53 protein-coding genes and 4 tRNA genes (1 of these 57 running past the window's edge) are annotated in these 56,036 nt (G+C 66.2%); 18 read left to right on the top strand and 39 right to left on the bottom strand.

Going from position 1 to position 56,036, the window contains the following annotated elements; translation table 11 throughout:
• The 5 genes from FHR96_RS08420 to osmF all read right to left on the bottom strand — a co-directional run.
• Positions 1-1,129, bottom strand: the 5' portion of a protein-coding gene (locus FHR96_RS08420; RefSeq protein WP_183387226.1) for a thiamine pyrophosphate-dependent dehydrogenase E1 component subunit alpha. 89 nt of this gene lie to the left of the window's left edge; only the first 1,129 of its 1,218 coding nucleotides appear in the window; its start codon is at positions 1,127-1,129; its stop codon lies beyond the left edge, outside the window.
• A 155-nt stretch (positions 1,130-1,284) separates the two neighbouring features.
• Entirely contained in the window at positions 1,285-2,043 is a 759-nt protein-coding gene (locus FHR96_RS08415; protein WP_183387225.1) for an ABC transporter permease, read from the bottom strand.
• The gene (locus FHR96_RS08410) at positions 2,036-2,980 is read right to left on the bottom strand and encodes an ABC transporter ATP-binding protein (protein WP_183387224.1); all 945 of its coding nucleotides are present in this window, start codon (positions 2,978-2,980) and stop codon (positions 2,036-2,038) included. Before FHR96_RS08410 ends, FHR96_RS08415 begins: the two co-directional genes overlap by 8 nt.
• Positions 2,977-4,170, bottom strand: coding sequence for an ABC transporter permease (locus FHR96_RS08405; RefSeq protein ID WP_183387223.1), 1,194 nt, complete (start codon positions 4,168-4,170; stop codon positions 2,977-2,979). The genes FHR96_RS08410 and FHR96_RS08405 overlap by 4 nt, the downstream gene beginning before the upstream one ends.
• On the bottom strand, positions 4,167-5,090 hold the full coding sequence (gene osmF / locus FHR96_RS08400) for a glycine betaine ABC transporter substrate-binding protein OsmF (protein ID WP_183387222.1): 924 nt from the start codon (positions 5,088-5,090) through the stop codon (positions 4,167-4,169). Before osmF ends, FHR96_RS08405 begins: the two co-directional genes overlap by 4 nt.
• A gap of 95 nt (positions 5,091-5,185) precedes the next feature.
• Between osmF and FHR96_RS08395 the strand changes: the two genes are divergently transcribed.
• Complete coding sequence (locus tag FHR96_RS08395; RefSeq protein ID WP_183387221.1) at positions 5,186-6,148, top strand: DUF1853 family protein; 963 nt, start codon at positions 5,186-5,188, stop codon at positions 6,146-6,148.
• A 62-nt stretch (positions 6,149-6,210) separates the two neighbouring features.
• Here FHR96_RS08395 and FHR96_RS08390 read toward each other — a convergent pair whose 3' ends face one another.
• From FHR96_RS08390 to FHR96_RS08375, 4 genes are read right to left on the bottom strand one after another with little or no spacing between them, the layout of a single operon-like run.
• A complete protein-coding gene (locus FHR96_RS08390) occupies positions 6,211-6,990 on the bottom strand; it encodes an ABC transporter permease (RefSeq protein ID WP_183387220.1) in 780 nt (259 codons plus the stop codon).
• On the bottom strand, positions 6,983-7,705 hold the full coding sequence (locus FHR96_RS08385; RefSeq protein WP_183387219.1) for an ABC transporter permease: 723 nt from the start codon (positions 7,703-7,705) through the stop codon (positions 6,983-6,985). Before FHR96_RS08385 ends, FHR96_RS08390 begins: the two co-directional genes overlap by 8 nt.
• A gap of 44 nt (positions 7,706-7,749) precedes the next feature.
• Positions 7,750-8,523, bottom strand: a complete 774-nt coding sequence (locus FHR96_RS08380; RefSeq protein WP_183387218.1) for a transporter substrate-binding domain-containing protein — start codon at positions 8,521-8,523, stop codon at positions 7,750-7,752.
• Positions 8,524-8,525: 2 nt separating this feature from the next.
• Entirely contained in the window at positions 8,526-9,335 is an 810-nt protein-coding gene (locus FHR96_RS08375) for an ATP-binding cassette domain-containing protein (RefSeq protein WP_183387217.1), read from the bottom strand.
• Between the two features lie 98 nt (positions 9,336-9,433).
• Here FHR96_RS08375 and FHR96_RS08370 point away from each other — a divergent pair, with 98 nt between their 5' ends.
• Positions 9,434-10,309: a dimethylarginine dimethylaminohydrolase family protein gene (locus tag FHR96_RS08370; RefSeq protein WP_183387216.1), complete on the top strand. Its 876-nt coding sequence runs from the start codon at positions 9,434-9,436 to the stop codon at positions 10,307-10,309.
• A 3-nt stretch (positions 10,310-10,312) separates the two neighbouring features.
• Positions 10,313-10,939 carry a TetR family transcriptional regulator C-terminal domain-containing protein gene (locus tag FHR96_RS08365; RefSeq protein WP_183387215.1) on the top strand — a complete coding sequence of 209 codons (627 nt, stop codon included), beginning with the start codon at positions 10,313-10,315 and terminating at the stop codon, positions 10,937-10,939.
• Positions 10,940-10,949: 10 nt separating this feature from the next.
• Here the strand turns inward: FHR96_RS08365 and FHR96_RS08360 are convergent, their stop codons facing one another.
• From FHR96_RS08360 to FHR96_RS08335, 6 genes are read right to left on the bottom strand one after another with little or no spacing between them, the layout of a single operon-like run.
• The gene (locus FHR96_RS08360) at positions 10,950-11,891 is read right to left on the bottom strand and encodes a CobW family GTP-binding protein (RefSeq protein WP_183387214.1); all 942 of its coding nucleotides are present in this window, start codon (positions 11,889-11,891) and stop codon (positions 10,950-10,952) included.
• A 4-nt stretch (positions 11,892-11,895) separates the two neighbouring features.
• Positions 11,896-12,204: a cupin domain-containing protein gene (locus FHR96_RS08355; protein ID WP_183387213.1), complete on the bottom strand. Its 309-nt coding sequence runs from the start codon at positions 12,202-12,204 to the stop codon at positions 11,896-11,898.
• A gap of 16 nt (positions 12,205-12,220) precedes the next feature.
• Complete coding sequence (locus FHR96_RS08350; RefSeq protein ID WP_183387212.1) at positions 12,221-13,543, bottom strand: TRAP transporter large permease; 1,323 nt, start codon at positions 13,541-13,543, stop codon at positions 12,221-12,223.
• Complete coding sequence (locus FHR96_RS08345) at positions 13,530-14,099, bottom strand: TRAP transporter small permease subunit (protein WP_183387211.1); 570 nt, start codon at positions 14,097-14,099, stop codon at positions 13,530-13,532. The genes FHR96_RS08350 and FHR96_RS08345 overlap by 14 nt, the downstream gene beginning before the upstream one ends.
• Before the next feature lie 13 nt (positions 14,100-14,112).
• The gene (gene dctP / locus FHR96_RS08340) at positions 14,113-15,156 is read right to left on the bottom strand and encodes a TRAP transporter substrate-binding protein DctP (protein WP_183387210.1); all 1,044 of its coding nucleotides are present in this window, start codon (positions 15,154-15,156) and stop codon (positions 14,113-14,115) included.
• A 26-nt stretch (positions 15,157-15,182) separates the two neighbouring features.
• On the bottom strand, positions 15,183-16,796 hold the full coding sequence (locus FHR96_RS08335; protein ID WP_183387209.1) for a zinc-binding metallopeptidase family protein: 1,614 nt from the start codon (positions 16,794-16,796) through the stop codon (positions 15,183-15,185).
• A gap of 93 nt (positions 16,797-16,889) precedes the next feature.
• On the opposite strand from FHR96_RS08335, the gene FHR96_RS08330 reads away from it, so the two are divergent.
• From FHR96_RS08330 to FHR96_RS08315, 4 genes are all read left to right on the top strand, one after another.
• Positions 16,890-17,816, top strand: coding sequence for a LysR substrate-binding domain-containing protein (locus FHR96_RS08330; RefSeq protein WP_183387208.1), 927 nt, complete (start codon positions 16,890-16,892; stop codon positions 17,814-17,816).
• 107 nt (positions 17,817-17,923) lie between these two features.
• Positions 17,924-19,648, top strand: coding sequence for an amidohydrolase (locus FHR96_RS08325; protein ID WP_246392862.1), 1,725 nt, complete (start codon positions 17,924-17,926; stop codon positions 19,646-19,648).
• A 191-nt stretch (positions 19,649-19,839) separates the two neighbouring features.
• The gene (locus FHR96_RS08320; RefSeq protein WP_183387207.1) at positions 19,840-20,106 is read left to right on the top strand and encodes a hypothetical protein; all 267 of its coding nucleotides are present in this window, start codon (positions 19,840-19,842) and stop codon (positions 20,104-20,106) included.
• A 40-nt stretch (positions 20,107-20,146) separates the two neighbouring features.
• Positions 20,147-20,377 carry a hypothetical protein gene (locus FHR96_RS08315; RefSeq protein ID WP_183387206.1) on the top strand — a complete coding sequence of 77 codons (231 nt, stop codon included), beginning with the start codon at positions 20,147-20,149 and terminating at the stop codon, positions 20,375-20,377.
• 146 nt (positions 20,378-20,523) lie between these two features.
• Here the strand turns inward: FHR96_RS08315 and cysS are convergent, their stop codons facing one another.
• Together cysS and FHR96_RS08305 are read right to left on the bottom strand one after the other, a co-directional pair.
• On the bottom strand, positions 20,524-21,960 hold the full coding sequence (cysS, locus tag FHR96_RS08310; protein WP_183387205.1) for a cysteine--tRNA ligase: 1,437 nt from the start codon (positions 21,958-21,960) through the stop codon (positions 20,524-20,526).
• A gap of 1 nt (position 21,961) precedes the next feature.
• Positions 21,962-23,641 carry a glutamine--tRNA ligase/YqeY domain fusion protein gene (locus FHR96_RS08305; RefSeq protein WP_183387204.1) on the bottom strand — a complete coding sequence of 560 codons (1,680 nt, stop codon included), beginning with the start codon at positions 23,639-23,641 and terminating at the stop codon, positions 21,962-21,964.
• Positions 23,642-23,793: 152 nt separating this feature from the next.
• Here FHR96_RS08305 and FHR96_RS08300 point away from each other — a divergent pair, with 152 nt between their 5' ends.
• Together FHR96_RS08300 and FHR96_RS08295 are read left to right on the top strand one after the other, a co-directional pair.
• Positions 23,794-24,300: a peptidylprolyl isomerase gene (locus FHR96_RS08300; protein WP_183387203.1), complete on the top strand. Its 507-nt coding sequence runs from the start codon at positions 23,794-23,796 to the stop codon at positions 24,298-24,300.
• Positions 24,301-24,379: 79 nt separating this feature from the next.
• A complete protein-coding gene (locus tag FHR96_RS08295) occupies positions 24,380-25,144 on the top strand; it encodes a UDP-2,3-diacylglucosamine diphosphatase (RefSeq protein ID WP_183387202.1) in 765 nt (254 codons plus the stop codon).
• Between the two features lie 130 nt (positions 25,145-25,274).
• On the opposite strand, the gene FHR96_RS08290 is transcribed toward FHR96_RS08295, so the two are convergent.
• Both FHR96_RS08290 and FHR96_RS08285 read right to left on the bottom strand, forming a co-directional pair.
• Complete coding sequence (locus FHR96_RS08290; RefSeq protein WP_183387201.1) at positions 25,275-26,342, bottom strand: methylenetetrahydrofolate reductase; 1,068 nt, start codon at positions 26,340-26,342, stop codon at positions 25,275-25,277.
• Positions 26,339-26,806 (bottom strand): methylenetetrahydrofolate reductase C-terminal domain-containing protein, encoded by a 468-nt coding sequence (locus FHR96_RS08285; protein WP_183387200.1) that lies wholly within the window; start codon positions 26,804-26,806, stop codon positions 26,339-26,341. Before FHR96_RS08285 ends, FHR96_RS08290 begins: the two co-directional genes overlap by 4 nt.
• A gap of 230 nt (positions 26,807-27,036) precedes the next feature.
• Between FHR96_RS08285 and folD (FHR96_RS08280) the strand changes: the two genes are divergently transcribed.
• On the top strand, positions 27,037-27,960 hold the full coding sequence (folD, locus tag FHR96_RS08280; protein WP_183387199.1) for a bifunctional methylenetetrahydrofolate dehydrogenase/methenyltetrahydrofolate cyclohydrolase FolD: 924 nt from the start codon (positions 27,037-27,039) through the stop codon (positions 27,958-27,960).
• A 15-nt stretch (positions 27,961-27,975) separates the two neighbouring features.
• On the opposite strand, the gene FHR96_RS08275 is transcribed toward folD (FHR96_RS08280), so the two are convergent.
• The 11 genes from FHR96_RS08275 to FHR96_RS08225 form a co-directional block, all read right to left on the bottom strand.
• On the bottom strand, positions 27,976-28,995 hold the full coding sequence (locus FHR96_RS08275; protein WP_183387198.1) for a CobW family GTP-binding protein: 1,020 nt from the start codon (positions 28,993-28,995) through the stop codon (positions 27,976-27,978).
• A 192-nt stretch (positions 28,996-29,187) separates the two neighbouring features.
• The gene (locus tag FHR96_RS08270; protein ID WP_183387197.1) at positions 29,188-31,008 is read right to left on the bottom strand and encodes a SurA N-terminal domain-containing protein; all 1,821 of its coding nucleotides are present in this window, start codon (positions 31,006-31,008) and stop codon (positions 29,188-29,190) included.
• A gap of 173 nt (positions 31,009-31,181) precedes the next feature.
• Positions 31,182-31,454, bottom strand: a complete 273-nt coding sequence (locus tag FHR96_RS08265; protein WP_013332105.1) for an HU family DNA-binding protein — start codon at positions 31,452-31,454, stop codon at positions 31,182-31,184.
• Between the two features lie 177 nt (positions 31,455-31,631).
• Positions 31,632-34,040 (bottom strand): endopeptidase La, encoded by a 2,409-nt coding sequence (gene lon, locus FHR96_RS08260; RefSeq protein ID WP_183387196.1) that lies wholly within the window; start codon positions 34,038-34,040, stop codon positions 31,632-31,634.
• A 183-nt stretch (positions 34,041-34,223) separates the two neighbouring features.
• Entirely contained in the window at positions 34,224-35,501 is a 1,278-nt protein-coding gene (gene clpX / locus FHR96_RS08255) for an ATP-dependent Clp protease ATP-binding subunit ClpX (RefSeq protein ID WP_183387195.1), read from the bottom strand.
• Between the two features lie 72 nt (positions 35,502-35,573).
• The gene (gene clpP, locus FHR96_RS08250; RefSeq protein ID WP_183387194.1) at positions 35,574-36,194 is read right to left on the bottom strand and encodes an ATP-dependent Clp endopeptidase proteolytic subunit ClpP; all 621 of its coding nucleotides are present in this window, start codon (positions 36,192-36,194) and stop codon (positions 35,574-35,576) included.
• An 87-nt stretch (positions 36,195-36,281) separates the two neighbouring features.
• Entirely contained in the window at positions 36,282-37,634 is a 1,353-nt protein-coding gene (gene tig / locus FHR96_RS08245; RefSeq protein WP_183387193.1) for a trigger factor, read from the bottom strand.
• A 288-nt stretch (positions 37,635-37,922) separates the two neighbouring features.
• A tRNA-His gene (locus FHR96_RS08240) sits at positions 37,923-37,997 on the bottom strand.
• Positions 37,998-38,020: 23 nt separating this feature from the next.
• Positions 38,021-38,095 (bottom strand) — tRNA-His (locus tag FHR96_RS08235).
• Positions 38,096-38,147: 52 nt separating this feature from the next.
• Positions 38,148-38,224: transfer RNA gene (locus FHR96_RS08230), tRNA-Arg, on the bottom strand.
• 68 nt (positions 38,225-38,292) lie between these two features.
• Positions 38,293-38,369, bottom strand: a tRNA-Pro gene (locus tag FHR96_RS08225).
• Positions 38,370-38,808: 439 nt separating this feature from the next.
• On the opposite strand from FHR96_RS08225, the gene folD (FHR96_RS08220) reads away from it, so the two are divergent.
• The 4 genes from folD (FHR96_RS08220) to FHR96_RS08205 all read left to right on the top strand — a co-directional run bounded on the left by folD (FHR96_RS08220) (position 38,809) and on the right by FHR96_RS08205 (position 42,075).
• The gene (folD, locus tag FHR96_RS08220) at positions 38,809-39,669 is read left to right on the top strand and encodes a bifunctional methylenetetrahydrofolate dehydrogenase/methenyltetrahydrofolate cyclohydrolase FolD (protein ID WP_183387192.1); all 861 of its coding nucleotides are present in this window, start codon (positions 38,809-38,811) and stop codon (positions 39,667-39,669) included.
• Between the two features lie 157 nt (positions 39,670-39,826).
• A complete protein-coding gene (locus FHR96_RS08215) occupies positions 39,827-40,300 on the top strand; it encodes an S-ribosylhomocysteine lyase (RefSeq protein WP_183387191.1) in 474 nt (157 codons plus the stop codon).
• 107 nt (positions 40,301-40,407) lie between these two features.
• Positions 40,408-41,142, top strand: a complete 735-nt coding sequence (gene mtnN / locus FHR96_RS08210; protein ID WP_183387190.1) for a 5'-methylthioadenosine/S-adenosylhomocysteine nucleosidase — start codon at positions 40,408-40,410, stop codon at positions 41,140-41,142.
• Between the two features lie 3 nt (positions 41,143-41,145).
• Positions 41,146-42,075, top strand: a complete 930-nt coding sequence (locus tag FHR96_RS08205; RefSeq protein WP_183387189.1) for an alpha/beta hydrolase — start codon at positions 41,146-41,148, stop codon at positions 42,073-42,075.
• 82 nt (positions 42,076-42,157) lie between these two features.
• Here FHR96_RS08205 and pyrC read toward each other — a convergent pair whose 3' ends face one another.
• On the bottom strand, positions 42,158-43,195 hold the full coding sequence (gene pyrC, locus FHR96_RS08200) for a dihydroorotase (RefSeq protein ID WP_183387188.1): 1,038 nt from the start codon (positions 43,193-43,195) through the stop codon (positions 42,158-42,160).
• A gap of 141 nt (positions 43,196-43,336) precedes the next feature.
• Between pyrC and FHR96_RS08195 the strand changes: the two genes are divergently transcribed.
• Positions 43,337-44,230 carry a DMT family transporter gene (locus tag FHR96_RS08195; protein WP_183387187.1) on the top strand — a complete coding sequence of 298 codons (894 nt, stop codon included), beginning with the start codon at positions 43,337-43,339 and terminating at the stop codon, positions 44,228-44,230.
• Between the two features lie 40 nt (positions 44,231-44,270).
• Positions 44,271-44,711 carry a hypothetical protein gene (locus tag FHR96_RS08190; RefSeq protein ID WP_183387186.1) on the top strand — a complete coding sequence of 147 codons (441 nt, stop codon included), beginning with the start codon at positions 44,271-44,273 and terminating at the stop codon, positions 44,709-44,711.
• Positions 44,712-44,733: 22 nt separating this feature from the next.
• Here the strand turns inward: FHR96_RS08190 and FHR96_RS08185 are convergent, their stop codons facing one another.
• Together FHR96_RS08185 and FHR96_RS08180 are read right to left on the bottom strand one after the other, a co-directional pair.
• The gene (locus FHR96_RS08185; protein ID WP_183387185.1) at positions 44,734-45,975 is read right to left on the bottom strand and encodes an NAD(P)/FAD-dependent oxidoreductase; all 1,242 of its coding nucleotides are present in this window, start codon (positions 45,973-45,975) and stop codon (positions 44,734-44,736) included.
• Between the two features lie 78 nt (positions 45,976-46,053).
• Complete coding sequence (locus FHR96_RS08180) at positions 46,054-46,524, bottom strand: tellurite resistance TerB family protein (RefSeq protein ID WP_183387184.1); 471 nt, start codon at positions 46,522-46,524, stop codon at positions 46,054-46,056.
• Positions 46,525-46,537: 13 nt separating this feature from the next.
• Between FHR96_RS08180 and FHR96_RS08175 the strand changes: the two genes are divergently transcribed.
• Both FHR96_RS08175 and FHR96_RS08170 read left to right on the top strand, forming a co-directional pair.
• Positions 46,538-46,999, top strand: a complete 462-nt coding sequence (locus tag FHR96_RS08175; protein WP_183387183.1) for a DUF3592 domain-containing protein — start codon at positions 46,538-46,540, stop codon at positions 46,997-46,999.
• A gap of 21 nt (positions 47,000-47,020) precedes the next feature.
• On the top strand, positions 47,021-48,127 hold the full coding sequence (locus FHR96_RS08170) for a pyridoxal phosphate-dependent aminotransferase (protein ID WP_183387182.1): 1,107 nt from the start codon (positions 47,021-47,023) through the stop codon (positions 48,125-48,127).
• Between the two features lie 54 nt (positions 48,128-48,181).
• Here the strand turns inward: FHR96_RS08170 and FHR96_RS08165 are convergent, their stop codons facing one another.
• The 6 genes from FHR96_RS08165 to FHR96_RS08140 all read right to left on the bottom strand — a co-directional run.
• Entirely contained in the window at positions 48,182-49,435 is a 1,254-nt protein-coding gene (locus tag FHR96_RS08165) for a CDP-glycerol glycerophosphotransferase family protein (RefSeq protein WP_183387181.1), read from the bottom strand.
• Between the two features lie 49 nt (positions 49,436-49,484).
• Positions 49,485-50,399, bottom strand: coding sequence for a glycosyltransferase family 2 protein (locus FHR96_RS08160; RefSeq protein WP_183387180.1), 915 nt, complete (start codon positions 50,397-50,399; stop codon positions 49,485-49,487).
• Between the two features lie 73 nt (positions 50,400-50,472).
• The gene (locus FHR96_RS08155; RefSeq protein WP_183387179.1) at positions 50,473-51,309 is read right to left on the bottom strand and encodes a hypothetical protein; all 837 of its coding nucleotides are present in this window, start codon (positions 51,307-51,309) and stop codon (positions 50,473-50,475) included.
• Between the two features lie 263 nt (positions 51,310-51,572).
• Positions 51,573-53,549 carry a polysaccharide biosynthesis protein gene (locus FHR96_RS08150; RefSeq protein ID WP_183387178.1) on the bottom strand — a complete coding sequence of 659 codons (1,977 nt, stop codon included), beginning with the start codon at positions 53,547-53,549 and terminating at the stop codon, positions 51,573-51,575.
• A gap of 168 nt (positions 53,550-53,717) precedes the next feature.
• On the bottom strand, positions 53,718-54,833 hold the full coding sequence (locus FHR96_RS08145) for a polysaccharide export protein (protein ID WP_183387355.1): 1,116 nt from the start codon (positions 54,831-54,833) through the stop codon (positions 53,718-53,720).
• A gap of 558 nt (positions 54,834-55,391) precedes the next feature.
• On the bottom strand, positions 55,392-56,036 hold a 645-nt coding region (locus FHR96_RS08140), incomplete at its 5' end, for a UDP-glucose/GDP-mannose dehydrogenase family protein (protein ID WP_183387177.1).

Raw genomic sequence — 56,036 nt, 5'->3', positions numbered from 1 at the left:
GAATATGCGCCTTGAGGGCATCGAGCTGCTGCTGCAGGGCCGGGGTGACCTCGGCGTAGACGTCGCTGACCAGGGTATCCAGGGCGGGCGGCGGCCGCTTCTCGGCACGCTTCATGGTGTCCAGCACCTCGCGCCGCAGTTGCTCCTGGAGCGTCTTCTCCTCGTCGTCGTCCCACCAGCCCTGGGCGTTCATCCAGCGCTGCATGCGCAGGATCGGATCCTTCTCCCGCCAGGCCTCCTCCTCCTTGCGCGAGCGATAGCCGGAGGGATCGTCCGAGGAGGAATGGGCGGCCAGGCGGTAGGTCATGGCCTCGATCAGCACCGGCTTGTTGTGCTCGACGGCGATGCGTCGCGCCTCCTGGGTGGCGCGATGCACCGCCAGGATGTCGTTGCCGTCGACGCGGATCACGTGCATGCGATAGCCGAAGGCCCTCGGCGCCACGCCGTCGGCGGCGAACTGCTCGATGGCCGGCGTGGAGATGGCATAGCCGTTGTTGCGGCAGAAGAAGATTACCGGCACCTCATGCACCGCGGCCATGTTCAGGGCGGCGTGGAAGTCTCCCTCCGAGGCGGCCCCCTCGCCGAAGAACACCAGGGTACACAGGCCCTCGCCGGCCAGCTTCTGGCCATAGGCGTAGCCGGCGGCCTGGGGAATCTGGGTGGCCAGCGGCGAGGAGATGGTCATGTAGTGCAGCTTGCGCGATCCGTAGTGGATCGGCATCTGTCGGCCCTTGCCGTAGTCCAGCTCGTTGCCGAACAGCTGGTTCATGAACTCGTCGAAGCTGAAGCCACGGTAGACCAGGGCCCCCTGCTCGCGGTACTGGGCCATGATCATGTCGGCATCGTCCAGCGCCGCGGTGGCGCCGATCACGGCGGCCTCCTCGCCGGTGCACTGCATGTAGAACGACAGCCGCCCCTGGCGCTGGGCGGCCATCATCCGCTCGTCGAGCACCCGCGTGGCGATCATCGCCCGGTAGATGGCGCGGGCCTGGTCGCGATCCAGCGTCGGCGCTTCGGCCCCCTCGTGGAGAGTGCCCTCCTGGCTGAGGACGCGGTAGGTGGGAATGCTGAACTCGTCCCCGGCCAGGAATTCCGGCGCGTGGATGTCTCGCGTTGTGGTCATCGTCATGATCCTTACCCCTTTTGGGGGCAGTGTTGTCTCTATTCTTTCGGATCGCCAGGGGATTGCCCCGACGCCGATCAACGCACACCTTTGACGTTAACGTAAACTGCGATTCTTGGATAGTCCCCGATGGGCCGCATGCCGTCTCTTCATCGCCTGCGCTAGCCGGTCGACGCCGCCGGCTGCAGACGGGCAAAGACGCTATCGACGGTGAGCGCCAGCAGACCGATCAGCAGCGCCCCCTGGAGCACGTAGGCGGTATTGCCGTTGACGATGCCCGAGATGATGGGATCGCCCAGGTTGCTGGCCCCCACGGTGGCGCCGATCGCCGCGGTGGCGATGTTGATGGTGACCGAGGTGCGGATGCCGGCCAGGATCACCGGCGCGGCCAGCGGCAGCTCCACCTGGCGCAGCAGCTGGCCACTGGTCATGCCCATGCCACGAGCCGCCTCGCGCACCCCGGGATCGATGCCCTGGAGCCCCGCCAGGGTGTTGCGCACGATCGGCAGCAGGCCGTAGAGCAGCAGTGCGACGATGATCGGCAAGGTGCCGAAGCCCAGCACCGGCACCGCCAGCGCCAGCACCGCCACCGGCGGGAAGGTCTGGCCGATGGAGGCCAGCTGGGCGACCAGCGGCAGGAAGTCGCGCCCGGCGCGTCGCGTCACCGCCACTGCCGCCCCGACGCCAATGACCACCGCGGCAAGCGCCGCCACCCCGACCACCAGCAGGTGACGGCCGAGCAGGGTCAGGAAATCGGCGCGCGCGTAGATGACGCTGCGACTGTCGGTCTCGACCAGGCGAAACAGGCCCTCGAGATGTTGCATGCCCAGGCAGGCGCCCAGCAACAGGCCGCCCCACAGCAGCGGCGTGAGCCAGCGTCGCGCACCACGCACCGCGACATCACTTGCCGCCTCAGTCATGGGCCTTGGCCCCCACCAGCTTGCGCAGCGACAGCTCGCCGACCGGCATGTCCTCGTCGTCGACCACCGCCAGGCGCTCGGCATGGCGCCACAGCATGATCGATAGCGCCTCGCGCAGCGAGGCATGCTGGGAGACGCGCTCTCGGGGCAGCAGTCGCGGGCTGAGCGGCAGCATGCGCTCGCTGACCGATAGCAACGCCGCTTCCTTGAGGCCGCGATCCTCGCCGCCGAGCAGCGACTCGACGAAATCGTCGGCGGGCTCGCGCAGCAGCTCGAGCGGGTGCCCCTGCTGCTTGATGCGACCCTGATCCATGACCACCAATCGGTCTGCCAGGCGCAGCGCCTCGTCCATGTCATGGGTGACGAAGACGATGGTCTTCTGCAACCGGGACTGGAGATCGCGCAGCTCTTCCTGCAGGGTCTCGCGGGTGATCGGATCGAGCGCCCCGAAGGGCTCGTCCATGAGCAGGATATCGGGATCGGCGGCCAGCGCGCGTGCCACCCCGACCCGCTGGGCCTGGCCGCCGGAGAGCTGGCGTGGATACTTGCCGGCAAACTCGCCCATGGGCAGGCCAAGCATCGCCATCAACTCCTCTACCCGCTCGCGAATCCTCGCCTGGGGCCACTTGAGGAGCCGGGGCACCAGCCCGATATTGCGCTCCACGGTCCAGTGCGGAAACAGGCCGGTGCTCTGGATGGCATAGCCCATGCGCCGGCGCAGCGACTCCTCGCGAAATTCACGGATCTGCTGGCCATCGATATGGATCTCCCCGTCGCTGTGCTCGATCAACCGATTGATCATGCGCAGGGTCGTCGACTTGCCGCATCCAGAGGTCCCCACCAGCACGCACAGTTCACCGCGCTCCACGCGCAGCGAGATGTCGTCCACCGCGGTCGTCTCGCCGAAGCGCTTGGTCACGTGGATGAGTTCGATCATGTCGCCCCTCCCGGGCGCAGCAGGTCGGTCAGGGCGCCCAGCAGGGCATCGGCGACGAGCGCCATGACCAGGATCGGCAGGGCCCCGAGCAGCACCAGGTCCATGGCGGCCTGCCCAAGGCCTTGAAAGATGAAGGTGCCGAGACCGCCGGCACCGATCAGCGCGGCCACGGCGGTGAGCCCGATCGCCTGCACCGTGGTAATGCGGACCCCCTCCAGAATCACCGGCAGCGCCAGCGGCAACCGCACCTGGCGAAACACCTGGGCCCGGCTCATGCCCATGCCACGGGCGGCGTCGATGACACCGGGGTCCACTTCATCGAGGGCCACGTAGGTATTGCGCACCATGGGCAGCAGGCTGTAGCCGACCAGCGCCAGCAGCGCCGGCGCCCAACCGATGCCGCTGACCCCCAACGCCGCCAGCCAGCCGACATGGGCCGACAGCCAGGCCAGCGGGGCCAGCAGCAGCCCGAACAGCGCCAGGCTGGGAATGGTCTGCAGGAAGTTGAGCACCGCGAATCCCAGGGTGCGAACCCGCTCCCAGCGTCGCATGGTCAGCGCCAGGCACACGCCGAGCACCAGGCTGATGCCCACCGCGGCGCCGACCAGCAGCAGGTGCTCGCCGATGGCGGCGATGAAACCCGCGCTGCGACCCTGGAACTCCTGGCGCAGCGCCAGCGGCTCGAGCCCGAACGTCAGCCAGGCGACCAGGCTCACCAGCGGTGCCAGCAGCAGCGACCACCCCAGCGGGCGCGACAGCGACAGGCGCGTGCGCAGCTCGATCATCGCCAGCAGCAGCAGGAACAGCGCGACCCAGGCGCCGGCGCCGACGCCCATGCGCGCCTGGGGAAGGTCGGCGTCGACCAGCCTGGCCGCCGCCAGGGCCAGCCAGGCCGGCAGGGCCGCCAGCATGACCACCACCAGCGCCAGCGCCAGGCGCAGCCGCTCGCGCGACGGTCGCCAGGCCAGCCACAGTACGGCCAGCATCGGCAGCAGACTGATCGCAAGCCCCGGCAGGCCGGCGACGTCCCAGGCGGCATGTCCCTGCCCCGGCACGATGCGATTGGGTGCCACGCTGACCGCATCGAGCCCCAGCCAGCCGGCAAGCGTCGCCAGCAGCAGGCTCACCAGTACCACATTGGGGCGAGACGCGTCCCTGCTCACGATGGCCTTGATCCCCCCAACGCTCATTCGTCCAGGGTATCGAGGAAGTCGCTGGCCACCTTGGCCGGGTCAAGGCCGTTGACGGCCACGTCGCCGTTGAGGCGCTGCAGGGTATCGCGGTCCAGGGCCTCGAAGACCGGCGCCAACAGCGTCTCGATTTCGGGATGGGCCTCGAGGACGCTGGCACGCACTACCGGCGCGGGCTGGTAGACGGGCTGTACGCCCAGAGTGTCGTCCATCACCACCAGGTCCAGCGCCTTGAGTCCTCCGTCGGTGCCATAGGTCATGGCGGCATTGACGCCGCTGGTCTGCTGGGCGGCAGCACGCATGGTCGCCGCAGTGTTGCCGCCGGACAGCACCAGCAGCTCGTCGTCGGAGAGCTCGAAGCCATAGGCCTGCTGGAAGGCCGGCAGCGCCTGGGGCGACTCGACGAATTCGGCACTCGCCGCCAGCTTGAAGTCGCCGCCCTCGTTCAGGTAGCCCGCCAGGTCCTCGAGACTGGTCAGGCCATGCTCACGGGCCAGCTCGCCGCGCACGCTGATCGCCCAGGTATTGTTGGCCTCGGCGGGCGTCAACCACACCAGATCGTTGTTCTCGAGATCCTTCTGCTTGACGGTGTCGTAGGCCTGCTCGGCGTCCTTCCATACCGGGCTGTCGGCCATGTCGAAGAAGAAGGCACCGTTGCCGGTGTATTCGGGATACAGATCGATCTCACCGGCGGTCAAGGCGCCGCGCACGATGCTGGTACCACCCAGCTGCAGGCGGTTCTCCACCTCGATGCCGCCGGCTTCCAGGCGCTGGAGAATCAGCTGGCCCAGCACCGAGCCCTCGGTATCGATCTTGGAAGCGACCACCACCGGCGCTCCCGAATCCTGGGCCTGGGCCGTGGCCAGGGACATCAAGGTGCCGGCCGCCACGGCGGCGAGCCGCGTCAATGCTGGCTTCATGGTTACCACCCGCTTCCTTGTTGAATGTATGCTGATTATAAGGCCCGTACAGCTTGGCTGTCAGAACGGCATCTCAACGCCCGGAACCCGAACGTATGCCGCCATTCCACGACGATCACCTCGCCTGGCGCCATCCCCTGGTACGGGATCTGGCCTGGTTGCTGCAGGCCCCCGACCTGCTCACGCTGGAGCGGCCCGGTCGCCCTGCCCCCGCGGAGCTTGGCCTGGCTGACAATGAGGCCCTGGCCGACTACCTGGGGCGGCTGGAGGCTGCCCCCGAACGACTGGAACGTTACCTCGGCGGCACCCTGCAAGGCAGGATGGGGCATTATCACGAACGCCTGTGGCAGTTCCTGCTCGACACCGCGCCGGGCACCCGCCTGCTGACCCACAACCTGGCCATCCTGCGGGATCGGCGCACCCTGGGTGAGCTCGACATGCTCTACGCCGTGGCAGCCGATCCCACGCCGGTGCATTTCGAAGTCGCCATCAAGTACTACCTGGGGCTTCCCGAAGGGCCGGGCGACGAAAGCGACCAGGCGCGCTGGATCGGTCCAGGCGGCCTGGACAGCCTGGCCATCAAGCGCCGTCATCTCGAGACGCATCAGCTGCCGCTGGCTCACACCCAGGCGGCCCGCGAAGCACTGGCCGAGCGCTTGGGCGCTCCGGTTCCCCACCTCCGGCAGCGCCTGGCCATGCCTGGCGTGCTGTTCTATCCCTGGCACGCGCCACTGCCCTCGCCTCGCGCCGCCAATACCGATCACCACCGAGGCCGCTGGCTGCACTGGCGAGACTGGCCGCAGCTGCGCGCGACGTATCCACGCACCGCCAGCGGCGTCTGGCTATGCAAGCCCCATTGGCTGGCCCTCCCTCATCCTCAGCGTCTGCCCCCGCTGGAGGTGCTCGAACACCGGCTGCGAGCGCACTTCGCCAGCGGCGGCGCACCGGTCCAGCTGGCGTTGAGACACTCGAAGGACACGGCAGCCGCCTGGCAGCGGGTGTTCTTGGTCGATGACCACTGGCCAAGACAGATGCCTCTGCCGCCCGCCGAGACATGAAATGCCCGGCACTCGGCCGGGCGCTCAGCGTTGGCAGGAACCTCGAGGGCTATCGACCGCCGCTAACGACTACCGCTGTCGTCCGACCAGCCGCGTTCGAGGGCCGCGCAGGCCAGCGTGATCAGGCCGGCCAGCACCAGGTAGATCAGGGCCATCAGCAGCAGCGGCTCATAGACCATGTAGGTTTCCTGGCGAATGCGCCCGAACACGGCATAGGTATCCACGGCGGCAATGGTGGCGACCAGCGGGGTGGCCTTGAGCTGGATGATCAGTTCGCCGTTGAGGGTCGGCAACACGCGCTGAACGGCCCGAGGCAGCCAGATGCGCCGCAGGATCGTCAGCGGATGCATGCCCAGGGCCCTGGCCGCTTCCAGCTCGCCCTTCGGCACGCCGGCGAATCCCCCGCGCATCACCTCGCCCTCGTAGCCGGCGAACGACAGCGTCAGGGCCGCAAAGGCATAGGGCCAGGACTCGATGAGATACGGCCACAGCCAGCTCTGGCGCATCCCCGGCAGGTAGGGGAACAGGGAGCCGAGCCCGTAGTACAGCAGCCAGATCTGCAGCAGCAGCGGGGTGCCGCGAATCAGGGTACAGAAGCCCTGCGCCAGCCACGCCAGGGGGCGCGGCCCGGTCACCTGCACCAGCCCGAGCGGAATCGCCAGCAGCAAGCCCGCCGCGCTCGTCGTCACCAGCAGCACCAGGGTCAGCCAGAGCCCATCGAGAATCGCATCGCGATAATCGACCAGCCAACCCCAGCGCATGTGCAGCGCTATCAGCGTGATGGCCAGCACGGCGACGGCGATCAGCAACAGACGATGCGGCGGCAGGCGTCGTTCAGCCATGTGGCATCCCCCTGGTCGCGCGACGCTCCAGCGCCTTGAAGAACAGATTCGAGACCAGCGAAACGAGCAGGTAGAGCACGCCCGCCGCACACAGGAACAACAGGTGATGCTTGGTGGCGCCGGCCGCCTGACGCGCGGCCAGCGTCAGTTCGGTGAAGCCGACCACGGCCAGCAGCGCGGTGTCCTTGGTGGCGATCAGCCACAGGTTGGAGAGCCCGGGCAGCGCTCCCGGCAGCATGGCCGGCAGGGTAATGCGGCGAAAGGTCTTGGCGGGTGACATGCCCAGCGAATGGGCCGCCTCGATCTGGCCGCGGGGAATGGCGCGGATCGCGCCGCGCATCACCTCGGTGGCGTAGGCGCCCTGGACCAGGGCAATCACCGCGATGCCAGAGGCGAAGGGGCCGATACTCACCTCGCCGAGGCCGATCATGGCCGACACCCGGTTGAGCGCCTCGGGCACGGCGAAGTAGAGCAGCAGGATCAGCACCAGCTCCGGCACCGCGCGTATGCCGGTGGTATAGCACGCCAGCAGGTCACGGATGACCGGGCCACCCGAGAGCTTGCCGGCCGCCCCGGCCATGCCGATCACCAGCCCCAGCAGATAGCCGCCGCCGGCGACCTGCAGCGATAGCCAGAGCCCGTCGAGCAAGGCGCCGCCCCATCCGGGCGGCGCCAGCGCGAGCAATTCGCCCATGCTCATGTCGCGATAGTTCATGGCGCCGGACCACGCCCTGCCAGCTCCTTCATCGCCCGCTCCTCTCAGGTGTCCGGCTCACCGTAGATATCGAAATCGAAATAGCGCGCGGTGATCTCGTCGTAGGTGCCATCGGCACGCACCTCGGCGATCGCCGCGTTGAGCCGCTCGCGCAAGGCATCGTCGCCCTGGCGAATGCCGAAGCCGATTCCCTCCCCCAGGGTCTCGGGATCCTGGATGACAGCGCCCTTCATCTCGCAGCACAGCTGCCCTTCCCGGCTTTCCAGGAACTGCTCGATGATCAGGCGATCCGCCAGGGTGGCATCCAGGCGGCCGGCAAACAGGTCCTGGTTGGCTTCGTCCTGGGTCTGGTACTGGCGCAGGGTCGCCTCGGGATAGTGCGCCTGGGCGTAGGCCTGGTGGATGGAGGCGGACTGCACTCCGAGCGACTTGCCGGCAAGCCCCTCCCGCGTGGCCTCCATTTCGGTGCCCTTGGCCACGGCCAGGGCGGCGGGCGTCTGGTAGTACTTGTCCGAGAAGGCGATGGTCTCGCGACGCTTGTCGGTGATGCTCAGCGATGCGGCGATGACGTCGATCTTGTCACCGGTCAAGGCGGGAATCAGGCCGTCCCAGGAGGTGGTGACGAGCTCGCACTCCAGGCCGGCGGCCTCGCAGATCGCCCGGGTGATGTCCACTTCCCAACCGTGCAGCTCGCCGCCGGCGTCCGGCGTGGCAAAGGGCGGATAGGGTTCGGTGGCAAAACCGACTCGGGTGACATCGGCCTGTGCCACGGAGGCCAGGCATAGGGTCGTCAAGGTAGCCGTCAGTACGCGTTTCATTGTCATTCTCCTCGAGATGGACTGACCGAGCCCAGGAAGCGCTGCAGCCGCTGGGCGCTGGGGGCGCCGAACACCCGTTCGGGCGGCCCCTGTTCGGCGATCTCCCCCTGATCGAGGAAGACGACCCGGCTCGCCACGTCGGCGGCGAACGCCATTTCATGCGTCACGATGATCATGGTGCGCCCCTCCTTCGCGAGGTCGCGCATCACCGCCAGCACCTCGCCCACGAGTTCGGGGTCCAGCGCCGAGGTGGGCTCGTCGAACAGCAGCGCCTCGGGCCCCATCGCCAGCGCACGGGCGATGGCGCCGCGCTGCTGCTGGCCGCCGGATAGCGTCGTCGGATACGCCTCTCGCAAGTGATGGAGACCGACGCGCTCCAGCAGGGCCCGGGCCTCGTCGCGCGCCTCGGCACGCGAACGCTTGAGCACCTGGATCGGCCCCTCCATGACGTTGGCCTCCAGCGTCATGTGCGGCCACAGGTTGAATCCCTGGAAGACCATGCCCAGGCGCGCCCTCAGACGACGCAGCTGCCGACGATCGGCGGGGACGCGTTGAGCGCCCTCGCCACGAAAGGGGATGGGTTCGCCCAGCAGGCGCAGCGCACCGGACGACGGCGTTTCGAGCAGGTTGAGACAGCGCAGCAGCGTGGATTTCCCCGAGCCGCTACTGCCGATCAGCGCCACCACGTCGCCCCGGCCGGCGGAAAGGTCGATGCCCTTGAGGACCCGAGCGCTGCCGAAGGCCTTGTGCAGGTTTTCGACCTCGATGACGGCGGCGTCGCGGGAAACGCTGGTAGTCGATGCATCGCTCACGGGAGGCTCCGGATCACGCCTGTTGTTATGCGGTTGCATAAACTATGCATCTGTATAAGATGCGAGTCAACGATCCTCACCCACCACGGAGCCAGCCCATGTCCCGCTACGGATGCCAGTCGATGGCCGCCCCCATGACCCGCGTACTGATGCGTCGTCCCGGGGCGAGCCTGAAGCGCGCCGACCCCGCCGAATGGCACTACAACGAGCACTTCGACGCCGACAAGGCGATTGCCCAGTACGACGCCTTCGTCGAACTGGTCGCGGCGTCGGGCGCCGAGATCGTGTGGCTCGAGGACGACGATGACGGCCTCTCCGACGCCATGTTCACCCGCGATGCCTCGCTGATCACGCGGGCCGGCGCCGTCTTGCTCAAGATGGGCAAGCCGCTGCGCGTCGCGGAGCCCGAGCTGCACGGGCGCCGCTACGAGGCGGCGGGCATTCCGGTGCTCGGGCGACTGACCGGTGACGCCTGCATCGAGGGTGGCGACACCCTCTGGCTCGACGACAGCACCCTGGTGGTGGGCATGGGCTTTCGCTCCAATCGCGAAGGCGTGCGTCAGTTGAATGCGCTGCTCAACCCGCACGGCATCGAGGTGCTGGGGTTCGACCTGCCAGTGTGGGACGGCGAGGCGGCCTGCCTGCACCTGATGTCGGTCATCTCGCCGCTGACCGACGCGCTGTACCTGGTGCACCCCAAGCTGATTCCGGCCGCCCTGTGGACCCTGATGAAGGCCCGTGGTATCACCCTGGTGGCAGCCCCCGAGGCCGAGTTCCATGACTCCCTGGGCCTGAACCTGAACGTGATGCCGCTCTCGCCCGGCGATTGCCTGATGATCGACGGCTTCCCGGGCACCAAGGCGGTCATGGAGCAGCACGGCATCCGGGTTCGCACCTTCGCCGGCGACGCCCTGTGCATGGCCTGCGAGGGCGGCCCCACCTGCCTGACCAACCCGATACTGCGCGAGACCTGAGCCATGACGACCCGGCGTGCCAGCAACGACCGCGAAAGTGCCCTGATCGATGCCACCCTCACCTGCATCGCCCGGGAAGGCATCTCTGCGGCCACGGTACGCAACATCGCCGACTACGCCGGCGTCACCAATGGCTTGATACGCTTCTACTTCAAGAGCAAGGACGGGATTCTCCAGGCCGCCTACCGGCGCTTCCTGGAGCGCCTCTTCGAGGCGGCCCACGGCACCATCGCTGGCCACGACACCACGGCATGCGAACGGCTGGAGCGCTACCTGCTGGCCAATCTATCGCCGCCCATCGTCACCCCGGACAGCCTGCTGCTGTGGGCCAACTTCCTGCCGCTGGCCCATCACGACGCGGCCATGGCCGACATTCGCCGGCACTGGTACGCCCGCACCACCCAGGCCTTCCAGGAGCTCATCCATGGGGCCCTGGCGGAGCACGGCCTGGCGCCGGGCGAGACCGAACTGCGCCGGCTCTCTGTCGCCGTCAACGGGCTGATCGATGGGCTGTGGATCGAAGGCGCGCTGTCCGCCGAGAGTCTCGACATTCGCGAACTCCAGGCGATCGGACTCGACGCCGCCTCGCGACTGCTGGGTATTGCCGTCTCTCGCCCTCCGCTCGCCTAGCCGACGCGCGTCACGACGCCAGGCATTCGAGGCGATGCGCGAGCCACGCCCAGGGCGCAGGCGCCTGTTCGCCGATGAACACCAGGCGACTGCCGCCCTGCCCCGAGGCATCCAGTTCCTGGCTGGTCAGGCGCCCGGCGGCCCGCTGGAGGACCAGTCGCCTTCCATCATCCAGCCGCACCACGCCCTTGAAGCGCAGGATTTCCCGGGGCATGCCGTCGAGCAGCTCACGCAGCGGCTGCGTGGCCACCGCCCCCTCGCATTCCCAGCTGAGACTCCTGAGCCCCAGCGCTTCCAGGCTGGTCGCCGCGCCGTCACTGCCATCGCGGGGGCGCTTGGCCGGCTGCGTCGACAGACGCGGCAGGAACACCGCGTCCGGCGGCAAGGCCGCCTGGGTGGTGCGCAGATGGCGGCTGTCGGGCAGCAGCAAGGCGTCCTCCAGTGCCGTCACCCTCGCCTCGTCCACCAGGTCGACCTTGTTGATCAGTACCAGGTCGGCATGCTCGACCTGGGACGCCACCAGGTGGCGAAGGGCGGGCGCGAGCGCCTCGCGGTCGAGGGCGGCATCGACCAGGGTAATGACGCCCTCGAGGCGCGCCCGGGCACGGATCCGCGGGTAGCCCAGCACGTTCACCACCCGCGCCGGATCCGACACCCCGCTGCACTCGATCAGCAGGTGATCGAGTCGTCCGGCGCGCTGCGCCAGCAACGACTCGATCGCCGAGGACAGTTCACCCTGCAGGCTGCAGCATACGCAGCCGTTGCTCAGCGTGATCAGGTCGTCGCGGCGCTCGTCGATCAGCGCTTCATCGATGTTGAGCGCCCCGAAGTCGTTGACCATGACCCCCAGGCGTCGCCCCCCGGCATGGGCCAGCAGGTGATTCACCAGGGTCGTCTTGCCGGCGCCGAGAAAGCCGGCCACCACGGTCACGCCCAACGTGCTTGCCGTCATCTCGTCAGCTCCCTTCATGGGTTCCCTTGAGCTCGATCTCGACGAAGGCGAACGCGTCCTCCCCCGCGTTGATCACGTTGTGCTCGACGCCGGCCGGCCGACGATAGGAGACCCCGGCGGACACTCGCTCCTGCCCGCTGCCCGCGTCGGTCTCCAGCCTCATCACGCCATCCACCAAGGGCACCACGACATAGTCCAGGGCGTGTCGATGCCAGCCGGTCTGCGCACCGGGAGCAAAGTCCCAGCGGGTGACGATCACGCCATCATCCTCGATCTGTCGCGTCGCGACGGCGGGTATCGCGGAATGGGTCATGAAGATCTCCTGCTTGCTAGTCGAAGATGAGCTCGGGCAGCCACAGCGCGATCTGCGGGAACATCACCAGCAGCACGATGCCCAGGATCTGCATGGCGAGGAACGGCAGTACCGAGCGGTAGAGGTCCCCGGTGGTGACCTCGGGCGGCGCGACGGAGCGCATGTAGAAGAGGTTGTAGCCGAACGGCGGCGTCAGGTAGGCGCTCTGCATGGCCAGCACGAACAGCGTCGCGAACCAGATCGGGTCGAAGCCCAGCGCCTTGATGATCGGCACGTAGAGCGGGACCGTGATGAACAGGATCGCCGAGTCGTCGAGGAACATGCCCAGGATCAGGTAGCTGAGCAGGATCACCGTCAGCACCAGATAGGGACTCAGCTCGGCCGCCATCACCTGGCCGACGATCGCCTGCCCGGCCCCCAGCGCGATGTAGATCTTGGAGAAGATCACCGCCCCGATCATGATCCACATCAGCATGCCCATGATCCGGGCCGTGCTGTAGAGAGCGCTGCTGAGCATGGTCAGGTTGAGCTTGCCGTGCACCAGTGCGCACAGCATGGCACCGCTGGCCCCCAGGGCGGACGCCTCGGTGGGCGATGCCATCCCCGTTGCCATGGTGCCGAGCACCACGGCGATGAGCGATCCGGGCAGCACCATGGCGTTCAGTGCCTTGAGCTTGTCGAGCCCGCCGATGCGCTCGGAGGCCTCGATGGGCGGCCCCAGGTGCGGCGATCGATAGCAGCGAATGCCGATGTAGAGGATGTAGATGCCGGCCAGCATCAGGCCTGGCATGACGCCGGCGGCAAACAGCTTGCCCACCGATTCCCGGGTCAGGAAGGCGTAGAGGATCATCACCAGCGACGGCGGAATCAGGAACCCCAGGGCACCGCCGGCCATGATGGCCCCCGCCGACAGCTGCTTGCTGTAGCCGCGCTTGAGCATCGCCGGCAGCGCAATCAGCCCAAGGCTCACCGTCGCCGCACCGGTGATGCCGACCATGGCCGCGATCAGCGCGCAGATCACCACGGTACCCATGCCGAGTCCGCCGCGCACACTGCCCATGATCTTGTAGATCATCTCGAACAGATCGTCGGCGATGCCGGAACGCTCCAGGATCATGCCCATCAGGATGAACAGCGGCAGCGCGACCAGGATGAACTCGTTCATCAGGCCGAAGACCGACGGCATCATGATGCCCAGGCTGTCCGGCCCCCAGATCCAGTAGCCGAACCCCACGCCGACGCCCATCAGGGTCCAGGCCAGCGGAACGCCGAAGAACATCAGGGTCAGCATCGCCCCGAACATCAGCAGCGTCAGCAGGATCGGATCAATGCTTCCCATCGGCATCCTCCCGGGTCTCGGTGGCGTGACGGCCCGCGTCGTCGGAAGCGACGGGGTGTCCCAGCAGGGTGCACAGGTGGCGGGCGGCGTTGGTCAGCATCTGCAGCATGATCAGCAGCACGGCCACCGGAATCATGACCTTGAACGGCCAGATGATCGGCGCCCAGGTGCTGCGGAAGGAACGCTCCTGGATGGCCACCGACTGCATGGCGAACTCGTAGGCACTGCGCAGCAGCAGCGCCAGCAGCATCAGCACCAGCAGGTTGATGACCAGCGACAGCAGCGCCTGATGGCGAGGCGACAGGCGCTGGGAAAAGATGTCGATCCGCACGTGGCCGTGCCACTTCTCGGTATAGGCGCCGGCCAGGATGGCGTAGACGCCATAGGTCAGCGTCGACGCCTCGTGCGCCCAGCTGGTCGGCGAACTCAGCAGCTGGCGCGACACCACCTCGAAGACCAGCATGCCGACCAGCGCCAGGCCGAGCCAGGCGACGAGCCGCCCGAGCCACTCGCTCAGGCGGTCCTGCCAGCGAATCCAGGCATGAAGCCATTGCATCGCGAGCTCCCGTTCAGTCGAGGCGACCCTTGTCGCGGGCCATCTGGCGGATCATCTCGATGGCCTCGGCGGCCACCGGTGACTTCTCGGCCTCGGTATCCCAGACATCCTGCGCCGCCTCGGTCATCGCCAGGATGTCGTCCTCGGGCAGACGGGTGATATCGAAGCGATGGGCCGCCTCCTCGTTCCAATCGACGAACTTCTGGTGTCGATAGTCGGCCCACTCGGCGGTCACTTCGGTGAAGATCTGCTGGAGATCTTCCGGCATCTGGTCCCAGAAACGCTGGTTGACCAGCACGTTGTCGACGAAGCCCGGATAGAGCATGTTCATCTCGGTATAGTGCGTCGCCACCTCGTCCAGCTTGAGCACCGAATAGTCGTAGGGCCCCCCATAGATCAGGCCATCGATGGTGTTGGTGCTCAGCGCGATGTAGAACTCCTGGGGCGGAATGTAGACGGTCGGGATGTCGAAGTGCTCGAGCACCGCGGCGACCGAAGGCGTGGCGCGGATCTTGAGCTCGCTCATGTCCGCCAGGCTCTCCACCGGCTCCTTGGTCAGCAGGTCGAACTTGCCGCCGAAGACCGGCACGGTGTAGTGGATGCCCTGCCGCGCATAGTTCTCGGCCAGCAGCTCGCCGAGGCCCCGCTCGTTCCACAGCTCCTTGGCCTCCTCGAGACTGGTCCAGGCCATGGGAATGCCGGATTCCAGCACCCCGGTATCCATCTGGCCGCCCCAGTACCCGCCGTAGCCATAGATGGCCTGCAGGGTGCCGCTGCGCAGCGTGGTGAACATCTGGTCGTTGGGCACCAGCTCGCCACCGCGGAAGATCGACAGCTGGATCCGGCCGTCGCTGGCCTCGGCCAGCATGTCCTTGTAGCGCTGGAAGATCGCGTCCTCCTCGGTGCCGGTGTAGCGCTGCATGCGAATCTGTACGACCTCGCCGTCCTGGGCCAGTACGGTGACGGGGAATGCCAGGGCGCTGCCGGCCAGCGCGAGGCTCGCCAGGGCGACCTTGAGGGGCTTGAGATGATGACGTTCGACGTTGTTGTTGTGCATTGCGATGTCTCCTGAGGAGGGATGCGTCATGCGTTCCGCGGCGTGTCTCGGGAACGTTCGGTGGGTGCCGGAATCACCCAGTCGTGCTCGCCGCGAGGCGTACTGACATACTCGGGCCAGCGAAAATCGATCGGCGGGTCGTAGTCGCACAGTGGGGCCAGCCATTCGTCGCCCCCGATGCCGCCACCGGTACGTGCCTCGAACTCCTCCCGGGCGGCCGCCAGGGCTCCCGGTTCCTGCAGGAGGTCGAGCAGCGTCAGCCCCACCGTCTTGGCCGCGGTCTCGATCATCGGATCGATGCAAGGGGCCAGGCCGCCCAGGGCATTCATCACCCAGGCCGGATAGCCGGCGCCGTCGTCCCTCGGCGCCAGCGCCGGGCGGCCGATGTAGAGGCGCACCGTCGGCGCATGCCAGCTGTACTCGGTGTAGTCGTCGGAGGTGAAATGGGTCTGCGTCGGCGCCAGGATGCGGCGCAACTCCCGCTCGGCCTCACGCGGCGGACGCAGCGCCTCGATGTCGGCGAGGAACGGGCGCTCCATGGGCGTCATGCCCAGGTTGGCCTGTATCTGGCGCGCCAGCTCGACGGCTTCCTCGCCGAGACGCGGCGGGCCGACCCGCTCCAGGTTGCGATAGGTCAGCTCGGCCAGCGCATGGTTCGCAAGCCCCGGGCGCGACTTGGCGACCCAGTGCCGCTCCACCCGGCAGTGCGACAGCCGGGCGACGCATTCGGCGATATGATCGAGCCCGCGCACCACGTGCTCCGCCTGCTCCACCGTGGCCACGCGAATGAAATACTGGATCTGGGCCATCTGGGCCGGCAGGTTGTCGGCGGTGGCCTGGCCGGCGTTGAGAATCGCTTCGTTCATCGACCAGTTCAGGCCGCTGGCCAGCACGTGCTCGCGCAACGCCTTGGCATTGACGTACATCTGGGTGACCGCATCGTTGGCCCCCGGCGCACGGGCGCTGGCGTGCGACGCCGCGATGGGCGAGCTGTGGTCGCCGGTCAACCAGGTCTCGGGGCTATCGCAGGTGAAGGTATAGATGACGCCGTAGGCGGCACCGCAATGGGTGTCCCAGCGCGTCGTGTTGCACAGCGGCAGCATATAGAAGGGATGGAAGCTGATCGCCGCATCCAGGTCATCGTAGTAGCCCCGGGCCGCGTGGATCGGCTTGGAGCCGCGAACCTTCTCGGCCGGCTCGCCGAAGAACTTCAGGGTGCCGGGAATGCCCTGCTCCTTCATCAGCGCCTGCATGGCCAGGAAGCCGCCCAGCGAACCGATGCCCAGTGCCGCGTGGGGATCGGTGTGGCCACCGGCCCAGGGACTCAGGCCATCGCGGGGACGCTGGACCACGTCGGCCGCCTGGCAGTTGCCCGGTACGGCGTCATACTCGGCGTAGCCGCCAAGCGTAGGCCCCTCACCGTTGGACCAGGTCGCACAGAAGGCGGTCGGCATGCCGCCGGATCCCTCCTCGACCTCGAAGCCGTGCTCGCGCAGCAGGTCGACATAGAAACGCACCGAGCGATATTCCCGCCAGGCGGTCTCGGCATAGTGCCAGATGGTCTGGTTCCACTCGGAAAGGCGGGGCATCATCCCCTCGACACCTCGATTGAGGGCATCGCGCTGGGTCTGCGTGGTCATGTGGGCTCCTCGGAGGAGTGTTATTGCTTTGCAGCCCACTATAAATCAAACTCAACTCATCAAAAGTCAGAAATAATCATCCGATTGTCAAAAATGACTCAACAAAAAGCCCGTCACCTTCCCTCACTGCAGGCGCTGCGCGCCTTCGAGGCCCTGGCTCGCCTGGGCAGCCTTACCGATGCGGCGGACTACCTCAGCCTGACCCGCAGTGCCATCAGCCACCAGCTGCGGTTGCTGGAGACCCAGCTGAACCTGCGCCTCTACGAGCGCCGTGGACGCGGAGTCACCCTGACCCCCGCCGGCCAGCTCTATGCCGGGGAAGTCCGCGACGTGCTGCAGCACCTAGAGCGCATCCACGCCAACCTGCCGGACCAGGAGTACAACGGCCATCTCCACGTGTGCATGCCGCCGGGCTTCGCCGCCAGCGTCGTCAGCCGCCACATCAACGACTTCTATCGCAGCTATCCCACCATCCGCCTGCACCTCAGCACCAATCGCGAGAACGAGACCATTCATCAGCCCAACTTCGATCAGTTCGTGGTGTTCGGCGACGGCGCCTATACCGATCATCACGTCGAGATGCTGGCTCAGCCGATGTACCAGCCGGTGTGCAGTCCGACCCTGCTGAACGAACTCAACATCACCCAGACTCGCGACCTGGACCGCGCCACCCTGCTGCACCTGCACGATGCACACGACTGGCAACTGTGGATGGCGGGCTGCGGAGGCAAGCACCCCGTCAAGGTGGATGCGGGACTGTACTTCTCGAATATCCTGCTGGTGCTGCAGGCGGCGCTGTCCGGCCAAGGCGTGGCGATCGGCGACGATGTGGTATGTGGCGACAGCCTGCGTCACGGCCAGCTCGTTCGCCCGTTCGGCGAGCGCATTCCGAGCGACCGCTCCTACTATCTGGTCACGCCCCACAGTCGCCTGGACGATCCCAACGTCCAGGCCTTCAGCGACTGGCTGAAGAAACTGCTGGAGCGGCTGCTCGGCACCTCGGCGACCGCCGCCGGCTGAGGCCACCGATGCGCCAAGATCGTTCACCATAGGCGCAAGAAAATACCACCTCCCTGCCGGTTTACCTGGCTTATGGTGAATTCGGCACAACAATGGAGGTGATACCGATGCTCGACCCCTGGCGTTCCAGCCATGCCCCACGCCCGTCGCATGCCGACATCGTCCTGCTGGACGGCACCCTCTACACGCTCGATCCGGCACGTCCATGGGCCGACGCACTGGCCATGGCGGGTGGGCGGCTATGCGCCGTGGGGGATGCCGACAGCGTGGCCGAGTGGATCGGTCCCGCGACCCGGGTCATGTCGCTGAACGGCCGCTTCGTGATGCCAGGCCTGCATGACATGCACACCCATCCGGATCTCGGCCTGGCGGCCAAGTACGACGACTCGCTCAAGATCGGCATCGAGGATCCCACCCCGGAACAGGTCGAACAGGCCATCCTCGACTACGCCGCCCGCCACCCCGGCGACGGCTGGATCCACGGCGCCTACTTCGTGCGCTATACCTTCCGCCAGGCCGGACTGACTCCCGGCCGCGCCTGGCTCGACGACATCATGCCCGACCGTCCGGTGGCGATCCTCGACCGCATGTGGGGCACCATGATGGTCAACAGCAAGGCACTGGCCATGGCCGGTATCGATCGGCATACCCCCGACCCGCGAAACGGCTACATGGAGCGCGATCCGCTGACCGGCGAACCCACCGGGCTGATGATCGACGGTGCCTACGCCATGATCCACGCCGCCATGCCGCCAACGCCGGTCGCCGTGCTGCGTCGCGCCTACGAGGAGGGCATGCATTTCCAGACCAGCCGCGGCGTCACCGCCACCAAGTACGTGCACGTCTGCGAACAGCGCCTGGCCGCCCTCAAGGAGCTCGACGATGCCGGACGCTTGAGCCTTCGCGTGGAAGCCGCGATCAGCTGGCAGGACGACATCTTCCCGGTCAAGCGGCGCTGGGAGCTGCTCAGCGGCGAACGCCACTACTATGCCAGCAGCCGCCTCAACGCCAACGCCGTGAAGTTCCATTTCGACGGCACCGTGGAGCCTCGCTCCTCCTTCCTCCTCACCCCATGGGACAGCAACGACGAATGGCGCGGCAAGATCAACCTGACCCCCGAGCATCTGCGCGACATGCTGATCGACATGGACCGCCGCGGCATCAGGGTGATCGCACACTGCACCGGCGACGGCGCCTCCGACCTGTTCCTGGATGCCGTGGCCGCCACCCGGCAGGCCAACGGGCCCGGCGTGCGCCACCAGTGCGCCCACAGCACCATCCTCCACGAGGGTAATCTCGCCCGCTTCGCCGAGCTGGACGTGATCGCCGAGTTTTCGCCGGCCGCCTGGTATCCCTCGCGTTTCACCTCCGGGGCTCGCGCCGGCTACGGGGCCGAAAGGCTGTCGCGAGCCTATGATCTGCGTGGCGTACTGGACGCCGAGGGCGTGGCGGTGTTCGGCACCGATTTCCCGGTGGCCTCCATCGACCCCTGGCTGGCCCTGGAGACCCTGGTCACGCGGCAGAACCCCTGGGAAACCGGAGAGGAGCGCTTCGGCACGCCTATCGGCCTGGAGGAAGCACTGCGCGTAGCGACCCTCAACGGGGCCTACGCCATGGGACTGGAAGACGAAACCGGCTCGCTCGAGGTCGGCAAGTCAGCCGACCTGATCGTGCTCGACCACGACCCCTTTTCGCGTGAGGTCCGCGGCAATCTGCACCGCACCGAGGTCGAGATGAGCTTTCTCCAGGGGCAACCGATGTACGACCGCGATGGCGAGCTCGCCGACGCCGGCCTCCCTGCCATCTGGGAAGGCCGGCCACCCGAGCCCTAGGCATCGAGACACACCAACCAGGGATCCCGTTGCCGACGAGAATTTGAACAAAGTTAAAGAACGCTGTTTTAAAACAGCGTTCTTCTACTATGCTCAGGGTAAGGGCCGAGTCGGGCAGCCAATCCACTCGCCTGGATCACCAGCGACAGTGAGTCGTTTCGTGTGGCCGACATGCCGTTCGGAGGGATGCCATGAACCAGGTACTGCTGTTGACCCATACCCCCATTGAGCGACGCCCCTACCATGCATCGCGCCAGGTACGCCGGGCCGAGCGCATCGGGCAGCGCTTTCGAACGCACTCTGGTGCCCATGACAAAGTGGAAGTCGGTTGCCTCTCCCATGCGCCGCACGAAGAGCTGGGCCCCGTGGATCTGGCCAATGCCAGACGCCGGCTCGACTTCTACTCACGCTGGCACGGACTGACGGAACCCCACCTGCAGATCTGGAGAGCCCCCTGAGCCCCAAGCCGGCTCGGGAGGACAATGGAGGGATGATGCCATGACCATCGGCATTCAACTCATCACTGGCTGGCAGCATGTGCACGCCGACTGGTGGCAAGACGACCAGGGCAACCACATCCATCGTGTCGACATCGATGACGATGCGCTCTATCACTGCCATCTCGCCGGCTCGCCGCTGCCATGGAATGCGGTGGCCGGAAGCCTGGACGAAGCCATGGCGGTCGTAGAAGGCACCGCACCGCAAACGGGACGCAACGGCGATCGTTAGACAAGTGGGGCTTTCGAGCTCGGTGACGACGGCCAGGAACAAGACGCCCGGCATGCGCCGGGCGTCTTGTTGATCGGCCAAAGGGGCACCATCGGGACCGCGAGGCCGTTTCGATGGACAGTTCCACGGCCTAGCCCGGAACGGGCTCAGCCACGCGGCGCCTCGAACACCCAGCCGGTGCCCTCACGGCTGTCCTTGAGCACGATACCGAGTTCGGCCAGCTCGTCGCGGATGCCATCGGCGGTGGCGAAGTCCCGCGCCTTCTTGGCCTCGGCGCGCTCGGCGATCTTCGCCTCGATCTCGTCCTCGGTCATCGGCAGCTCGCCGCTGGCCCCCTTGAGGAAAGCCTCGGGCGCCTGCTGGAGCAGGCCGAGCACGCCGCCCAGGCGCTTGAGTTCCGCCCCCAGCGCCAGCGCTTCAGCCGACGCTTCCTTCTTGGCGCGATTGAGTTCACGGGCCAGGTCGAACAGCACCGACACCGCCTCGGCGGTGTTGAAGTCGTCGTCCATGGCCGCGGTGAAACGGGCGTCGAAGCGATCGTCGACCCCGCCCTGCTGTCCCTCGACGTCGTCGAGAGCCAGCCCGTCAAGAGCCAGCCCGTCAAGAGCCAGCCCGTCAAGAGCATTGTAGAAGCGCTCCAGCGACTTGCGGGCGTCGGCAAGCGATTCCGGCGCGTAGTTGATCGGGCTGCGGTAGTGGCTCGACACCAGCAGGTAGCGCACCACCTCGGCATCGTGATGCTCGAGCACCTCACGGATGGTGAAGAAGTTGCCCAGCGACTTGGACATCTTCTCCTGGTTCACCCGCACCGCCCCGGCGTGCATCCAGGTGTTGACGTAGGGCTTGCCGGTAGCGGCCTCGCTCTGGGCGATCTCGTTCTCGTGGTGCGGGAACGTGAGGTCGGGGCCGCCGCCGTGAATGTCGAAGGTCTCGCCGAGACAGCAGGTGGACATCGCCGAGCACTCGATGTGCCAGCCGGGACGGCCGTCTCCCCACGGCGAGCGCCAGTTGACCTCGCCGGGCTTGGCGGCCTTCCACAGTACGAAGTCGAGCGGATCTTCCTTGTGCTCGTCGACATCGACCCGGGCGCCGGAGCGCATCTCGTCCAGGTCGCGGTTGTTGAGCTTGCCGTAGCCTTCGAACTTGCGCACTCGGTAATAGACATCGCCGTTGTCCGCGGCATAGGCGTAGCCCTTGTCGATCAGCGTCTCGATCATGCGCACGATATCGTCAAGATGCTGGGTCGCGCGGGGCTCGGCATCGGGACGCAGCACGCCGAGGCGACCTTCATCCTCATGCATGGCATCGATCATGCGATCGGTCAGCGCCTCGATGGTCTCGCCGTTCTCCTCGGCACGCTTGAGGATCTTGTCGTCGATGTCGGTGATGTTGCGCACATAGGTGACATCGTAGCCACGAGCGCGAAGGTAGCGGGTGATGACGTCGAACGCCACCATCACCCGGGCATGGCCCAGGTGGCAGTAGTCGTAGACGGTCATCCCGCAGACATACATGCGGACCTTGCCCGGCTCGATGGGGGTGAAGGTTTCCTTGCGACGCGTCAGGGTGTTGTAGATCTGCATGTCAGCCCTTCTTCTTGGCCTTGGCCCAGCCGTCCTTGAGTCCCACGGTGCGATTGAACACCAGCTTGCCCTCCTGGCAGGCGTTGCGATCGGCGCAGAAGTAGCCGACCCGCTCGAACTGGAAGCGACTCTCGGGCGCGGCATCGGCGAGGCTCGGCTCGCCCATCGCCTGTACCACGGTCAACGACTCGGGGTTCAGGTGCTCGAGGAAATCGGCGTCCTTGTCCTTGTCCGGCTGCTCGACGGTGAACAGGTTGTCGTAGAGGCGAACTTCCATCGGCACCGCCTCGGCGGCGCTGACCCAGTGGATCACGCCCTTGACCTTACGGCCTTCGGGATTCTTGCCCAGGGTGTCGAAGTCGACCGAGCAGCGAAGCTCCGCGATCTCGCCGGCCTCGTCCTTGATCACCTCGTCGCAGCGGATCACGTAGGAGTTGCGCAACCGCACCTCCTTGCCCGGCGCCAGGCGGAAGAACTTCTTCGGCGGCTCTTCCATGAAGTCGTCCTGGTCGATGTAGATTTCCCGACCGAAGGGAATCCGGCGCACGCCCATGTCCTCGCGGGCCGGATGCCCCGCCACCTCGTAGGTTTCCTCGAAGTCCTCGGGCACGTTGGTCAGCACCACCTTGAGCGGCTTGAGCACGCACATGGCCCGCGGCGCATTGTCCTCGAGATCGGAGCGAATGGCGTGGTACAGCATGGCGATGTCGACCAGGCCACCGTCGGCGCGGGTCACGCCGATCATCTCGCAGAACTTGCGGATCGAGGCCGGCGTATAGCCGCGGCGGCGCATGCCGGAGAGGGTCGGCAGGCGCGGGTCGTCCCAGCCGTCGACGATGTGCTCGTCCACCAGCAGCTTGAGCTTACGCTTGGAGGTCAGGGTGTAGTTGAGGTTGAGACGCGCGAACTCTATCTGGCGCGGCTTGGCCGGCACCGGCAGGTTGTCCAGGAACCACTCGTAGAGCGGCCGGTGATCCTCGAACTCCAGGGTGCATACCGAATGAGTCACGCCTTCCAGGGCATCGGACTGGCCGTGGGTGAAGTCGTAGGACGGATAGATCTTCCACGTGTCGCCGGTCTGGTGATGGGAAGCATGACGGATGCGATAGAGGATCGGATCGCGCAGGTTGATGTTGGGCGCAGCCATGTCGATCCTGGCACGCAGCACCTTCTCGCCCTCGGCAAACTCACCGACCCGCATGCGCTCCAGCAGGTCGAGGTTCTCATCCACGCTGCGCTCGCGATAGGGGCTCGGCCGTCCCGGCTCGGTGAGCGTGCCGCGGTACTCGCGCATCTCCTCCGGAGAGAGGTCGTCGACGTAAGCCTTGCCCTCGCGCACCAGGTGCTGGGCCCACTCGTAGAGGGTATCGAAATAGTCCGAGGCGAAACGCACCGGCCCCGCCCACTCGTAGCCCAGCCAGCTGACGTCTTCCTTGATGGCGTCGATGTAGGCCTGCTCTTCCTTCGCCGGATTGGTATCGTCGAAGCGCAGATGACAGTCGCCACCGAACTGCTCGGCGAGCCCGAAATTCAGACAGATCGACTTGGCATGGCCGATGTGCAGGAAGCCGTTGGGCTCCGGCGGGAAGCGGGTGACGATCTTCCCCTGTCGGCCTGCCTCGATCTCTTCGCGGATCTGGTTGCGAATGAAGTTCGGCGCGCTGGTGGTCTCGCTGGTCATGTTGATTGGGCAACCTCTGGTTGAACGCTGGCCTGTCGTCGCGAAGCCGCGGGCCTGGCCACGGCTTCGCGCATCGACGCAAAACGGCTATTATAGCGCCACCTGCCCATAGGGCGCCAAGGCATCCCGCTTCGAGAAGACAGGACACCGTGATGATCATCTTGCAGACCAATTTCGGCGATATTCACGTCGCCTTGAACCACGACAAGGCGCCGAAGACCGCCGCCAATTTCGAGCAGTACGTGCGCGACGGCTTCTACGACAACACCCTCTTCCACCGCGTCATCGACGGCTTCATGGTTCAGGGCGGCGGTTTCGACCTGGACTTCAACCAGAAACCGACCCGCGACCCGATCGACAACGAGGCCGACAACGGCCTGGTCAACGCCCGCGGCACCCTGGCCATGGCGCGCACCCAGGATCCCCACTCGGCCACCGCCCAGTTCTTCATCAACGTGGCCGATAACGACTTTCTCAACCATCGCGGCAAGAACCTGCAAGGCTGGGGCTACTGCGTGTTCGGCGAGGTAGTCGATGGCATGGACGTGGTGGACCGCATCAAGGCGGTGCCGACCACGCGACGCGGCATGCATGCCGACGTCCCCGCCGAGGATGTGATCCTCCAGCGCGCCTACGTCCAGGACGACGCCGACGCCTGACCGCTTCGAGAACTCGCCCCCTCCGCACCCGCCCCTCGGCGGGTGCGCCGTCTTCAATCCGCTGCCCGCGAGAGACGCCATGTCGACCCTGCTGATCTCAGATCTCCATTTGCATCCGGGCGCCCCGGCCATCACCGAGGGCTTCCTCGCCTGGCTGGAGGAGCGCGCAGTGCACGCCGAGGCGCTCTACATCCTCGGCGACTTCTTCGAGGCCTGGATCGGCGATGACCTGCTGGACCTCGGCGCCGCCGATCCCACAGGTACCGCCGCGCTGGCCGCGCGCATCGCCGAGGCCCTGAAGCGCCGTTCACAGGCCGGCACCGCAATCTACCTGATGCACGGCAACCGCGACTTCCTGCTCGGGGAACGCTTCGCCGAGGCCGCCGGCGCGACCCTGCTCGCCGACCCCAGCGTGGTCACCCTCGGCGACGAGCGCGTGCTGCTGATGCACGGCGACAGCCTGTGCACCCTGGATGAGGCCTACATGGCCTTCCGCACCCAGGCCCGCGATCCGCAATGGCAGGCGCAGATTCTCGCCATGCCGATTCCCGATCGTCTGGCGCTGGCCAGACAGCTGCGCGACCAGTCCGGTGAAGCCAATTCCAACAAGGCCGAGGACATCATGGACGTGACGCCGGAGGAAGTGGTCGAGGCACTGCGCGAACACGGCGTGGCCACGATGATCCATGGCCACACCCATCGCCCCGCGGTTCACGACCTCGACCTCGATGGCACCCCCGCGCGTCGCTACGTACTGGGCGACTGGCAGCCGGAACGGGGCTGGGAAATCGAGATCGTCGCCGGGCAGCCGCCGGTGCTTCGCGACTTTCCGCTGAAAGGCTGAGGAGCCGGGGGATCAGCGCCAGCGCCCCTACCGGTTATCGGATGAGGCGCGAAAGGATCGCAGAAGAAAAGCGCCAACGCATCCACCGTGGCCATGCCCCGGCGCGTCGCCATCGTTGCGGATGCCGGCTTTATCCGGAGTCGGTGGCGGTGAGATGGCAAGGGGCGGCATCCGGTGCCTCGGGGTTGAGTTCGGCCGGATCGTCACGCCCGGGATACCAGGGCACACGTCCCTCGAGCACGCCGGTCTCCTCGATGATCCGCGCCACCGTGGACTCCTGGCGATAGGCCATGATGTGGGCGCCGCTCACCCCTTCGACTTCACGCACCTCCGCGAGAATGTCACGGCACAGTCGTTCGCCCTCGGCCCGCTGATCACGGGCCCCTTCCAGGCGCCGGATCACCGCATCGGGGATGTGCACCCCGGGTACGTTATCGCGAATCCAGCGGGCACTGCGGGCCGAAGCAAGCGGCCCCATCCCCACCAGCACGAAGGCCCGGTCGGGCCCTTCCAGCACGCCCGTGTCGACGACCTCGGCCATGAATTCGCGCAGTTTCTGCACATCGAAGCAGTACTGGGTCTGGATGAAGCGCGCCCCGGCGGCCACCTTCTTGGCCAGGCGTCCTGCCCGCCAGGCGGCCGGCGGCACGAAGGGATTCTCGGCGGCGCCGAGGAAGATGCGTGGCGGCGACGTGATCGCCCGCCCGCTCTCGAAGCGTGCCTCGTCACGCATGCGACGAGCCAGGCCCAGCAGCGACATGGAGTCCAGGTCGAAGACAGGACGCGCCTCGGGATGATCGCCGGCCTGAACGCCATCGCCGGTCAGGCACAGCAGATTGCAGGCCCCCATGGCCGCGGCCCCCAGAATCTCGCCCTGCATGGCGATGCGGTTACGGTCGCGGCAGGACATCTGCAGGATCGTGGCATAGCCCACCCGCGTCAGCAGCGAGCACACCCCGACGCTGGACATGTGGCAGTTGGCTCCCGAACCGTCGGTGGCATTGATGGCATCCACATAGCCGTCGAAGATGGCCGCTCGCTGCAGCACCTCGGCCGGGTCGGCGGAGTCGGGCGGATCGATTTCGGTGGTCACTGCGAAGCGACCAGCGCGCAGTACCCGCTCCAGCCTCCCGGGAGACACATGGCCGGGCAGGATCGGCAGCGAGTAGCCGGGGACGGGCTCATCGTCGAACTTCATGTGCGTGCCTCACGGTCCCTGCCATGTTCGCCCTGCACCACCTTGAGCCAGGAGGAGGCACCCTGGTCGGCATCGTCCACGGGCAGCTGCACCACCTGGATGCGGTCGCCATGCTTCATGCGTCGACTGCCCTCCCAGGCCTCCAACCATACGCAGCGCATCGACGGCTTCACCTCGCAGCCACCGTCGGGGCGCACCCCGCCACAGGGCCCGTTGCGAAGCCGCTTGGGGCAGTTCATCGGGCAGGCCATGCCGGTGGAGCTCAACACGCAGTGGCCGCACATCCGGCAGTCGAAAAGGAAACCCTTGACCCACCGCTCGAGCGCCGCGATCGGGCGCTCCAGGCGTTCGGGACCGAGACGCGCCACCAGCGGCGCAAGCGCGCGCAGTAGCGGCTCGAAACCGTCATAGAGCAACTCGAAGGCCCGAGCATGGCGAACCACCCAGCGACGCACTGCATACATGGGACCGTCCTCGCCGTTACGCACCACCACCCCGGCCAGCGGGGCTTTCTGTCAGGCTATGCAGCCATGTCGCTCGCCACTTCCATCAGGACGACAACGACATAGCGCAGGACGACCGTCGCGTCCGTGACACCCGGCGTCGTCGCGGGAACAGTGGCCGTGGCTGCCTGCCCTAGACTCGGGCAGGATAGGCCCATCGGCCAAGAGCCTTCACCAAGAGCGAACATGCCATGGCGACGCTGATCGACGGCAAGACACAGGCCAGGGAACTGCGCGACGCAGTGGCCGGCGAGGTGCAACGGCTTACTCATACGCAAGATGTGGTCCCCGGCCTGGCCGTGATTCTGGTCGGCGAGGATCCGGCCAGCCAGGTCTATGTGAGGCGCAAGGGGCAGCATGCCCGCGAGGTCGGCATGCGTTCCGTCGAGCATACCCTCTCGGCCAGCACGCCCCAGCGCGAACTGCTGGCCCTGATCGCCGAGTTGAACGCCGATCCCGGCGTTCACGGCATCCTTGTCCAGCTACCGCTGCCGACACACATCGATCCGGAAGCGGTGATTCACGCCATCGATCCAGCCAAGGACGTCGACGGCTTCCATCCCCTCAACGTCGGCTCCCTGGCGGCCGGCGGCAAGGGCCTGGCGCCCTGCACCCCGCTGGGCTGCGTACGCCTGCTGGCCTCGCACCTCGGCGAACTCGCCGGACGACACGCCGTGATCCTGGGCCGCTCGCGCATCGTCGGTCGCCCCCTCGCGAGCCTGCTGCTGCGCGAGGACTGCACCGTCACCGTGGCACACTCACGAACCGTCAACCTGGCCAAGGTGTGCCGGCAGGCGGATATCCTGGTGGCCGCGGTCGGCCAGCCCGGCCTGGTTCAGGGCGACTGGGTCAAGGCGGGAGCGACCGTGATCGACGTGGGCATTACGCGCCTCGGCGACGGCGAAGAGCGCCGCCTGGTGGGGGACGTGGATGCCGCCAGCGTATCGCGGGTGGCCGGCGCGCTCACTCCGGTGCCGGGCGGCGTCGGCCCCATGACCATCGCCTGCCTGCTGCACAACACCCTGATCGCGGCCTGTCGCCAGCACGGCCTGCCAGAACCGTCCGCCGCCTCTCCTGCCGATACATCACAGCCGCTGGTCCACCCTCACGCCTGACATCGCTGGCGGTAGTCACACGCGACAGGCAGCCAGCTCGGCCTCCAGGGCGTCGGCATCCGGCAGGCTCCCCGGCGCGCCGATCACTTCCAGCCGCGAGTCGCGCCGCCACTCGCTAGCGCTCGCCGGTTCATGACCCGCAACGCGGTTGAAGGCGATCCAGCCGTCGACAATACGGAACACCCCCTTGACGCGCAGCCCGGCCGGCAGGCCATCCAGGCAACGCTGGAGGGCCGCACGCTCGAAGATCTCCTCGGCATGCCAGCGCCACCCCAAACTGACATGACCAAGCGACGCCCCTTGCTCACGCACCGGCGCACCCGGCATCGGCGCCCGGGCGTCCAGATCCAGCCATGGGACCGGACGCTCCGCCTGCGCCTGATGGGTCGACGGACGAGCCACCGCATCCGCCGCGCGATGCGGAGCACCTTCCAGCACACGTCCAGGGGGCAGCCGGCCGTATGGCGCGTCCTCCACCCAGGGCGCACCGGTCAGTTGCGCGGCCAGCCAGTCACGGGCCGCGTCGAGGCGCTCCGGGATGACCAGATCGGTCATGGTCAGGGCGATGCCATCCGCCAGTGCCAGCTGGTCGCGAAAGGTGGCGTGCTCGAGCGCCCGACGGTCGTCCAGGCGTCGCGGATCCAGCACCGTTATTACCTCACGCAGATCGAGCACGCCGACGAAGGCCTCGCCCCGCAACATATCGAGCAGCCCGGCAGGATGGCCGAGACCCGACGGTTCGATGATCAGTCGATCGGGACGCTGGCGGCGCAGCAGCTGGACCAGGCTCGTCTGCAGCAGCGTGGCAAGCTGACAGCACAGGCAGCCGCCCGGCAGGGCCTGGACCGCCACATCGTCACGTCCGGCGAAGAAGGTCTGATCGATCCCGACCCGACCGAATTCGTTGACCAGGATGGCCCAGCGCTCTCCAGCCGGCTTGTGATCGATCAGGTGACGGATCAACGAGCTCTTGCCGCTGCCCAGGAAGCCGGTAATCAGGTGAACGGGGATGTCGGCGAGCGGCGCCTGGGTCATGAACACTCCTCCACGGTGAAGATGCCATTATCCTGGCACGCTCCGGTATCGGGCGTCCTGCCCCACGCGGCTTGCCTCGACGCCCCACGATGAGGGTTCGAACACGGGGCGCGACATTGAGATAACGGTATAAAAGCACGACCGGAGAAAGGGGGCTTTCACCCCCTTTCTCGTATCACTCTTCTTCCACCATCAGGGCCGGGTGATATCGGCCTGTTCGCGCAGGTAGGTCTGCAGGCCGTTGACCGCGGACTGTGAGCGCAGCTGCTGGGCCATGCGCGCCACGAAGGACTCGATCTGTTCATTGGCCTCACCGGCCGTCACCGACTCGAGGCCGATCAGCACGACACGCTCGCCGTCGGAGGCACGACCATAGACGGTCTCACCGTCCTCCGGATGCGGCAGGCGGAAGGCCGCCTGGATCACCGGCTGGCTGAGCTGGCCATCGCCCTGGCGGCTGAGCGACTCTTCGCGCTGCCAATCGAGGCCCAGCGATTCGCCGCCGCGCAGCGATGCCAGCATTTCGTCGGCACGAGCCTGCAAGGCATCCCGAGTCTTCTCGGACTCGACGGCGGCGGCCACGTCCTCGCGCACCTCGTCAAGCGGCAAGGTCGTCGCGTCGCGATGATCCAGCACGCGCAGCACCATGCGGCGATTCTCGTCCAGCTCGATGACCTCACTGTTGAAGCCCTCCTCCAGCACGTCGGAGCTGAAGGCCTGCCGCATCACGCCGGGCTCGGCCAGCACGCCCTCGGCCTGGTCGCGTCCGACCCAGTCGCTCTCCTGGCGCTCGAGGCCAAGGCTGTCGGCCACGCTGGCCAGGTCTTCGGCGGCGAAGCTCTGGTCGATCAGCTGCTGCGCCTTGTCGTTGAAGTCATCACGCACGCGTTGCATGGCCACCTGGCGCTTCAGGCGTTCACGCGCCTGCTCGAACGGCGGACGATCGAGCTCGGTCACCTTGATCAGGTGGAGGCCATTGTCCGTCTCGACGATGTCCGACACCTGGCCTTGCTGAAGCGCGAAGGCCGCATCCTCGAAGGCCTTGTCGAAGAAACCGCGGCTGATCACGCCAAGGTCACCGCCTTCGTCGCTGGTCGAGGTGTCGTCGGAGTACTCGGCGGCCAGTTCGGCGAAGTCCTTGCCCTCGGCCAGCTGCGCCTTGACGTCCTCGAGGCGCGCCATGGCCTCCTCGCGGGTACGCTCATCGCCGAAGGACACCATGATGTGGGAAACGCGCCGGTCGGCGTCGGCGGCCTCGGCTTGCCAAGCCTCGTGAAGCGCGGACTCACCGACCTCCACCTCATCGGCCATGGCCTGCTTGTCGAGCAACACGTAGGCCAGCTTGACCTGTTCGGGACGCTGATAGTCCTCGCCATGGGCCTCGTAATAGGCCTGGAGATCAGCCTCACTGACCTCCGGGATCTGGGCCAGGTCGGCGGGCGTCAAGGCGTAGTGGCGGAAACTGCGTGTCTGGCGCTGCAGCTCGGCAAGGCGCGCCTGCTCGCTCGGCAGGCTGAACTCGCTGGCGGCCAGCCCCTGCTGAATCTGGCGACGCTTCATGTCCTGGCGAAGCTGATCGCGGAAGGCCAGCGGGGTGAAGCCGGCGCTGGCCAGGCGATTGCGAAACAGGTCCTGGTCGAAGCGACCGTCGGCGTCCTGAAACTCGGGCAGGGTGACGATCAATTGATCAAGCTGTGCTTCGGACAGGTGCAGACCACCCTCTTCCGCGTACTGAGCCATCAGGCGGTCGCCGATCAGGGCATCGAGCATCTGGGCACGCAGCTGACGCTCCTGTTCGGGCGGCACCTGGCCACTGCGAATGGCTCGCTGCACCTGCAGCTCGAGCTGCTGACGCGTGATCGGCTCGCCGTTGACCTTGGCGATCTCCTCGCCGTCGCTGCCCAGCAGTCCCACCAGGGACTCCACGCCGAACAGCGCCATGGTCACCACCACGGCACCGACCAGGATCTTGGCGCCCCAACTGGTGGAGCGGTCACGAATACTTTGCAGCATGCAGGCCTCTGTGGATCTTGTGGATCGGGACGCGCCACATTATACGCATCCTTGCTGGCCTCGCGACGGGGACGGACCGACCGGCCCCACCGGGGCCCCGAAAACAAAACAGGCGCACCGCGACAGCGGTGCGCCTGTAGGGATACGTCATCGAGGACGGCGAAGACGCCTCCTCAGTTGACGGAATCCTTGAGCGCCTTGCCGGCCTTGAAGCTCGGCACCTTGGCGGCGCTGATCTGAATCGGCTCACCGGTCTGCGGGTTGCGACCGGTGCGGGCCGCACGCTCCTTGACGGTGAAGGTGCCGAAACCCACCAGGGAAACGCTGTCGCCCTTCTTCAGGCTGTCTGCCACGGCATCGACCATGGCGTCCAGCGCGCGGGAGGCGGCCGCCTTGGGAATATCGGCAGACGCGGCAATGGCTTCGATCAGCTCGGACTTGTTCACACTTCACCCCTTGACTGTTACGTAAATTGGCTCTAATCGGCGAGACTTACGGCTGACTGACGCGATCACAGCATGGCGGTAATTTATAGCAATGCGATGAAACGCCTGTCAAGCAACCATCCCTGACAATCCCCATCATACCGGGGTTTCGTCCTCGGCATCATGGGGAAAAAGTCGTCAGTGCGTACTAATCATCGAGTGAGAAGATACCGTATCTTCCGCTCGAGATTCACCTTCTTGGCTCCCCAGCTTTTCACTCAGAGCCACCTCAAGAACTTCGTCGATCCAGCGCACAGGCCGGATATCGAGTGCGTCCTTGATGTTGTCCGGAACCTCCTTCAAGTCACGGCGGTTCTCTTCCGGAATGAGAACCGTCTTTATACCACCGCGCCTGGCGGCCAGCAATTTCTCCTTGAGGCCGCCGATCGGCAGTACCTCGCCGCGCAGATTGACCTCCCCGGTCATGGCCACGTCGCAGCGTATCGGCCGACCAGTGTAGGCGGAGATCATGGCGGTGACCATGGCGATGCCGGCACTCGGGCCGTCCTTGGGCGTGGCACCCTCAGGCACGTGAATGTGCAGGTCTTCCTTCTCAAACCGTTCGGGATCGATGCCAAAGGACGTCGCCCTCGCCCGCACCACGGTCTGGGCCGCACTCACCGACTCCTTCATGACGTCGCCCAGCGAGCCGGTCTTGTTGATACGTCCCTTGCCAGGCGTTACCACCGACTCGATGTTGAGCAGCTCGCCGCCCACCGAGGTCCAGGCCAGGCCGGTGACGCGCCCCACCTGATCCTGCTGATCGGCCAGCCCATAGCTGTAACGCCGTACGCCGGCATAGCCCTCGATATCGGCAGCGGTCAGCGCGACAGGCGCCTGGGCGCCCTCCTTGCCCTCCTTCTCGAGGCGCTCGCGCAGCACCTTGCGGCAGACCTTGGCGATCTGGCGCTCGAGCTCGCGCACCCCGGCTTCACGACTGTAGTAACGGATCAGCTCCAGCAGCGCCTCGTCGGCGAAGCTGAGCTCGTCTTCCTTGAAGCCGTTGGCCTTGAGCTGCTTGGGTACCAGGTAGCGCTTGGCGATGGCCAGCTTCTCGTCCTCGGTATAGCCGGGCAGCCGGATCACTTCCATGCGGTCGAGCAGCGGGCCGGGAATATTCATCGAGTTGGCGGTACAGATGAACAGCGTCTCGGACAGGTCGTAGTCGAGCTCCAGGTAATGGTCGCTGAACTTGTCGTTCTGCTCCGGGTCGAGCACCTCGAGCAGCGCCGAGGCCGGGTCGCCGCGGTGATCCATGCCGATCTTGTCGACCTCGTCGAGCAGGAACAGCGGGTTCTTGACCCCTGCCTTGCTCATCCGCTGGATCATCTTGCCGGGCAGCGAGCCGATGTAGGTGCGACGGTGACCGCGGATCTCCGACTCGTCGCGCACCCCGCCGAGCGCCAGGCGCACGTACTTGCGATTGGTGGCCCGAGCGATGGACTGCCCCAGCGAAGTCTTGCCGACCCCGGGCGGCCCCACCAGGCACAGCACCGGCCCCTTGAGTTTCTTGACCCGCTTGTGCACCGCCAGGTACTCGAGGATGCGCTCCTTGACCTCTTCCAGGCCATAGTGATCCTCATCCAGCACCTGCTGGGCGTGGGCCAGGTCGTGACGCACCCGGGTGCGCTTCTTCCACGGCACCGAGATGAGCCAGTCCAGGTAGGAGCGGACCACCGTGGCCTCGGCGGAGGACGGCGCCATCATGCGCAGCTTGCCGAGCTCCTGCTTGGCCTTGTCGGCGGCCTCCTTGGGCATCCCCGAGCTCTCGATGGCCTGCTCGTACTTGTCGGCCTCGTTGGGCGCATTTTCGAGCTCGCCCATCTCCTTCTGGATGGCCTTCATCTGCTCGTTCAGATAGTACTCGCGCTGGGACTTTTCCATCTGGTCCTTGACCCGCGAGCGTATGCGCTTCTCCACCTGGAGCAGGTCGATCTCGGACTCGATCAGCGCCATCAGGTGCTCGATACGGTCGCGCACCCGATCCATCTCTAGCAGCTGTTGCTTGTCGTCGATCTTCAGCGACAGGTGGGCGCAGATGGTGTCCACCAGCCGACTCGGATCTTCGATGCCCGACAGTGAGTTGAGCACCTCGTTGGGTACCTTCTTGGACATCTTGACGTACTGCTCGAACTGGTTGAGCAGCACACGCACCAGGGCATCCTGCTCGCGCTCGGTGAGCGGCTCGCTCTCGCGCAGCACCACCTCGGCGCGGCTGTAGCCGTCGTCCACGGCCAGGATGTCGCGAATATCGGCCCGGGACTCACCCTCGATCAACACCTTGACGGTGCCGTCGGGCAGCTTGAGCAGCTGCATGATCTCGGCCACGGTGCCGATGGCGAACAGGTCCTCGTTATCGGGATCGTCCTTGCTGGCCTCGCGCTGCGCCACCAGCAGCACCCGCTTGTCGGCCTCCATGGCGGCTTCCAGCGCCTGGATGGATTTCTCGCGGCCGACGAACAGCGGGATGACCATCTGCGGGTAGACGACCACGTCCCGCAGCGGCAAAAGGGGCAGACTCAAGGTCTGTTCGGCGTTCTGCTGCATCGCAGACGTTCCTCAAACGATCGGATGGATACCTAGGGAGTGGGGGCGGCGGTCGCGCATTGCAAGACCAAGGCCGGCGTCACGGCAAACAAAAGGGCCGCCGGGGCGGCCCTTTCGTTGCAAGCCTGTTGCAACTCCCTCGCGTTCGTCTCGACGCGGCGAGACGTACGGGGCGGGAGCCAGCTAGCCGTCAGTGCCGTCGACCCGCGGCTGCTCCTGCTGGGAGTAGATCAGCAGCGGCTCGCTTTCGCCGGCGATCACCGACGCATCGATCACCACCTTGGTCACCCCCTCCAGAGACGGGATCTCGTACATGGTGTCGAGCAGCACCGACTCGAGGATCGAGCGCAGTCCGCGGGCACCGGTCTTGCGCGCCATGGCCTTGCCGGCCACCGCACGCAGGGCATCCTCACGGAAGTCCAGCTCCACGCCTTCCATCTCGAACAGCCGACCGTACTGCTTGATCAGCGAGTTCTTGGGCTCGGTCAGGATCTGGATCAGCGCATCCTCGGTCAGCTCGGTAAGGGTCGCGATCACCGGCAGGCGGCCGACGAACTCCGGAATCAGACCGAACTTGACCAGATCCTCGGGTTCCACATCGAGCAGCAGGTCGCCGACGCCCTTGGTCTCGTCCTTGCTCTTCACCTCGGCGTTGAAGCCAATGCCACCCTTCTCGGCACGGTCACGGATGACCTTGTCGAGGCCAGCAAAGGCGCCGCCGACGATGAACAGCATGTTGGTGGTATCGACCTGCACGAACTCCTGCTGGGGATGCTTGCGCCCGCCCTGCGGCGGCACCGAGGCGGTAGTGCCCTCGATCAGCTTGAGCAGTGCCTGCTGAACCCCCTCACCGGACACGTCACGGGTGATGGACGGGTTGTCCGACTTGCGCGAGATCTTGTCGATCTCGTCGATGTAGACGATGCCCCGCTGGGCCTTGTCCACGTCATAGTCGCACTTCTGAAGCAGCTTCTGGATGATGTTCTCGACATCCTCGCCGACGTAGCCCGCCTCGGTGAGAGTCGTGGCATCGGCGATGGTGAACGGAACGTTGAGCAGCCTGGCCAGCGTCTCGGCCAGCAGCGTCTTGCCGCTACCGGTCGGGCCGATCAGCAGGATGTTGGACTTGCCCAGCTCCACGTCATCCTTGGTGCCGTGACGAAGCCGCTTGTAGTGGTTGTAGACCGCCACCGACAGCACCATCTTGGCGCGGTCCTGGCCGATCACATAGTCGTCGAGGGTGTGACGAATCTCGCGGGGGGCAGGCAGACGCTCTTCATCGCTCTCGGCATCGGCATCGAGCACCTCCTCGCGAATGATGTCGTTGCACAGATCGACACACTCATCGCAGATATAGACGGATGGGCCGGCAATCAGCTTGCGCACCTCGTTCTGGTTCTTGCCGCAGAACGAGCAGTACAGCAGCTTGCCGCCTTCGTCCTTGCCTTTGCCGTCGGCCATTCGCGTACCTCTCTCGCAGCGGCGGCCCGAAGACCGCCGGGAATCAATCAGAGCGTGGTTGATTTCACGCTATCAGGATGTCGGCCGCTTATCCAGCACGGCGTCGATCAGACCATATTCCGCTGCCTGAGCGCCGTTCATGAAGTTGTCGCGGTCGGTATCCTTGGCAATGGTCTCGATGTCCTGACCAGTGTGATGCGCCAGGATCTGGTTGAGCCGCTCGCGGATGCCGAGGATCTCGCGGGTGTGGATCTCGATGTCCGACGCCTGGCCCTGGTAGCCGCCCAGCGGCTGGTGGATCATCATCCGCGAATTGGGCAGGCAGTAGCGCTTGCCTGCCGCGCCCCCGGCCAGCAGCAGCGCGCCCATGCTCGCCGCCTGGCCGATGCACACGGTCGAGACGTCGGGCTTGATGAACTGCATGGTGTCATAGACCGACATGCCTGCCGTCACCGAACCACCCGGCGAGTTGATGTAGAGGTGGATGTCCTTGTCCGGATTCTCGGACTCGAGGAACAGCAGCTGGGCCACCAGCAGGTTGGCCATGTAGTCTTCCACCGGCCCCACCAGGAAGATCACACGCTCCTTGAGCAGGCGGGAGTAGATGTCGTAGGCCCGCTCGCCGCGTGCGCTCTGTTCGACCACCATCGGCACCAGGCCGCCGGCGGATTGGATATCGAACTCGTTGCTCATGGGTGATGTCCTTGCATCCGGTGTATGGAAGCGACGCCTGACTTCCCGCCCGTCCTGCACGGCCGGGCGGGAAGGCCGGAACAGGGATCAGGCCTGCTCTTCGGCCTCGTCGGCGTCTTCCTCGGCCTCGCCACCCTGCTGCTGGGCGGCCGCCAGGGCATCCTGGTAGCTCATCTCGACGTCCTTGACGCTGGCCTGGCCGAGCAGTACGTCGACGGCCTTCTCTTCCAGAATGGCTGACTTGACCTGGTTCTTCATCTGGTCGTTGCTCAGGTAATACTCGACCACCTGCTCCGGCTCCTGGTACTGCTGAGCCAGCTCTTCGACCTTGGCCTTGATCTCGTCGTCGGAAGCGTCGAGCTCGTTGACCTTGATCACCTCGGCCAGCAGCAGGCCGATCTGCACCCGGCTCTTGGCCTGTTCGGCAAACAGCTCGTTGGGCAGCTGGCTGACGTCGAAGTCTTCGCCGAGACCGAACTGCTGGGCAGCCTGGCGCTTGAGACCATCGGTCTCCTGCTGGATCAGCGCCTGGGGCACCGGGATGTCGTTGGCCTTCTTGAGGGCCTCGAGCACCTGCTGCTTGACGCGATTCTCGACGGCCTGACCGGCCTCGCGGTTCATGTTCTTGGTGATCTCGTCACGGAACTTGGCCAGATCACCGTCCTCGACGCCGAACTTCTCGACGAAGGCCGCGTCGATCTCGGGCAGGGCCTGGGCCTTGATGGCATTGACCTTGACCTTGAAGGTCGCTTCCTGGCCAGCCAGCTGCTCGGCCTGGTAGTCCTCGGGGAAGGTGACCTTGAGTTCCTTGTCCTCACCGGCCTTGGCACCGACCAGCTGCTCCTCGAAGCCGGGAATGAAGCTGCCGGAACCGATCACCAGGTCGTGACCTTCGGCGCTGCCGCCTTCGAAGGGCTCATCGCCCAGGAAGCCCTGGAAGTCGATATTGACCTGATCGCCGTCTTCGGCGGCACGCTCGACCTCTTCCCAGGCAGCATTCTGCTTGCGCAGGGTCTCGATCATCTCGTCGATGTCGGCATCGGTCACCTCGACCACCGGGCGCTCGACCTCGGTGCCCTCGATGGACGCCAGCTCGACTTCCGGGTAGACCTCCAGCGTCGCGGTAAACTCCAGGTCCTTGCCCGCTTCGTTGACGCTGGCCTCGATCTCGGGATAGCCGGCCGGGTTCAGGTTCTCGTCGGTGATCGCCTTGACGTAGCGCTCGCGCATCACCTCGCCGACCACTTCATCGCGCACGCCGCGACCGTAGCGCTGGCGAATCACGGACATCGGCACCTTGCCCTGGCGGAAGCCGTCCAGGCGAACGTTCTTGGCGGCGTCCTTGAGGCGAGCGGCGACGGCCTCGTCGATTTCGGCGGCCGGCACCTGCACCTTGATGCGGCGTTCAATCTGGGAGGTCGTATCGACGGAAACTTGCATGAAATGTCCTCTACCGACTGGGGCGTGTTCTGTGTGGAAAGCGTGAAACGTTCAAAGGCGAGAATTCTATGAATCCCGCCGCGCAGTGGCAAGCACCATGGGCCTACATATGGGGACACGACACCCATTAGACAAGGGCTTGGCATCGATTCTCTACAAAATGCTTAGTGAAGGCGCAGAATGCGGGAACCACAGACATGGCAACGCCTCGCCTTCCGTCACCGGAACTGCGAGAAAACCAATGGCAATGTCTTGATAATGGGAGAAAAACTAGAGGAAGGAAGGCAATGGGGTGGATGATGGGGATCGAACCCACGACCACCGGAGCCACAATCCGGGGCTCTACCACTGAGCTACATCCACCACTGCCTGAGGTGATATCGAAATGGGGTGGATGATGGGGATCGAACCCACGACCACCGGAGCCACAATCCGGGGCTCTACCACTGAGCTACATCCACCACTTCGATTTTGCTCTACCGAGACGAGCCAGCCGAGACACTACTGGTAACGTGGCACGCCCAGCAGGACTCGAACCTGCAACCTACGGCTTAGAAGGCCGTTGCTCTATCCGGTTGAGCTATGGGCGCATTCTACGTTCCCGAGCGCCTGACCGCAAGCCCTTGACCAAAATTCTTTCAATTCAATCAATAGCTTGTGGTCGGGGTGGAGGGATTTGAACCCCCGACATCCTGCTCCCAAAGCAGGCGCGCTACCAGACTGCGCTACACCCCGCCGGCTCTTGCACGGCCCTGACGCCGCCGCAGGGGCCTCGCCAAGCGATGCGTATTCTACGGAACTCTCCGCCGCCGTCAAGCCACAATGCCCGAAGGTCAATCGTTTAGCCCACGCCGCCCTACCACTCACCTCGAAGCCCGAAGCCCGAAGCCCGAAGCCCGAAGCCCGAAGCCCGAAGCCCGAAGCCCGAAGCCCGAAGCCCGAAGCCCGAAGCCCGAAGCTCGAAGCCCGAAGCCCGAAGCCCGAAGCCCGAAGCTCGAAGCTCGAAGCTCGAAGCCCGAATCCCGAATCCCGAAGCCCGAAGCCCGAAGCTCGAATCCCGAAGCCCGAAGCCCGAAGCCCGAAGCCCGAAGCCCGAAGCCCCCTCACTTTGCCTGGACGCCGGGGCATGCGAAAATCGCGGCTCTTTTCCATCCGACCACCAGAGGGAAGTTCGATGACCGCCCAACTGATCGATGGCAAGTCCATTGCCGCCCGAGTCCGCCAGCAGGTCGCACGTCAGGTGCAGGCACGTCGCGAGGCCGGCGGACGGGTGCCCGGGCTCGCCGTCGTGCTGGTGGGCGAGGACCCGGCCTCCGCGGTGTATGTGCGCAACAAGCATCGCGCCTGCGAAGAGGCCGGCATCCAGTCGATCAAGCACCAACTGCCTGCCGAGACGACCCAGGAAAAGCTCGAGGCGCTGGTCGATCGCCTCAATGCCGACCCGGCCATCGACGGCATTCTGGTCCAGCTGCCGTTGCCCGAGCACCTGGATGCCCGGCCGATCCTCGAGCGCATCCTGCCTCACAAGGACGTCGACGGCTTCCATCCCTACAACCTGGGACGACTGGCCCAGCGCCTGCCCCTGCTGCGGCCCTGTACGCCCAAGGGCATCATCACCCTGCTGCAGGACACCGGCATCAGCCTGCGCGGCCTGGACGCCACCGTCGTCGGCGCCTCCAACATCGTCGGCCGGCCCATGGCGCTGGAGCTGATGCTGGCGGGCTGCACCACCACCGTCTGCCATCGTTTCACCCGCAATCTCGAGGAGCACGTGCGCCGCGCCGAGCTGCTGGTCGTTGCCGTTGGCCGCCCCGGGCTGGTCAAGGGCGAGTGGGTCCGCGACGACGCCGTGGTCATCGATGTAGGCATCAACCGCCAGGAAGATGGCCGCCTGGTCGGCGACGTGGAGTTCGAGCCCGCCGCCGCCCGCGCCAGCCACATCACGCCGGTGCCCGGAGGCGTGGGACCCATGACCGTCGCCTCGCTGCTCGAGAACACCCTGCTCGCCGCCGAGATGCATGACGCCATGGCCTGAGAGGAGCGAGGAGCCAGGAGTGGGGCGCCCCTGCGGGAGCTCATTTTACTGAGCGATTTACGCCGACAGGCGCCTGGGCGGTCAGAGTCCCCGTGCACCCTGCGCCCCACTCCGTTAGAATGCGCAACCGTTTTCCACCGACTCGCGAGGTCCGTCGATGAGCGACAAGATGAACGTCGAAAGCTTCAACCTGGATCACACCAAGGTGAAGGCCCCCTATGTCCGTCTGGCCGACATCAAGACCGGCGAGCATGGCGACAGCATCCACAAGTACGACATGCGCATCTGCCAGCCCAACCAGGACCACATGGAAATGCCCGGGCTGCACTCCCTCGAGCACCTGATGGCCGAGCTGTCGCGCAACCACTCCGACAAGGTGGTCGACATCAGTCCCATGGGCTGCCAGACCGGCTTCTACATCGCCATGATCAATCACGACGACTACCAGGGCGTGCTCGATCTGCTCGAAGGCACCCTCGAGGACGTGCTGAAGGCCACCGAAGTCCCGGCCTGCAACGAGATGCAGTGCGGCTGGGCCGCCAGCCACAGCCTGGAAGGCGCCCAGGAGATCGCCCGCGGCTTTCTGGCCAAGCGGGACGAGTGGACTCAGGTCTTCGGCGAAGAAGGCTGATTGCCTGCTGCGCTCACGACGCCAACCAGCGCTTGTTCGCTGGTGCAGGACGGTGAGCTGACATCACACCCTTACCCCTCATGCGCTTCTACGCGGAGAACGGATTGATGAAACGCATCGGTATCATCGGCGCCATGGCCCAGGAGGTCGCACGACTCGCGGCCATGCTGGAAGACAGCGAGACCCACACCCACGTGGGCTCCACCTTCCACAAGGGCCGGCTGCATGGCGTCGAGGTAGTGATCCTGCAGTCCGGGATCGGCAAGGTGAACGCCGCGATCGGCACCACCCTGCTGCTGGACACCTACCAGCCCGAGGCGATCATCAACACCGGCTCCGCCGGCGGCTTCGGCGAGGGGCTCGAGATCGGCGACGTGGTGGTCTCCAGCGAGGTGCGCCACCACGACGTCGACGCCGTGGTGTTCGGCTACGAACACGGGCAGGTGCCCCAGATGCCGGCAGCCTACCTGCCCGACCCGCGCCTGGTGCGCGTGGCCCGGGAGTGCGTCGAGTCGATGAACGAAGTGAACGTGGTCGAAGGCCTGATCGCCACCGGCGATGTCTTCATGGCCTGCCCCGACCTGGTCGCCACGACCCGCTCGCGCTTTCCCACCATGCTCGCCGCCGAGATGGAAGCCGCAGCCATCGCCCAGACCTGCCACCTCTACGGCTGCCCGTTCGTGGTGATCCGCGCGCTGTCCGACATCGCCGGCGGCGGCGACAACCATCTCTCCTTCGAGGAGTTCCTCGACCAGGCCGCCGACCACTCGACTCGCATGGTTACCGCCATGGTGACACGACTCGCCGAGCCGGCAACCGCCGACGCCACCGCCGAGGGCTGAACCATGCCAGGGTGGCGCTTCCGGCTACTGGGGCTGGTACTGTGCCTGCCCCTGCTCGCCGGGGGCTGCGCCAGCCAGCGCAGTACCGATGGCACCCCCGCCAGCGCGTCGCAGGACGCACCGGCTACCGTCGAGACCGCCTTTCACCGGCTACCCGCCCAACCCTATACCCCACCCGACTGGCCCGAGGCACTGAGCGCACGCGTTTACCTGCCCGATACGCCGGGTGACACGAAACGACCGGCGGCGCTGGTGGTGCACGGCGGCGGCTGGCAGCGCCGCGGTCCCGAGGACATGGCACCGATCGCCGAGCGGCTGGCCGCCCACGGCTTCGTGGTCGCCAACATCGCCTACCGCTTTGCCCCGGAATACCGCTTCCCCGCCCAGCTGCACGACCTGCAGGTGGCCATGGCCTGGCTCCACGATCATGCCGATGACTGGCGCATCGACACCGAGCGCATCGTCGGGGTGGGCTACTCCAGCGGGGCCCACCTGGTCAGCCTGCTCGGCATGCAACATGCCGGCAGCCCGCTGGATCGCCCCTACGGCGGAGAGGACACTCGCCTGGCGGCGGTGGTGGCCGGCGGCCTGCCCAGCGACCTGCTCAAGTTCGACGACGGCCGCCTGGTGGTGGAGTTCATCGGCGGCACCCGGGCGGAGAAGCCCCGCGCCTATCGCCTGGCCTCCCCCGCCCGCCAGGTGACGGAGAACGCTCCCCCCCATTTCCTGTTCCACGGCAACCTGGATAGCCTGGTCCCGGTGGACCATGCCACCGATATGTACGCCCGCCTGGCCGAGGCCGGGGTGCCTGCCGAACTCTACCTGCAGCGGCTGCGCGGCCATATCACCGCCTTCCTGACCCGCGACGGCGCCATGGAGGCCGCCCTGTCCTTCCTCGACGAGCAGCTGGCCAGCTTGGAGAAGGAAGAGTGAAGCAAGGCGCTACGCGCCTCGAAGAGGGAAGCAAAAGCCCGCCCCTTGCATCTTCCGGCTCTTCCTCCTTCCCTCTTTCGACTTACCCCTTCAGCTTCCAGTCCAGGGTCTCGCCGGCCTGCAGCGGGACGATCACCTCGCCGCCCACGTAAGGCAGGGTCTCCGGCAGTGTCCAGGACTCGCGCTGCAGGGTCACGGTCTCGGTATTGCGGGGCAGGCCATAGAAGTCCGGCCCATGATGGCTGGCGAAGCCTTCCAGGCGCTCCAGGGCGCCGGCCGCCTCGAAGGCCGTGGCATAGAGTTCCAGCGCCGCCGGCGCGGTGTAGGCGCCGGCGCAGCCGCAGGCGCTCTCCTTGTCGCCCTTGGCGTGGGGCGCGCTGTCGGTACCGAGGAAGAACTTGCCGCTGCCCGAGGTCGCCGCCTCGATCAGCGCCTGGCGATGGCGCTCACGCTTGAGGATAGGCAGGCAGTAATAGTGGGGCTTGATGCCGCCCACCAGCATCCGATTGCGGTTGAACAGCAGGTGATGGGCGGTGATGGTGGCCGCCAGGTTGCCGGGCGCCTCGGCCACGAAGGCGGCGGCATCGGCGGTGGTGATGTGCTCGAAGACCACCTTGAGCGACGGATGGCGCTCCAGCAGCGGCTTCATGACCCGCTCGATGAACACCGCCTCGCGGTCGAAGATATCGATCTCGGCGTCGGTGACCTCGCCATGCACCAGCAGCGGCATGCCGAGCCGCGCCATGGCGGCGATCGCCGCATCGCATTTCGCCAGGTCGGTGACACCGGAGTCGGAATTGGTCGTCGCGCCGGCCGGATAGAGCTTGACCGCGTGGACCAGGCCGGACGCATGCGCCCGTTCGATCTCGTCGGCCGTAGTGCGATCGGTCAGGTACAGTGTCATCAGCGGCTCGAAGTCGAGCCCTTCCGGCACCGCGGCCAGGATACGCTCGCGGTAGGCCAGGGCCTGCTCGGTGGTGGTCACCGGCGGCTTGAGGTTGGGCATGATGATGGCGCGGCCCATCTGTCGGGCGCTGGCGGGCACCACGGCCGACAGCACCGCTCCATCGCGCAGGTGGAGATGCCAATCGTCGGGGCGGGTCAGGGTCAGGGTGGTCACGATCTATCCTGTCTCGGCGATTCCGGGGATGGGCCTGCTGGCCCGGCGATGCCGGCAGTATACCGGAATGCGGCCGGCCGGCGGGACGCGATTTGGTTGGTCTGCTAAGATAGCTCGCCTTTTGCCGACCTCCGGAGTGCCATGCCTGCTCGTCCCGCCTCGCGCCCCCCGTTGCGCGCCGATCTGCTGCTGTTGCTGGTGACCCTGCTGGCCGCCGCCGGCTGGATCTTCTCCAAGGAGGCGCTGGCAGGCCTGCCACCGCTGCTGTTCATCGGCACGCGCTTCCTGCTCGCAGGCGGCCTGCTCGCCATCTTCGCCCTCCCCGACCTGCGTCGCCTTGCCGCGCGCGAATTCGCCGGCGCCGGAGCCATCGGGCTGCTGTTCAGTGCCACACTGGGGTTCTGGATCCTGGGCCTCCAGCACTCCCGTCATCTCGGCGAGAGCGCCTTCATCAACAGCCTGGGCATCCTGCTGGTCCCGGTGATGGCGCGGCTGCTGTTCGGCGACCGACCACCGCGCACGACCTGGATCGCCCTGCCGGTAGCGCTGCTCGGCTTCGCCCTGCTGTCGCTGAACGCCGGCTTTCGCCTGGAGCCGGGACAATGGCTGATGGCCGGCGCGGCGCTGTGCTTCTCGCTGCTGATCAATGCCAATTCGCGGGCCGTCAAGCAGATCCCCGCCCTGCCGCTGACCGCCGTGCAACTCGGCGTCGTCGGCCTGGTGCTGGGCCTCGTCTCGCTGGTGGTCGAACCTTGGCCCGGCCAGGTGGACGGCCACACGCTGGCATGGCTGGCGGCTAGCGTGCTGCTGGCCAGCACCCTGCGCTTCTTCCTGCAGATCCACGCCCAGGGGATGACCACGCCGAGCCATGCGGCGGTGATCCTGATGCTCGAAGCCGTCTGGACGGCCCTGCTGGCCGCCGCCTGGTACGGCGAGACGATGGCACCGTTGCAACTGGCCGGCTGCAGCCTGATCTTCCTGGCGCTGCTGATCAATCGCTGGTATTGGGTACGCAAGTTCGTCAGCAGACGCTGATCTGCCGTATCATGCGCGCTGAGCTATCCTAGGAGACACCATGCCGAAGGTACGTCACTACGCCGACCTCGTCGCCATCCTGGCCGGTCTGATGTGGTTGCTGGTCTATTGGTCGGTGAGCTATTCGGTGTACATCGACAATATCGAGCCGACCCTGGCGGCACTGCTGATCGCCGGTAGCCTGATCCTGATCAGCTTCGTGCATCGGCCCATTCGCGTGCTGCTCAGCCGCTACCACGTACGCAAGCGGCGCACCGAGATGTGGATGCACATCCTCGCCCTGCCCCTCGGCCTGGCCTTCCTGCTGGCCATTCTCATCGACCACCTGATCACGCCGCTCAACGGCATCCAGAAGATGCTGCTGTTCAACGTGCTGGCCACCGCGGGCTGGCTGGTGTTCATCATCACCCTGGCGGTCAAGCTGCTGATCCACCTGATTCTGGAAAAGCGTCGCGCCCGGGAGCGGGCGGCCCGTCAGTAACCGAGCCGCGCCCCTCCTTCTCCTAGAAGCGATCGACTCGGAACGGCTCCATCGCGATTGACGGCGGCTCGCCGTCGATCATCTGCGCCAGCAGCTCGCCGGTGGCCGGTCCCAGGGTGAACCCCTGATGGCCGTGGCCGAAGGCGCACCACAAGCCCCGCTGCCCCGGTACCGGCCCGATCACCGGTTTCATGTCCGGGGTGCAGGGACGCGCGCCCTTCCATGGTTCGGCATCGAGGCGCTCGCCCAACGGGTAGAGCTGGCGAGCGCGCGACTCGGCGGCGGCCAGTTGGGCAAGATGCGGCGGCGCCTCCAGTCGCTCGAGTTCGGCGCCGGTAGTCAGGCGAATACCCGCCTGCATCGGTGCCAGCAGGTATCCCACCTCGGCATCCATCACCCAATGGTTCAGGTGAGCCTCGTCGGCACTCCCGTAATGCATGTGGTAGCCACGCTTGACGAACAGCGGGACCGACAGCCCCAGCCGCTCGAGCCATTCGCGCGACCATGGGCCGAGTGACATCACCAGCGACTCGGCCGACAACGTCCCCGCGGAACTATCGACCCGCCATCCGCCCGACTGCGACGCCAGTGCCTCGACCTCAGCCCGGACGATGCGTCCACCCTCGGCCTCGAAGGCCCGGGCATAGGCCTCCACCAGGCCACCGGGATCGGCTACCGTCCAAGGATCCAGCCAGTGAATGGCGCCGGCCGGCCGCCCACAAAGGCTCGGCTCCCGCTCGGCGAGCGCCTGGGCATCCAGAGCGCGATAGCGAACCCCGAATCGAGAGGCATTTTCCTCGGCATCCGCGAGGCGAGCGGCCAGGGCCGTCTCGCCACGATAGACCTCGAGCCAGCCGTCGCGACGCACCAGGGCCTCGGCGCCGGCAGCCGCGATCATCGGCGCATGCGCGTCCAGGCATCGTTCGATCAGGGAGGCATATTCCGGCACGATCCGTCGATAGCGACTCGGCGCGGAGTTATGCCAGTACTGCAGCAGGGGTCCTGCCGCCCGCAGCATGCCACCGGGACGATAGCGGATGTCGACCTGACGATTGGGCAGCACCCTGAGCAGGGTGGACATGTCACGGGGGAAGGGGTAGGGACGCACCGCCTCGCGCTGGATGATACCGGCATTGCCGAAGGAGGTTTCCCTCCCCGGCGTCCGACGATCCAACAGGGTTACATCGTGTCCCCGTCGGGCCAGGTGCCAGGCCACCGACACCCCGACCATGCCCGCGCCCAGAACGATGATGTCACGTGCCATCCTGCATCTCCCTTGCCTGAATACCCCGGCTCGACGAAGGGCGAGCCCTGAGTCTGCATTCTAGCCCGGGTCGCCTCGTCAATCCGAGTTCGATGCTCGACCTTGCTCCTCCTCGGCAAGCTTGGTGCGAATGAAGTCGCCGTGGCTGACATGGAGCAGCTCGGCCAGGCGGCGAATGCGATGTTCCTCGAGAGGATCCTTGACGCCATCCACCAGCGCCAGCGACCACATCAATCTGACGAGTTCGACTCGCTCGGCATCATCGCAGCCGTCGCGTACCGCGCGCAGGAAGCGATGGTGATCCACCGCATTCTCGGTCTCCTCTCGTGCCTGCTCAACCAGCGCCGTCGCCTCGGACTCGGCCAGCGCGAATCGTTCGACGAGAATCGTCTCCAGCCTCGTCAGCTCCGACGCCTCCAGGCGGTAATCGGCGCGTATCACCTCGCACAGCAGTACGGCCGTGGCCAGGGCCCGGGTGGGTTCGGCCTTTTCAGGGGATCGACCAGGCGCCATCATGTCCTGGAAGATACGTTGCAGGGACTGGATCATAGGGACTCCCGACATGCTCGACATTGCTCCCCTCATCGCCCTGGCCAGCGGCATCGGCGCTGCGCTGGCGGCCCGCAGCGTCTACCGACGCCGCCGGGTCAATGCCTGGCCGACCGCGAATGCCAACGTCGACCATACCGAAGTGGAGGTGGTCGACGATCACCACCGCCCGGCGGACCGCGACGACCATCCGCAGCGCTTCCTGGCCCGAGTGCATTATCGCTTCGAGGTGGAGGGGAACGCGTATCGCTCCGACAACGGACGCTTCGACGACGTTCCCTCCTTTTCCACTCGCGATGCCGCCGAAGCATTTCTGGCCCGAACGCCTCCGGGGAGCCCGTTGACCATTCGCTACTCGCCGACACAACCCACGCTCACCCAGTACGGCGATCGGCACATCCCCGTCGCGCGCCTGGGCCTGAGCGCCTTCCTCGCCCTGATGTGCGCCCTGGCCATCTGGCTATCGCTGCGCTGATTCCCTTGCCACGGAGACACCATGCCCCGTTTCGCCGACCACCTCTACGCTCCAGGCCCCGACAACCCCTTCCCCGGCATCAAGGTGCTGGAACGCCGACTGGGCCGCGAGATTCCCCATCGCCTGGGCTCCAACGAGGGCCTGGACATGCCCCACGCGGCGCTACGCCAACGCTTCGGCGACGCCATGGTCGAACACATCTACTGCTATGGCGACGCCGAAGCGCTGGGGATCCGACAGCGCCTCGCCGACCAGCAAGGCATTCCCCTGGAGGCACTGCTGGTAGACGCCGGAGCCGACAGCCTGTTGGCCCTCGCCCTGCGGGCCACCGCCACGCCAGGCGTCACCGCCGTCGCCTCGGCCGGCACCTATCCGACCTTTGGCTACTTCGCCCGGGCCCAGGGATGCCGCCTGGTGGAAATCGACTACGACGAAGGCCCCCACCGGCTGGCCCCGGACCTGGACGCTCTGGCGGCCGCGGCCCACGCCGAGAACGCCCGCCTGGTCTATCTGGCCAACCCCGACAATCCCAGCGGCCACCTGCACGATGACGACGCCATCCTGGGGCTGCGCGACGCGCTGCCGAAGGACTGCTGGCTGCTGCTCGACGAGGCTTACCACGACTTCCGCCCCGATGCCGACTCGGCCTTTTCCGCCGAAGTGCTCCCCGGGGTGATTCGCTGCCGGACCCTCTCGAAGGCCCATGGCCTGGCCGGATTGCGGGTCGGCTATGCCATCGCCACGCCCGATACGCTGGCGATGCTGATGAAAGTACGCATCCACTACGCGGTCTCCACTCTCTCGCAGGCCGCCGCCGAAGTGGTGCTCGATCATCCCGAGGAGACCCACGCCCATATCGACGCGGTGATCCGGCGGCGGGAGCGTCTGACCGACCACTTCCGCGGACTGGGCGCCGACGTGCTGCCCAGTGCCACCAACTTCATCGGCGTACGCCTCCCCACGGCCGAGCTGGCCGGCCGGGTGCATGGCGAACTCCTCGATGCCGGCCGCCTGATCGCTCGCCCCGCTCACCCGGGGCTTGGCCACGTGCTGCGCATCACGGCGGTGGAAGACGCCCTGGTGCCAGGCCGGCTGGCGGCACTCGAGCGGGTGCTCGAGACAAGCTGAGCCCGACGCACCTCGCATGGCCCGTCAACCTGTCGCGCGGCTGGCGAGAAAGGATCAACGCCGGGGCGATCGCCCGGGAAGCGATGAGGCGTTGCGCCTCGACGTCGTGGCCCCGGGCGCCGTTCCGCCGCATCCCGGAACTGGCGGCAGCCCCAGCCGGCGCTTTATCGCGTCGATGATACGTGGGCAGGCCTGGCCGTCGTGCCACTCGGCATGGTTCCCCGCGAATCGCGCCAGCCTGACGGCGTAGCGTCCTGCCATGACGTCCCGCCAGGCCACCGGAAGCTGATCCCAGGTGCCGATGACCGGCCCCGGAGCATCGGCAAGATAATCGCCATACAGGCCGACATCGTGCTCGAGATAGTCCTCGAGATCCGGTGCCATCAGGATGATCGGACGCTCCAGGCAGGCGTAATCGTACATCAGGCTGGAATAGTCGGTGATCAGCATGTCCACCGCCGGCAGCAAGGGCTGGATATCGCCGAGTGCGGACACCGATATCTCACGCATCCGCGCCTCGCTCACCAGTACCTCTCGCTCCTCCCGGCTCAGCGAAGTCGCGTCACGCACCAGCAGCATCAGGCGTTCACGCTGCAGCCACTCCCCCAGCGCCGCCAGTCTGCCACCCTGGGTCACGTCCAGCCTGCTATGCCCGAGACGCCGCCCCGTCGGCGCATAGAGCACGATGCCGGCATGATCGCGGGGCTCCACGCCCAGCCGGCGAAGCAGGCCATGGGCATTCTCGGCAAAGCCATCCCAACGCGGATAGCCGAGCGTCAGGACCGTCGAGCCCGGCAGGCCGTAGGCCGACATCACTCGCTCCCGGCCGGTGCGTGACGCCACCACGGTCAGGCCTGGAAGGCGCCTCCAGGACAGCGGTCGCCGGCCGGCCCCCATCGAGGAGACGACATCATGTCCCTGGCGCTTGAGCGGCGTACCGTGAGTCAGGTTGACCAGCAAGCCACCCAGGGTCGCCTCGGCATTGGCATCCTCGGCACCGTGCGTCACCAGGCACACCCCGGCACGCAGTGCCGCATGTATCCCCGCTCGCGAATAGGCCATGACCGCCGCCCCGCCCTCGGCGCGCACCTGACGAACCACGGCCTCGTCATCGGCCAGCCAGACCGCCCGCAGGTCGGGTTGGTGATCGCGCACGTAGCGATAGAGGTAGCGTGCATTGTCGGCATAGCGCCGGCCATGCCAGGCCCCGAACACCCAGAGCCTGGGATCGCGTGGCCAGCCCCATCCCAACGGGCATAGCCATGCGCGGGCGAGGCGCCGCAAGGTGCGCGGGCGATCGCCACTCATCATTCCACTCCGACCGACAGCATCGCGCTCTCCACCTGACGCCATCGATTCATGGGCGCCGACCGTGCCGTTCCGGAGGGGCCGGCATCAACAGGCTCAGCGCCTGGTAGAGATGGCGGGGGCGTAGAGCGGTGAGCCGCAGGGAGCGCAGGTCTCCCCGCACCGACTGCCCCTGCCGCCGCTTCTCCATTGCCCAGGCCAGCACCTTGCGATTCACCGCCGCTCTCAAGTAATGGCGCTCGCAGCGACTCAGCATGGTCTCGCACTCATCGCGGACATCGAGCCAGGGATGCTGTGTCTGCAGGTTGACGGGAGGACGGGGCCCGCTTCCCCGCTGGACCATGCAAAGACTGGTGACGGTGGCGTCGTAATGAATGGCCTCCAGGGTACAAAGCGCCTTCAACCAGAAGTAGGCATCGCCGCCCCGCCGGTAACGGCCATCGGGAAACCCGCCCAGCGACTGGAATCGCTCGCGCCGAATGCAGGCACCGTTGATATGGATGAAGTCGCTGCGCGCCAGGGCGGCAAGGGCCTGCTGTCGACTCAGCACCCCGGGGGCCGGAGCAGCCACCTTCGGCAGCCGCTGGTGGTCATCCATCATCTGGTAGGCGTTGATGAACAGCTCCAGTTGAGGATGGGCAAGGATGGCATCGGCAAACTGGGAGAGATGATCGAAGAGCAACATGTCCCCGGCATCGAAGAAGACCAGCCAGCGGCCGGTGGCGTGCAGGGCACCATGATTGCGGGCGGCATAGCCCCCGTGACCGGGTGCGTCACGTTGCAGCAGGCGCAATCGCCCCAGCTCGGCTTCGCGCTCCAACAGCGCCAGGGACCCATCGGTTGAGCCGTCATCGACGACGATCAGCTCGTAATCATGCAGCGTCTGCTCATACACGCAGGCCAACGCCGAGGCCAGCACGGCCTCCTTGTTATACACCGGCATCACCAGCGAGAACTGGGGCATGGTTCCATCCTCGTTGACGACCCTGAAGAGGGCCGACGATCACTGACAGCTGAGCCCTGCCCCAGCCATGGCGTCAGGCGCCTCGCCCGGCCCTCAGGCCGACCCGGCACGCGAGACGCGACACGCTATGCTGCAGCATCGATACCGCCACCAGACCAATATCGAGCCATCGCCCCAGGTAGAGTCGCCATAACCGTCCCTCTTCCAGTGCGTTCATCATGGCCAGGTCATTGAGGTCAACGAGGCGACGGCGGCGCTGTTTCAGATATTTCAACTGGTGGAAGGCAACGAACTTGAGACCATCCACCACCAGGTGGTAGCGGGGGTCATTGATCAATTCCTGTTTGCTCTGGCCATGATGGATCAGCAGGTCATCGCCGGCCCGAAATGGCATTTCCCACGCCTCCACGTCTTCCAGGGACAACAGCACGATGCCGTGAGCCCGACGTATGCCGTAGAGCTCCAGTACCAGTCCGGCATCGATCAGCACGTCCGCGGGCGGCAGCTCGCGGCGCTCGAGGAAAGCGTGGATGCGGGCGACGCGCTGCTGCCAATGCCAGCTGGACCGGCGCGAATGGCGGGCGTGATTGAGAAAGTGCACGCCATGAGGGTTGAGCAGCAACGCCGATAGATCCGCTACTTCATCGGGACGGCTCAGCAACAGCCAATCGCCGTCGCCGAATCGCGGCGGCGCCCCCATTCCGGCCGCCAGTACCAGGCACTTGACGCTGATCTGAAGCTCACCATGCACCTCTTGCGGCCAGTCGGGCGGCAATGGCGCCAGCCTGTCGGCAAGATACCGCCAGGCCTCCGGCGTCAGGCCAATCTCATGCCCTTCGAGCACGACGCCCGGCGGTGGCGGTGCCTCACGCCACTCCCACTGCATCGGCCGCAGCGCCAGCAGGGGCACCCCTTCCTCCGGATCACCGACGGAGGATGAGCGGTATGGCCCTGCTCCGATCATTGCCGGCCCCCTCGGCCTGGTGTGCCCACATCAGCCGAGTGACCGCAGGGCGCGCGCCCTGTCGAGCACCCCGTGTCATCGACCTCCCATCCCTCGAGCCACATCGTGGCGAGGCCGCGACACCAGGAGGCGACATGGCATCGCGGCTCTCGTGGGCGACCCGCTGCGTCGCGAGGGTACATGGCAATACCTCCCTGTCGGACCGTCGTCTACGCCGGGCCGGATGACCGAAAGCTTTCCTGGAGCAGCACCGCACTGGATGTGGGCGAAGGCGTCGCCGTCGGGGTAACCGGCGGCCGCGCGTGCCTGGCCTGCCAGACCAGATCCACCAGACTTCCCTCCGGTGCATAGCCAAGGGGCGCCTGGAGCAGCAGCTGCTGTATACGCCCATGTTGAGAGCCGAGCATGGCGCCGTGGAGTTCGACGAGATAGGGTTCGAGGTTCCCCCAGGCCCAGAAGGTCTCTCGGGACGTCATGATGCGTGGATGCCGGGTCGGACTGACGTTCTCACCGATCAGCAGCTCCTCATAGAGCTTTTCGCCCGGCCGCAGCCCGGTGTAGACGATCTCGATATCGCCATCGGGATGTTGATCGTCACGCACTTCCAGCCCGGACAAGCGGACCATGTTGGCGGCCAGGTCGGCGATACGGACCGGCTCGCCCATATCGAGCACGAACACTTCCCCTCCCTGGCTCATGGCACCGGCCTGAATGACCAGTTGGGCCGCCTCGGGAATGGTCATGAAGTAGCGGGTAATCTCCGGATGGGTGACCTCCAGTGGCCCGCCACGCTCGATCTGGCGGCGAAATACCGGCACCACCGAGCCACTCGAGCCCAGGACATTGCCGAAACGCACCATGCTGAAACAAGGCCGACTTTCCCCCGCGTAACGGTTGGCGAAGGCCTGGCAGATCAGTTCGGTCAGGCGCTTTGTCGCCCCCATCACGTTGGTGGGACGCACCGCCTTGTCGGTCGACACCATGACGAAGGTCTCGACGCGGGCCTCGATGGCCGCCAGCGCCAGGGTCAAGGTACCGAAAACGTTGTTGCGCAGGCCCTCCACCAGATTGCACTCCACCATCGGGACATGCTTGTAGGCGGCGGCATGATAAACGGTCTGGACATGGAAGCTGTCCAGTATCTCTCGCATGCGTTCACCCTGCTGCACCGAGGCCAGCAGTGCGTGCAACTCGATGCCGCGCTGCTGGCGCTTGAGCTCCTGCTCGATCGAATAGAGCGCGTACTCGGAGCTATCCACCATGACCAGGGCACGCGGACGCTGGGCGATCACCTGCCGACACAGCTCCGACCCGATGGATCCCCCGGCACCGGTCACCATCACCACCTTGTCGCGCAGGTTGGCCTGGATCAGTTCGGGAAACGGCGGTACCGGCTCGCGCCCCAACAGCTCCTCGACCTGGACATCACAGGTATCCGAGACACGAGCACGCCCGGACACCAGATCCTCCGCCCCTGGAATGGTCTGCACGGGAATCGACAGCCGAGCGAGCCGCTCGAGAATCTCTCGCCGTCGGCAGCGGGCCACGCTGGGCATGGCCAGCAGTATCACCTCGACATCGAGACGCTCGATCCAGGTCTCCAATGCCTCCGGTGGCAGCACAGGCAGGCCCTCTACCAGTGAGCCTTGCAGGCCTCTCCAATCGTCGACGAACGCCCGGGGCCGATAGCGGCCACCGTGCTTGAGGGCACGGGCCAATTCGCCACCGGCCACCCCCGCCCCGTAGATGATCACCGAGCGCCGCTGAGGTCGCCGGCTCAGCTCGTAGAGCTCACGCAGCAGCAACCGCACCCCCCCGATACCGGTGATGGCCAACATGGCGAATACCGGCGCCACCTGCCAGGACACCGGCCAGCCCAGCGCAACATCCAACACCAGCAGCAATGACACCATCAGTCCCACGCCGACGATCAGCGCGACCAGGGTACCTAGATGCATGAAACGCAACACGATTCGATAGACCCCGAGCGGACCGAGAATCAATGGCGCGGTCACCGTCACTCCCCCCAGCACCAGCCAGGTCTTCGGCAACAGTAACGTTTCCCAATGCCCGGCCAGCGCCACGGCCACCATCAGGGAGGCAAGGACGACGACGGTATCGGCCAGACGTAACATGCCGCGCTTGTAACGACGCGGCAGACGGACCAGCGCTTCGAACTGGTTCATATCGGTTTCCTGCGTTGCCCTATCGTTGTTATCGAGCCCCATCCGGGCAAGCTCTTCGCTGTCGGCGCCATCCCGAGCACCCAATGGGCTCGGGCAGACATGGCGACCTGCCCGAGCCAACCACCACCCCGGATAGCTCCCTCGGAGCTATCGGCCTTCCTCAGGTGCCTAAAGCAATCCGGCCCCATCCGCCGAACTTCCCACGTCACCCGGCAGGGAAAGCGTCGGCAGCAGCAGTGAAATCACGTTGTTCCAGCGCGCCAGCGGCGCGGCCGTCACATAGACGACATCCTGTGGCTGCAGCGGGAAGCGGGTCCCCAGCATCAGGCGCGTGGCATCGGTAATATCCAACTGGTAGACGGTGGCCAGCTTCTCGCTGCCGACGGGATCGCCGCGCACCACGAAGATACCGGACGGTTCTGCGCGGAACTCATCGACTCCGCCCGCCCTGGCCAGGGCGTCGGTCAAGGTAATGCGCTCGTTACCCAGGGCGATGGCGCCGGGGCGATTGACCTGGCCGAGCACCACGACGTTCTGGTTCTCGGCGGTGGGCACGTGGAGGATGTCGCCGTCTCGCAGCAGGCGGTTCTGGGTCAGGTCCCCGCGCCGCAGCAGATCGAACAGCGACAGCCGCTGCTCTTGACCATTGCGGGTCAGCAGCACGTTGTGCCAGTCGGCATCCGGGCGCGCCCCACCCGCCTCGCTGATGGCGTCGAGCACCGTCAATGGCTCGATGTCGATCGGCACCATGCCCGGGTTCTGGACCGCACCGCTGACATAGGCCTTCTGCGAGCGGAAGGCCGCCACGCTCACCTCGATCTGCGGGTCCGCAATCACCCGCGACAGGCGGCTCGTCAGCAAGCGACGCGCCTGCTCGAGGGTCAATCCGGCGACCCGAATGCGCCCCACGTACGGATAGAACATGGTGCCATCCGGCTGTACCCGGTTACCCGTTTCCGAGGCCGAGCGCTCGGCGCCGGCCGGAATGGTCAACTCGGGGTGGTCGTAGACGATGATGCTAAGCACATCGCCGGGCCCGATCAGGTACTGGTAATCGGCCATGGCACTGGTCAACGCCACCGACGCGGGTCGGGCCATCTGCTGCATGGCCGATTCGTTTGACAGGGTATCGACCAGGCCAACCGTGATCGGCACCAAGTCGACTCGCGCATCGAGGGAATCCCCTGCGGTGTCCGGATCGATATGTCCGCCTGGCGAGAGGGCACATCCGCCGATCGCCAGCATGATGGCCATGGCGACACCATGTAACAAAACGTATCGCATCACCGGGGCACCGCCGTCAGGCCGGTGAGCTTGGGCATGTGCCGTTGTCATGACCTGCCTCCTTCGGGTTACTGCCACGCTACCGCCATGAGGCTGCCGTTCGACTTCCGCCCCCGGGCTCGAGACTGGTACCGCCCCGCACACGTCATGGCTCTGCATTCCCTTTGGTCACACAGTGTCACGGGGCGGTTAACAAAAAGTTTACGAAGTTACAGCTTGTTCACAGTGGGGTTCTGCTCATCCTTGGCAGGTGACATAACGCCACGCGTCGACGACGAAGGAGGATGGCGAATGTGGAAACGAAAGCCAGAGATCCTCCACCGAAGCGCAGGACAGATGCCATGCTTCGGCGGAAGCAAGAGATAGTCGAAGGGGGAGGAAATCTCGACCCGTCACGCGGTCATGTCGGGTCCATGGCGGCAGGTGGGGAACGACACCGTCGCCGGTCGTCAGGCTAGGCCGGCGCAGGCCCTCGCCACACCAGGCGCATCGAACATCGTCACAGGTGTGGCGCAGGCGAAAGACCAGGCGATGGGGGGCATCGCCTGGCGGGCCGGGTCAGGCGGAAGTCACGCCAATCGAATCGCCGCGACCGACGGCGTAATACAGCATTCCCGCGGCCTTGACTGCCTCCGGCTCGAAGAGATTGCGCCCGTCGACGATCACCGGCAGCGTCAGTCGCGACTTCAGCCAGGCGAAGTCCACGCTGCGAAACGCCTTCCATTCGGTGCAGATCACCAGGGCATCGGCACCCTCCACCGCCTCGGTGCGATCGCCGACCAGCGTCAGGTCGTCGCGCTCTCCGTAAAGCCGCCGACATTCGTCCATGGCCTCCGGGTCATAGGCCTGCACCCGGGCACCGGCCGCCCACAGCGACTCCATCAGCGTTCGGCTCGGCGCGTCGCGCATGTCGTCGGTATTGGGCTTGAAGGCCAGCCCCCACACGGCGATGGTGCGACCGCGAAGATCGCCGTCGAAGGCCTTCGACAGCTTGGCGAACAGCGTCTGCTTCTGGCGCCGGTTGACCGCCTCCACTGCCCCGAGCAACTCCGCCGCGTAGTCGACCTCGCCGGCCGTGCGGGCCAGCGCCTGCACGTCCTTCGGGAAACAGGAGCCGCCATAGCCGCAGCCCGGATAGATGAAGTGATAGCCGATACGCGGATCCGAGCCGATACCGCGGCGCACCTGCTCCACGTCGGCGCC

It is taken from the genome of Halomonas organivorans, assembly GCF_014192055.1.
Classification (GTDB): Bacteria; Pseudomonadota; Gammaproteobacteria; order Pseudomonadales; family Halomonadaceae; genus Halomonas; species Halomonas organivorans.
Note: the sequence above shows the minus strand (reverse complement) of the source record. Positions and strands in the feature narration are given on the sequence as shown.

Excerpts from the sequence above, each read along its gene's own strand:
- FHR96_RS08320 (WP_183387207.1), top strand. The coding sequence starts at position 19,840 with ATGAACCAGGTACTGCTGTTGACCCATACCCCCATTGAGCGACGCCCC.
- FHR96_RS08345 (WP_183387211.1), bottom strand. The coding sequence starts at position 14,099 with ATGCAATGGCTTCATGCCTGGATTCGCTGGCAGGACCGCCTGAGCGAG.
- FHR96_RS08145 (WP_183387355.1), bottom strand. The coding sequence starts at position 54,833 with ATGCGATACGTTTTGTTACATGGTGTCGCCATGGCCATCATGCTGGCG.
- FHR96_RS08290 (WP_183387201.1), bottom strand. The coding sequence starts at position 26,342 with ATGAAGTTCGACGATGAGCCCGTCCCCGGCTACTCGCTGCCGATCCTG.
- FHR96_RS08295 (WP_183387202.1), top strand. The coding sequence starts at position 24,380 with ATGTCGACCCTGCTGATCTCAGATCTCCATTTGCATCCGGGCGCCCCG.
- FHR96_RS08370 (WP_183387216.1), top strand. The coding sequence starts at position 9,434 with ATGTCCCGCTACGGATGCCAGTCGATGGCCGCCCCCATGACCCGCGTA.
- FHR96_RS08205 (WP_183387189.1), top strand. The coding sequence starts at position 41,146 with ATGCCAGGGTGGCGCTTCCGGCTACTGGGGCTGGTACTGTGCCTGCCC.
- FHR96_RS08350 (WP_183387212.1), bottom strand. The coding sequence starts at position 13,543 with ATGGGAAGCATTGATCCGATCCTGCTGACGCTGCTGATGTTCGGGGCG.
- FHR96_RS08175 (WP_183387183.1), top strand. The coding sequence starts at position 46,538 with ATGCTCGACATTGCTCCCCTCATCGCCCTGGCCAGCGGCATCGGCGCT.
- FHR96_RS08195 (WP_183387187.1), top strand. The coding sequence starts at position 43,337 with ATGCCTGCTCGTCCCGCCTCGCGCCCCCCGTTGCGCGCCGATCTGCTG.
- FHR96_RS08380 (WP_183387218.1), bottom strand. The coding sequence starts at position 8,523 with ATGAAACGCGTACTGACGGCTACCTTGACGACCCTATGCCTGGCCTCC.
- dctP (WP_183387210.1), bottom strand. The coding sequence starts at position 15,156 with ATGCACAACAACAACGTCGAACGTCATCATCTCAAGCCCCTCAAGGTC.
- FHR96_RS08415 (WP_183387225.1), bottom strand. The coding sequence starts at position 2,043 with ATGACTGAGGCGGCAAGTGATGTCGCGGTGCGTGGTGCGCGACGCTGG.
- FHR96_RS08360 (WP_183387214.1), bottom strand. The coding sequence starts at position 11,891 with ATGACGGCAAGCACGTTGGGCGTGACCGTGGTGGCCGGCTTTCTCGGC.
- folD (WP_183387199.1), top strand. The coding sequence starts at position 27,037 with ATGGCGACGCTGATCGACGGCAAGACACAGGCCAGGGAACTGCGCGAC.
- mtnN (WP_183387190.1), top strand. The coding sequence starts at position 40,408 with ATGAAACGCATCGGTATCATCGGCGCCATGGCCCAGGAGGTCGCACGA.
- FHR96_RS08215 (WP_183387191.1), top strand. The coding sequence starts at position 39,827 with ATGAGCGACAAGATGAACGTCGAAAGCTTCAACCTGGATCACACCAAG.
- FHR96_RS08170 (WP_183387182.1), top strand. The coding sequence starts at position 47,021 with ATGCCCCGTTTCGCCGACCACCTCTACGCTCCAGGCCCCGACAACCCC.
- FHR96_RS08300 (WP_183387203.1), top strand. The coding sequence starts at position 23,794 with ATGATCATCTTGCAGACCAATTTCGGCGATATTCACGTCGCCTTGAAC.
- FHR96_RS08285 (WP_183387200.1), bottom strand. The coding sequence starts at position 26,806 with ATGTATGCAGTGCGTCGCTGGGTGGTTCGCCATGCTCGGGCCTTCGAG.
- FHR96_RS08190 (WP_183387186.1), top strand. The coding sequence starts at position 44,271 with ATGCCGAAGGTACGTCACTACGCCGACCTCGTCGCCATCCTGGCCGGT.
- FHR96_RS08150 (WP_183387178.1), bottom strand. The coding sequence starts at position 53,549 with ATGAACCAGTTCGAAGCGCTGGTCCGTCTGCCGCGTCGTTACAAGCGC.
- FHR96_RS08390 (WP_183387220.1), bottom strand. The coding sequence starts at position 6,990 with ATGGCTGAACGACGCCTGCCGCCGCATCGTCTGTTGCTGATCGCCGTC.
- lon (WP_183387196.1), bottom strand. The coding sequence starts at position 34,040 with ATGCAGCAGAACGCCGAACAGACCTTGAGTCTGCCCCTTTTGCCGCTG.
- FHR96_RS08180 (WP_183387184.1), bottom strand. The coding sequence starts at position 46,524 with ATGATCCAGTCCCTGCAACGTATCTTCCAGGACATGATGGCGCCTGGT.
- FHR96_RS08275 (WP_183387198.1), bottom strand. The coding sequence starts at position 28,995 with ATGACCCAGGCGCCGCTCGCCGACATCCCCGTTCACCTGATTACCGGC.
- FHR96_RS08315 (WP_183387206.1), top strand. The coding sequence starts at position 20,147 with ATGACCATCGGCATTCAACTCATCACTGGCTGGCAGCATGTGCACGCC.
- FHR96_RS08405 (WP_183387223.1), bottom strand. The coding sequence starts at position 4,170 with ATGAGCGTTGGGGGGATCAAGGCCATCGTGAGCAGGGACGCGTCTCGC.
- osmF (WP_183387222.1), bottom strand. The coding sequence starts at position 5,090 with ATGAAGCCAGCATTGACGCGGCTCGCCGCCGTGGCGGCCGGCACCTTG.
- tig (WP_183387193.1), bottom strand. The coding sequence starts at position 37,634 with ATGCAAGTTTCCGTCGATACGACCTCCCAGATTGAACGCCGCATCAAG.
- FHR96_RS08385 (WP_183387219.1), bottom strand. The coding sequence starts at position 7,705 with ATGAACTATCGCGACATGAGCATGGGCGAATTGCTCGCGCTGGCGCCG.
- FHR96_RS08365 (WP_183387215.1), top strand. The coding sequence starts at position 10,313 with ATGACGACCCGGCGTGCCAGCAACGACCGCGAAAGTGCCCTGATCGAT.
- clpX (WP_183387195.1), bottom strand. The coding sequence starts at position 35,501 with ATGGCCGACGGCAAAGGCAAGGACGAAGGCGGCAAGCTGCTGTACTGC.
- FHR96_RS08160 (WP_183387180.1), bottom strand. The coding sequence starts at position 50,399 with ATGCCCCAGTTCTCGCTGGTGATGCCGGTGTATAACAAGGAGGCCGTG.
- cysS (WP_183387205.1), bottom strand. The coding sequence starts at position 21,960 with ATGCAGATCTACAACACCCTGACGCGTCGCAAGGAAACCTTCACCCCC.
- FHR96_RS08410 (WP_183387224.1), bottom strand. The coding sequence starts at position 2,980 with ATGATCGAACTCATCCACGTGACCAAGCGCTTCGGCGAGACGACCGCG.
- folD (WP_183387192.1), top strand. The coding sequence starts at position 38,809 with ATGACCGCCCAACTGATCGATGGCAAGTCCATTGCCGCCCGAGTCCGC.
- FHR96_RS08355 (WP_183387213.1), bottom strand. The coding sequence starts at position 12,204 with ATGACCCATTCCGCGATACCCGCCGTCGCGACGCGACAGATCGAGGAT.
- FHR96_RS08335 (WP_183387209.1), bottom strand. The coding sequence starts at position 16,796 with ATGACCACGCAGACCCAGCGCGATGCCCTCAATCGAGGTGTCGAGGGG.
- FHR96_RS08185 (WP_183387185.1), bottom strand. The coding sequence starts at position 45,975 with ATGGCACGTGACATCATCGTTCTGGGCGCGGGCATGGTCGGGGTGTCG.
- FHR96_RS08325 (WP_246392862.1), top strand. The coding sequence starts at position 17,924 with ATGCTCGACCCCTGGCGTTCCAGCCATGCCCCACGCCCGTCGCATGCC.
- FHR96_RS08305 (WP_183387204.1), bottom strand. The coding sequence starts at position 23,641 with ATGACCAGCGAGACCACCAGCGCGCCGAACTTCATTCGCAACCAGATC.
- FHR96_RS08270 (WP_183387197.1), bottom strand. The coding sequence starts at position 31,008 with ATGCTGCAAAGTATTCGTGACCGCTCCACCAGTTGGGGCGCCAAGATC.
- FHR96_RS08395 (WP_183387221.1), top strand. The coding sequence starts at position 5,186 with ATGCCGCCATTCCACGACGATCACCTCGCCTGGCGCCATCCCCTGGTA.
- FHR96_RS08330 (WP_183387208.1), top strand. The coding sequence starts at position 16,890 with ATGACTCAACAAAAAGCCCGTCACCTTCCCTCACTGCAGGCGCTGCGC.
- FHR96_RS08165 (WP_183387181.1), bottom strand. The coding sequence starts at position 49,435 with ATGAGTGGCGATCGCCCGCGCACCTTGCGGCGCCTCGCCCGCGCATGG.
- clpP (WP_183387194.1), bottom strand. The coding sequence starts at position 36,194 with ATGAGCAACGAGTTCGATATCCAATCCGCCGGCGGCCTGGTGCCGATG.